The 56,338-nt window shown below is 47.6% G+C and carries 57 protein-coding genes and 1 riboswitch (2 of these 58 only partly in view); of the genes, 14 read left to right on the top strand and 43 right to left on the bottom strand.

The window, feature by feature from the left end; all coding sequences use genetic code 11:
- The 7 genes from BLQ32_RS03880 to glgB form a co-directional block, all read right to left on the bottom strand.
- Window positions 1-472: the 5' portion of an MBL fold metallo-hydrolase gene (locus BLQ32_RS03880; protein WP_074509197.1), read on the bottom strand. 623 nt of this gene lie to the left of the window's left edge; 472 of the gene's 1,095 nt are visible here — the first part of the coding sequence; it begins with the start codon at window positions 470-472; the stop codon falls past the left edge of the window.
- A 176-nt stretch (window positions 473-648) separates the two neighbouring features.
- Window positions 649-1,458, bottom strand: a complete 810-nt coding sequence (locus BLQ32_RS03875; protein ID WP_074509196.1) for an SDR family oxidoreductase — start codon at window positions 1,456-1,458, stop codon at window positions 649-651.
- A gap of 22 nt (window positions 1,459-1,480) precedes the next feature.
- Window positions 1,481-3,862, bottom strand: a complete 2,382-nt coding sequence (gene glgP, locus BLQ32_RS03870) for a glycogen/starch/alpha-glucan family phosphorylase (protein ID WP_074509195.1) — start codon at window positions 3,860-3,862, stop codon at window positions 1,481-1,483.
- Window positions 3,863-3,871: 9 nt separating this feature from the next.
- Window positions 3,872-5,308, bottom strand: coding sequence for a glycogen synthase GlgA (glgA, locus tag BLQ32_RS03865; protein ID WP_074509194.1), 1,437 nt, complete (start codon window positions 5,306-5,308; stop codon window positions 3,872-3,874).
- Window positions 5,305-6,327, bottom strand: coding sequence for a GlgC family sugar phosphate nucleotidyltransferase (locus tag BLQ32_RS03860; RefSeq protein ID WP_074509193.1), 1,023 nt, complete (start codon window positions 6,325-6,327; stop codon window positions 5,305-5,307). The genes glgA and BLQ32_RS03860 overlap by 4 nt, the downstream gene beginning before the upstream one ends.
- Complete coding sequence (locus tag BLQ32_RS03855) at window positions 6,324-7,472, bottom strand: glucose-1-phosphate adenylyltransferase (protein WP_074509192.1); 1,149 nt, start codon at window positions 7,470-7,472, stop codon at window positions 6,324-6,326. Before BLQ32_RS03855 ends, BLQ32_RS03860 begins: the two co-directional genes overlap by 4 nt.
- The gene (gene glgB, locus BLQ32_RS03850; RefSeq protein ID WP_139150503.1) at window positions 7,469-9,352 is read right to left on the bottom strand and encodes a 1,4-alpha-glucan branching protein GlgB; all 1,884 of its coding nucleotides are present in this window, start codon (window positions 9,350-9,352) and stop codon (window positions 7,469-7,471) included. The genes BLQ32_RS03855 and glgB overlap by 4 nt, the downstream gene beginning before the upstream one ends.
- A 243-nt stretch (window positions 9,353-9,595) precedes the next feature.
- Here glgB and BLQ32_RS03845 point away from each other — a divergent pair, with 243 nt between their 5' ends.
- The gene (locus BLQ32_RS03845) at window positions 9,596-10,174 is read left to right on the top strand and encodes an SCO family protein (protein WP_036810745.1); all 579 of its coding nucleotides are present in this window, start codon (window positions 9,596-9,598) and stop codon (window positions 10,172-10,174) included.
- 4 nt (window positions 10,175-10,178) lie between these two features.
- Window positions 10,179-10,508: a hypothetical protein gene (locus BLQ32_RS03840; RefSeq protein WP_036810748.1), complete on the top strand. Its 330-nt coding sequence runs from the start codon at window positions 10,179-10,181 to the stop codon at window positions 10,506-10,508.
- A 602-nt stretch (window positions 10,509-11,110) separates the two neighbouring features.
- On the opposite strand, the gene BLQ32_RS03835 is transcribed toward BLQ32_RS03840, so the two are convergent.
- Window positions 11,111-12,151: a lactonase family protein gene (locus tag BLQ32_RS03835; protein ID WP_074509191.1), complete on the bottom strand. Its 1,041-nt coding sequence runs from the start codon at window positions 12,149-12,151 to the stop codon at window positions 11,111-11,113.
- A 109-nt stretch (window positions 12,152-12,260) separates the two neighbouring features.
- Between BLQ32_RS03835 and BLQ32_RS03830 the strand changes: the two genes are divergently transcribed.
- Window positions 12,261-12,818, top strand: coding sequence for a shikimate kinase (locus BLQ32_RS03830; protein ID WP_074509190.1), 558 nt, complete (start codon window positions 12,261-12,263; stop codon window positions 12,816-12,818).
- A 336-nt stretch (window positions 12,819-13,154) separates the two neighbouring features.
- On the opposite strand, the gene BLQ32_RS03825 is transcribed toward BLQ32_RS03830, so the two are convergent.
- Window positions 13,155-14,465 (bottom strand): acetamidase/formamidase family protein, encoded by a 1,311-nt coding sequence (locus tag BLQ32_RS03825; protein WP_036810800.1) that lies wholly within the window; start codon window positions 14,463-14,465, stop codon window positions 13,155-13,157.
- Window positions 14,466-14,784: 319 nt separating this feature from the next.
- Between BLQ32_RS03825 and BLQ32_RS03820 the strand changes: the two genes are divergently transcribed.
- Complete coding sequence (locus BLQ32_RS03820; RefSeq protein WP_074509189.1) at window positions 14,785-15,693, top strand: proline dehydrogenase family protein; 909 nt, start codon at window positions 14,785-14,787, stop codon at window positions 15,691-15,693.
- A 56-nt stretch (window positions 15,694-15,749) separates the two neighbouring features.
- Here BLQ32_RS03820 and BLQ32_RS03815 read toward each other — a convergent pair whose 3' ends face one another.
- Together BLQ32_RS03815 and BLQ32_RS03810 are read right to left on the bottom strand one after the other, a co-directional pair.
- Window positions 15,750-16,688, bottom strand: a complete 939-nt coding sequence (locus BLQ32_RS03815) for a ring-cleaving dioxygenase (protein WP_074509188.1) — start codon at window positions 16,686-16,688, stop codon at window positions 15,750-15,752.
- 70 nt (window positions 16,689-16,758) lie between these two features.
- Window positions 16,759-17,424: a hypothetical protein gene (locus BLQ32_RS03810; RefSeq protein ID WP_074509187.1), complete on the bottom strand. Its 666-nt coding sequence runs from the start codon at window positions 17,422-17,424 to the stop codon at window positions 16,759-16,761.
- 191 nt (window positions 17,425-17,615) lie between these two features.
- Here BLQ32_RS03810 and BLQ32_RS03805 point away from each other — a divergent pair, with 191 nt between their 5' ends.
- Entirely contained in the window at window positions 17,616-18,599 is a 984-nt protein-coding gene (locus BLQ32_RS03805; RefSeq protein ID WP_244890312.1) for an alpha/beta hydrolase, read from the top strand.
- Between the two features lie 396 nt (window positions 18,600-18,995).
- Here the strand turns inward: BLQ32_RS03805 and BLQ32_RS03800 are convergent, their stop codons facing one another.
- The 3 genes from BLQ32_RS03800 to BLQ32_RS03790 all read right to left on the bottom strand — a co-directional run bounded on the left by BLQ32_RS03800 (window position 18,996) and on the right by BLQ32_RS03790 (window position 21,634).
- Window positions 18,996-20,312 (bottom strand): nucleobase:cation symporter-2 family protein, encoded by a 1,317-nt coding sequence (locus BLQ32_RS03800; RefSeq protein ID WP_074509186.1) that lies wholly within the window; start codon window positions 20,310-20,312, stop codon window positions 18,996-18,998.
- Window positions 20,309-20,896, bottom strand: coding sequence for a xanthine phosphoribosyltransferase (locus tag BLQ32_RS03795; protein WP_074509185.1), 588 nt, complete (start codon window positions 20,894-20,896; stop codon window positions 20,309-20,311). The genes BLQ32_RS03800 and BLQ32_RS03795 overlap by 4 nt, the downstream gene beginning before the upstream one ends.
- A 146-nt stretch (window positions 20,897-21,042) precedes the next feature.
- A riboswitch (purine riboswitch) is annotated at window positions 21,043-21,144 on the bottom strand.
- A gap of 97 nt (window positions 21,145-21,241) precedes the next feature.
- Window positions 21,242-21,634 carry an acyl-CoA thioesterase gene (locus BLQ32_RS03790; protein WP_074509184.1) on the bottom strand — a complete coding sequence of 131 codons (393 nt, stop codon included), beginning with the start codon at window positions 21,632-21,634 and terminating at the stop codon, window positions 21,242-21,244.
- A gap of 176 nt (window positions 21,635-21,810) precedes the next feature.
- On the opposite strand from BLQ32_RS03790, the gene BLQ32_RS03785 reads away from it, so the two are divergent.
- The gene (locus tag BLQ32_RS03785; RefSeq protein ID WP_074509183.1) at window positions 21,811-23,088 is read left to right on the top strand and encodes an MFS transporter; all 1,278 of its coding nucleotides are present in this window, start codon (window positions 21,811-21,813) and stop codon (window positions 23,086-23,088) included.
- Between the two features lie 16 nt (window positions 23,089-23,104).
- On the opposite strand, the gene BLQ32_RS03780 is transcribed toward BLQ32_RS03785, so the two are convergent.
- The 4 genes from BLQ32_RS03780 to BLQ32_RS03765 all read right to left on the bottom strand — a co-directional run bounded on the left by BLQ32_RS03780 (window position 23,105) and on the right by BLQ32_RS03765 (window position 26,245).
- Window positions 23,105-24,082: a proline dehydrogenase family protein gene (locus tag BLQ32_RS03780; RefSeq protein ID WP_074509182.1), complete on the bottom strand. Its 978-nt coding sequence runs from the start codon at window positions 24,080-24,082 to the stop codon at window positions 23,105-23,107.
- Between the two features lie 186 nt (window positions 24,083-24,268).
- Window positions 24,269-24,817: an NADPH-dependent FMN reductase gene (locus tag BLQ32_RS03775; RefSeq protein ID WP_175557067.1), complete on the bottom strand. Its 549-nt coding sequence runs from the start codon at window positions 24,815-24,817 to the stop codon at window positions 24,269-24,271.
- A gap of 167 nt (window positions 24,818-24,984) precedes the next feature.
- On the bottom strand, window positions 24,985-25,599 hold the full coding sequence (locus BLQ32_RS03770) for a PH domain-containing protein (RefSeq protein ID WP_036810778.1): 615 nt from the start codon (window positions 25,597-25,599) through the stop codon (window positions 24,985-24,987).
- A gap of 148 nt (window positions 25,600-25,747) precedes the next feature.
- Window positions 25,748-26,245 carry a TspO/MBR family protein gene (locus tag BLQ32_RS03765; RefSeq protein ID WP_074509181.1) on the bottom strand — a complete coding sequence of 166 codons (498 nt, stop codon included), beginning with the start codon at window positions 26,243-26,245 and terminating at the stop codon, window positions 25,748-25,750.
- Between the two features lie 231 nt (window positions 26,246-26,476).
- On the opposite strand from BLQ32_RS03765, the gene BLQ32_RS03760 reads away from it, so the two are divergent.
- Window positions 26,477-26,938 carry a GNAT family N-acetyltransferase gene (locus BLQ32_RS03760; RefSeq protein ID WP_074509180.1) on the top strand — a complete coding sequence of 154 codons (462 nt, stop codon included), beginning with the start codon at window positions 26,477-26,479 and terminating at the stop codon, window positions 26,936-26,938.
- A 229-nt stretch (window positions 26,939-27,167) separates the two neighbouring features.
- Here BLQ32_RS03760 and BLQ32_RS03755 read toward each other — a convergent pair whose 3' ends face one another.
- The 3 genes from BLQ32_RS03755 to BLQ32_RS03745 all read right to left on the bottom strand — a co-directional run bounded on the left by BLQ32_RS03755 (window position 27,168) and on the right by BLQ32_RS03745 (window position 31,943).
- The gene (locus BLQ32_RS03755) at window positions 27,168-29,996 is read right to left on the bottom strand and encodes a YhgE/Pip domain-containing protein (protein ID WP_244890318.1); all 2,829 of its coding nucleotides are present in this window, start codon (window positions 29,994-29,996) and stop codon (window positions 27,168-27,170) included.
- 2 nt (window positions 29,997-29,998) lie between these two features.
- Complete coding sequence (locus BLQ32_RS03750) at window positions 29,999-30,505, bottom strand: RrF2 family transcriptional regulator (RefSeq protein WP_074509178.1); 507 nt, start codon at window positions 30,503-30,505, stop codon at window positions 29,999-30,001.
- A 142-nt stretch (window positions 30,506-30,647) separates the two neighbouring features.
- A complete protein-coding gene (locus BLQ32_RS03745) occupies window positions 30,648-31,943 on the bottom strand; it encodes a DUF4139 domain-containing protein (protein WP_074509177.1) in 1,296 nt (431 codons plus the stop codon).
- 191 nt (window positions 31,944-32,134) lie between these two features.
- Between BLQ32_RS03745 and BLQ32_RS03740 the strand changes: the two genes are divergently transcribed.
- Window positions 32,135-33,163: a threonine aldolase family protein gene (locus BLQ32_RS03740; protein ID WP_074509176.1), complete on the top strand. Its 1,029-nt coding sequence runs from the start codon at window positions 32,135-32,137 to the stop codon at window positions 33,161-33,163.
- 16 nt (window positions 33,164-33,179) lie between these two features.
- Here the strand turns inward: BLQ32_RS03740 and BLQ32_RS03735 are convergent, their stop codons facing one another.
- The 5 genes from BLQ32_RS03735 to tatA (BLQ32_RS03715) form a co-directional block, all read right to left on the bottom strand.
- Entirely contained in the window at window positions 33,180-33,401 is a 222-nt protein-coding gene (locus BLQ32_RS03735) for a hypothetical protein (protein WP_074509175.1), read from the bottom strand.
- Between the two features lie 176 nt (window positions 33,402-33,577).
- Complete coding sequence (locus tag BLQ32_RS03730) at window positions 33,578-35,242, bottom strand: formate--tetrahydrofolate ligase (RefSeq protein WP_074509174.1); 1,665 nt, start codon at window positions 35,240-35,242, stop codon at window positions 33,578-33,580.
- A gap of 103 nt (window positions 35,243-35,345) precedes the next feature.
- Window positions 35,346-35,564: a twin-arginine translocase TatA/TatE family subunit gene (gene tatA / locus BLQ32_RS03725; RefSeq protein ID WP_036802885.1), complete on the bottom strand. Its 219-nt coding sequence runs from the start codon at window positions 35,562-35,564 to the stop codon at window positions 35,346-35,348.
- Between the two features lie 27 nt (window positions 35,565-35,591).
- A complete protein-coding gene (gene tatC / locus BLQ32_RS03720) occupies window positions 35,592-36,335 on the bottom strand; it encodes a twin-arginine translocase subunit TatC (RefSeq protein ID WP_036802883.1) in 744 nt (247 codons plus the stop codon).
- 369 nt (window positions 36,336-36,704) lie between these two features.
- A complete protein-coding gene (tatA, locus tag BLQ32_RS03715) occupies window positions 36,705-36,926 on the bottom strand; it encodes a twin-arginine translocase TatA/TatE family subunit (protein ID WP_074509173.1) in 222 nt (73 codons plus the stop codon).
- Between the two features lie 231 nt (window positions 36,927-37,157).
- Here tatA (BLQ32_RS03715) and BLQ32_RS19800 point away from each other — a divergent pair, with 231 nt between their 5' ends.
- The 4 genes from BLQ32_RS19800 (at window position 37,158) to BLQ32_RS03695 (ending at window position 41,197) form a co-directional block, all read left to right on the top strand.
- Complete coding sequence (locus BLQ32_RS19800) at window positions 37,158-37,412, top strand: hypothetical protein (RefSeq protein ID WP_175557066.1); 255 nt, start codon at window positions 37,158-37,160, stop codon at window positions 37,410-37,412.
- A 254-nt stretch (window positions 37,413-37,666) separates the two neighbouring features.
- On the top strand, window positions 37,667-38,428 hold the full coding sequence (locus BLQ32_RS03705; RefSeq protein WP_074509171.1) for a gluconate 2-dehydrogenase subunit 3 family protein: 762 nt from the start codon (window positions 37,667-37,669) through the stop codon (window positions 38,426-38,428).
- 17 nt (window positions 38,429-38,445) lie between these two features.
- A complete protein-coding gene (locus BLQ32_RS03700; RefSeq protein WP_036802875.1) occupies window positions 38,446-40,161 on the top strand; it encodes a GMC family oxidoreductase in 1,716 nt (571 codons plus the stop codon).
- 118 nt (window positions 40,162-40,279) lie between these two features.
- Window positions 40,280-41,197: a LysR family transcriptional regulator gene (locus BLQ32_RS03695; RefSeq protein ID WP_074509170.1), complete on the top strand. Its 918-nt coding sequence runs from the start codon at window positions 40,280-40,282 to the stop codon at window positions 41,195-41,197.
- Between the two features lie 64 nt (window positions 41,198-41,261).
- Here BLQ32_RS03695 and tatA (BLQ32_RS03690) read toward each other — a convergent pair whose 3' ends face one another.
- The 3 genes from tatA (BLQ32_RS03690) to BLQ32_RS19795 form a co-directional block, all read right to left on the bottom strand.
- Window positions 41,262-41,444, bottom strand: a complete 183-nt coding sequence (gene tatA, locus BLQ32_RS03690) for a twin-arginine translocase TatA/TatE family subunit (RefSeq protein WP_036802873.1) — start codon at window positions 41,442-41,444, stop codon at window positions 41,262-41,264.
- A 178-nt stretch (window positions 41,445-41,622) separates the two neighbouring features.
- Window positions 41,623-42,585: a hypothetical protein gene (locus BLQ32_RS03685; protein WP_074509169.1), complete on the bottom strand. Its 963-nt coding sequence runs from the start codon at window positions 42,583-42,585 to the stop codon at window positions 41,623-41,625.
- Between the two features lie 109 nt (window positions 42,586-42,694).
- A complete protein-coding gene (locus BLQ32_RS19795) occupies window positions 42,695-42,847 on the bottom strand; it encodes a hypothetical protein (protein WP_157833097.1) in 153 nt (50 codons plus the stop codon).
- A 153-nt stretch (window positions 42,848-43,000) separates the two neighbouring features.
- On the opposite strand from BLQ32_RS19795, the gene BLQ32_RS03680 reads away from it, so the two are divergent.
- Together BLQ32_RS03680 and BLQ32_RS03675 are read left to right on the top strand one after the other, a co-directional pair.
- Entirely contained in the window at window positions 43,001-43,588 is a 588-nt protein-coding gene (locus tag BLQ32_RS03680) for a bifunctional transcriptional activator/DNA repair enzyme AdaA (RefSeq protein WP_074509168.1), read from the top strand.
- On the top strand, window positions 43,572-44,123 hold the full coding sequence (locus tag BLQ32_RS03675) for a methylated-DNA--[protein]-cysteine S-methyltransferase (RefSeq protein ID WP_074509167.1): 552 nt from the start codon (window positions 43,572-43,574) through the stop codon (window positions 44,121-44,123). The genes BLQ32_RS03680 and BLQ32_RS03675 overlap by 17 nt, the downstream gene beginning before the upstream one ends.
- 81 nt (window positions 44,124-44,204) lie before the next feature.
- On the opposite strand, the gene BLQ32_RS03670 is transcribed toward BLQ32_RS03675, so the two are convergent.
- The 14 genes from BLQ32_RS03670 to BLQ32_RS03605 form a co-directional block, all read right to left on the bottom strand.
- Window positions 44,205-44,774, bottom strand: coding sequence for a TetR/AcrR family transcriptional regulator (locus BLQ32_RS03670; protein WP_036802866.1), 570 nt, complete (start codon window positions 44,772-44,774; stop codon window positions 44,205-44,207).
- A 123-nt stretch (window positions 44,775-44,897) separates the two neighbouring features.
- Entirely contained in the window at window positions 44,898-46,100 is a 1,203-nt protein-coding gene (locus tag BLQ32_RS03665; protein ID WP_051413676.1) for an ABC transporter substrate-binding protein, read from the bottom strand.
- A gap of 94 nt (window positions 46,101-46,194) precedes the next feature.
- Window positions 46,195-46,902 carry an ABC transporter ATP-binding protein gene (locus BLQ32_RS03660; RefSeq protein WP_053165929.1) on the bottom strand — a complete coding sequence of 236 codons (708 nt, stop codon included), beginning with the start codon at window positions 46,900-46,902 and terminating at the stop codon, window positions 46,195-46,197.
- Entirely contained in the window at window positions 46,886-47,662 is a 777-nt protein-coding gene (locus BLQ32_RS03655) for an ABC transporter ATP-binding protein (protein ID WP_074509166.1), read from the bottom strand. The genes BLQ32_RS03660 and BLQ32_RS03655 overlap by 17 nt, the downstream gene beginning before the upstream one ends.
- A 15-nt stretch (window positions 47,663-47,677) precedes the next feature.
- Window positions 47,678-48,688 carry a branched-chain amino acid ABC transporter permease gene (locus tag BLQ32_RS03650; protein ID WP_074509165.1) on the bottom strand — a complete coding sequence of 337 codons (1,011 nt, stop codon included), beginning with the start codon at window positions 48,686-48,688 and terminating at the stop codon, window positions 47,678-47,680.
- Window positions 48,689-49,552 (bottom strand): branched-chain amino acid ABC transporter permease, encoded by an 864-nt coding sequence (locus BLQ32_RS03645; RefSeq protein ID WP_053165928.1) that lies wholly within the window; start codon window positions 49,550-49,552, stop codon window positions 48,689-48,691.
- Between the two features lie 40 nt (window positions 49,553-49,592).
- Window positions 49,593-50,009, bottom strand: coding sequence for an acyl-CoA thioesterase (locus BLQ32_RS03640; RefSeq protein ID WP_074509349.1), 417 nt, complete (start codon window positions 50,007-50,009; stop codon window positions 49,593-49,595).
- A gap of 5 nt (window positions 50,010-50,014) precedes the next feature.
- Entirely contained in the window at window positions 50,015-51,193 is a 1,179-nt protein-coding gene (locus BLQ32_RS03635; protein ID WP_244890311.1) for a thiolase family protein, read from the bottom strand.
- Between the two features lie 33 nt (window positions 51,194-51,226).
- Window positions 51,227-51,625 (bottom strand): MaoC/PaaZ C-terminal domain-containing protein, encoded by a 399-nt coding sequence (locus tag BLQ32_RS03630; protein WP_074509163.1) that lies wholly within the window; start codon window positions 51,623-51,625, stop codon window positions 51,227-51,229.
- Window positions 51,622-52,071 (bottom strand): MaoC family dehydratase N-terminal domain-containing protein, encoded by a 450-nt coding sequence (locus BLQ32_RS03625; RefSeq protein ID WP_053165988.1) that lies wholly within the window; start codon window positions 52,069-52,071, stop codon window positions 51,622-51,624. Before BLQ32_RS03625 ends, BLQ32_RS03630 begins: the two co-directional genes overlap by 4 nt.
- A 17-nt stretch (window positions 52,072-52,088) precedes the next feature.
- Entirely contained in the window at window positions 52,089-52,853 is a 765-nt protein-coding gene (locus BLQ32_RS03620; RefSeq protein ID WP_074509162.1) for an SDR family NAD(P)-dependent oxidoreductase, read from the bottom strand.
- A 28-nt stretch (window positions 52,854-52,881) separates the two neighbouring features.
- Window positions 52,882-54,057, bottom strand: a complete 1,176-nt coding sequence (locus tag BLQ32_RS03615; protein WP_074509161.1) for an acyl-CoA dehydrogenase family protein — start codon at window positions 54,055-54,057, stop codon at window positions 52,882-52,884.
- A gap of 23 nt (window positions 54,058-54,080) precedes the next feature.
- On the bottom strand, window positions 54,081-55,661 hold the full coding sequence (locus BLQ32_RS03610; protein WP_074509160.1) for a long-chain-fatty-acid--CoA ligase: 1,581 nt from the start codon (window positions 55,659-55,661) through the stop codon (window positions 54,081-54,083).
- A gap of 22 nt (window positions 55,662-55,683) precedes the next feature.
- Window positions 55,684-56,338 carry the 3' portion of an SDR family oxidoreductase gene (locus BLQ32_RS03605; RefSeq protein ID WP_074509159.1) on the bottom strand. 119 nt of this gene lie beyond the right edge of the window, so 655 of the gene's 774 nt are visible here — the last part of the coding sequence; the start codon falls outside the window, past its right edge; it ends in the stop codon at window positions 55,684-55,686.

The raw sequence follows: 56,338 nt of genomic DNA, 5'->3' as shown, positions 1-56,338 counted from the left end.
CGACATCAAACACTTCTCCGGTCCGCGGTTCATAGTAATCTGTGCCCGTCTCGTCAATCGCCTTTAAGGCATTGATGAACGTATTCGACGTGCTTGCATTTCCGGACATCCAGACTTCTCCGACTTCAAATTGTTCGACGACGCGCTCCAATTGGCCGATATGATCGGAATCAGGATGCGTACCCACGACAATATCCAATTTTTCAATTCCGTGTGCCTTCAAATAATCGACGGTCGCTGTACTGTTCCAGTCGCCGGTATCGATCAGCAGCCTGTAATCTCCAAACTCCAAAAGTGTGGCATCCCCTTGCCCGACATCGATAAAATGAACCTTTAAATTTTCTTTTGCCGGTTCTGTCGCTGTAGGTGGTTCGGATGGACTGGGCTTTTCCGGCGGTTTTGCCTGCTGCAGGCACCCTGCCATCAGCAGCACGAGAATCAATACAGCCAACCCTAAACGGTTATTTTTCATAATTCTTCGCCTCTTCCTATACTGAATTTTACCATATTCGCAGCTGCCCTTTCTCTTTTGAAACGGTTAAAAGGACCGGAATACGCGGGCATCATTCAAAAAGAAGCGGACATTCCTTTGCCAAGCAACGCAAAAAAAGCTGGCTCGTCAATCCGGCCAGCTTTTCTTCTTTGGAATCAGGTAGACATGAAGTCTCCGCCGTTCATATGCAAAAATTGCCCGGTCATATACGAATTTTGGGAATCCGCCAAAAAGACATAGGCTTTTACGAGTTCATAAGGCTGGGCGGGCCTTCCAGCGGGCACGTCTTTGCCGAATCCTTCTTCCAGCTCCGGATCCAGGTGGCCGAACGTTTTCGTGATCAGCGGCGTCCAAACCGGGCCTGGAGCAATGCCGTTCACTGCAATCCCTTCCCGCACAAAGCGGCGGGCAAGCGAGCGCGTCATCGAAACCATGGCACCGTTCGCCCCGGCATAATCGATCAAATCCGAATGCCCGCGGTACGCATTGATGGAAGCTGTATTGATGATGCGGGCACCTTCCTTTAAATGCGGGCGTGCCGCCCGGACCAGGTACAGCATCGCGAACGCCTTGATTTCAAACGTCTTCAATATTTGTTCGTCGGTAATGTCCACTGGATTGCTCTGGGGGTATTGATAACCGGCATTGTTGACGAGAATATCAATTTGTCCGAATGAATCGAGCGCAAATTGAACAAGCTTATCGCATTGCTCGGATTTCCCCAAGTCTCCTCTCAGCGCCTTTGCCTCGCCTCCGTAGCTTTCAATCGTTTGGATCGTTTTTGCGGTAGCTTCTTCATCGTCCAAGTACCCGATTACCACTTTTGCGCCTTCTTTGGCGTAAGCGTAAGCGACTGCTTGTCCGATGCCGCTATTTCCGCCAGTAATAATAGCCACTTTTCCCTGGAGGACACCGCTCGCTTTGTAGTCTTTCAAATCCGTATTATCGAAATTCCCCTCAGCCATATTATCACCCTTCCCGGTTCGGTTATTTACTGTGTACTTTTTCCAGCCCCCATACTTCGTCTGAATATTGCCGGATGGTCCGGTCGCTTGAAAAAATTCCGGATTGGGCGATGTTCACTACCGACATTTCTTGCCAAGCCAAGCTGTCTTCGTACTCTGCCAATACGCGGTTATGGGTTCTGGCATAATGTTGAAGGTCTTTCAGCACAAAGAACGGATCGTTCTCGCCAATAAGCTGGCGGCGGATAAAGTCAATGTTTTCGGCACCTTTTGACAGGCTGCCGCTTAACAATTCACTGACCACCCGTCCAATCTCACGGTCCTTTTCAATGAATTCCCGTGCATGATAGGTTTTTTCTTTTTCAAACTGCATGACCTGCTGTGCAGATAACCCGAAAATAAAGGCGTTGTCGTCTCCGATCTGTTCAACGATTTCTACCGTCGCTCCGTCAAAAGTGCCCAGCGTTACGGCCCCGTTCATCATGAATTTCATATTGCCTGTGCCGGAAGCTTCTTTTGAGGCGGTCGAAATCTGTTCACTGATATCCGCTGCCGGGAACATTTTTTCAGCCCGGCTGACGCTGTAATCTTCCACAAAAACGACGTGGAGATGGTGGCGTGCAACAGGATCCGTGTTGATCTGTTCCGCTATTGTATTGATCAGCTTAATCACTTGTTTGGCGAATTGGTAGCTCTTTGCCGCCTTGCCCGCAAAGAAGAATGTGCGCGGATGCGGACGGTAAGAGGCATCTTCTTTAATCCGGTTGTAAAGCATTTGAATATGAAGGATGTTCATCAGCTGCCGCTTGTAGCCATGAAATCTTTTGATATGCATATCGTAAATCGACTCAGGGTCGATCGTTACGGCTTGATGTTTCACTAAATAATCGGCAAGCTGGTTCTTTTTCTGCTGCTTTACAGCTTTAAAATCACCGAGAAACACCGGATCCTGCGTAAATTCATTCAGCTTATGGAGTTTCATCGTGTCCCGTTTCCATTCGTCCCCGATGGCGGAAGAAATCAGATCCGAAAGTTCAGGATTCGCTTTCATCAGCCAGCGCCTGTGTGTGATGCCATTGGTTTTATTGTGGAATTTATGAGGAAAGTGCTCATTCAGCTCTTTCATTTCCCGCATTTTCAAAATGTCCGTATGCAGCTTGGCCACTCCGTTCACTCTGTAGCTGCCCACGACAGCAAGCGTCGCCATTTTGACTGTTCCATCATCGATGATGGCGAGTTTCTTCAACGCTTCAGGCTCTAATTTTTCCTGATGGCATTTCTCCTTAAAGCGGCGGTCGATTTCCTGGATGATCATATAGACACGCGGAAGCAGCTGTTCAAGCATGTGGCTGCTCCACTTCTCCATCGCTTCTTCCAGGATGGTGTGGTTGGTATACGAAATGGTATGCGTCGTAATTCCCCACGCTTCTTCCCATGACAATCCTTCTTCATCGAGCAGAATCCGCATCAGTTCAGGAATAGCTAAAGCCGGATGGGTATCATTGATTTGAATGGCTACGTGCTTCGGCAGAACCGTTATCGGAAAATCACGATTTTTGACTATAGTCTGCAGGGAAGCGCTGCATAGAAAATATTGCTGCTTTAACCGGAGAAGTTTCCCTTCCTCGGTCGAATCATCGGGATACAAACGGTCCGAGATGGTTTCGACTTGCTGCTGATACGCGTCGATATCGCCGTCAGGCAGCAACTGCTGTTCCGGCAGTTCGGCTTGCCACAAGCGCAGTGTGTTGACGGTGTTTCCATACGCACCGACGATCGGCATATCGTACGGTACAGCTTTCACCCACTTTGCATCTCTATGCTCCGGCTTGAAGGGCCCCTTGCCTGAAGCATGCAGTTTCCCGAAAAACGGGATATATAGCGCCAAATCTTCCCGCCTTGTATCCCATCCTATGGAATCGTTTATCCAGTCGGTCGGCTGCTCCGTCTGAAACCCGTCGTTTAAGCCTTGGCTGAACAATCCGCCTTTATAGCGGATGCCGCAGCCATGCCCCGGCATTTGAAGCGAGGCAAGAGAGTCCATAAAACAGGCGGCAAGCCGTCCAAGGCCTCCGTTCCCAAGGCCCGGTTCAGGTTCCTGCTCTTCGAGTTCCGCCAAACTATAGCCAAGTTCATCCAGGCCTTCGTTTACCATCTTATAGAGCGACAAGTTCACTAAGTTCTGACCCAGCATGCGGCCAATCAAAAATTCAATCGAAAAATAATACAACTGTTTCCGCTGCTCTTCCTGATATAGATAAGTCGTCTCATCCCAATCTCTTTGGACAAATTCCCGCACCATGCCAGCCAAAATGGAATAGGCGGTTTTCGAAGATGCAGGCTGTTGCTGCTGTTCCAGCAGCTTTACAAAATTTTCTTTGAATTCTTCTTTAGAATAAAACATCCGCCACCTTCACTTTCCGGCGATTCCCTCATATAAGCTGGCGTATTCTTTTGCAGAACGCAACCAAGAGTAATCGCCCTGCATGCCGTTTTGTTTGATCATCTTCCAATGGTCAGGCTGTTGATACAGGGATAAGGCACGGTTCACGGCTTCTGCAAAACTTTCATGCTTTGAAAAATCACTTAAAAATCCATTGCCGCTCCGCAAGTTGGAATCGTACTCCACGACCGTATCTTTGAGTCCCCCAGTCTTGTTGGCTACTGGCACCGTGCCATAGCGCATCGAAACCAGCTGGCTTAACCCGCACGGTTCAAAATGGGACGGCATCAAAAAGATATCGGCGCCTGCGTACAGCAAGTGGGCAAGTGATTCGTCAAAACCGATATGGGCTACCACTTTCCCTGGAAAGTCCGCTTCCAGGACTCTGAAAAACTGCTCATACTGGCTTTCACCGGAACCCAGCAAGACAAACTGAACGTCTTGTGTTTCCAGTATCCCCGGCAATGTCTGCTCCAAAACATCAATTCCTTTTTGGCCGGACAACCGGGAAACCATGGTCAACAGCGGCACATCTCCGCGCTCGGGAAGTCCGAAACGGGATTGGACCGCCCGCTTATTGACCGCCTTATTCTCTACAGAAGTCTGGTCGTAAACCATTGCGATTTCCATGTCGGCAGCCGGGTTATAAGCTTCCGTATCCAGGCCGTTCAAAATGCCGATCAAATCTTCTTCTCGTGTACGCAACAACGACTCCAGTTTCTCCCCGTATTGCTCCGTCAGGATTTCGTTCCGGTAAGTGGGGCTGACAGTCGTCACCTTGTCGGCGTAAACAATGCCTGTTTTCAGGAAATTGACGTTATTATGCCAGGAAACGGCTTCATCCTGAAAATAAGCTTCGTCCATTCCCAGTTCTTCGACCAATAAGGATTTCGGAAACCACCCTTGGAATTGGAGGTTGTGAATCGTTAAAATTGTCTTCACGTTTTGTTTTAACGAAGCGTAGCGCGCATCTTCCTTCAGCAAAAATGGAACCATCCCCGTATGCCAGTCATGAATATGTAAAATATCCACACCCTCTTCCAGGGTTTCCACCGCTGCCAGCACCGCGCGGTTGAAAAAAGCGAAACGTTCGCCGTCGTCCGGCTGGCTGTATATTTGATCACGGGCAAAATAAGAGTCGTTTTCCACCAATACATAGCGGACGCCTTTGAGCACGTACTCAAAAAGCGTATGGGTGTTTTGCTCCCCTTTAAACGGGACTTGGATTTCTCCAAACAACGAAAACTCACTTTTATATTCTTCTGGGATCAAGCTGTATTTGGGAAGAATTACGGTGACTTCATGGCCAAGCGCCACTAATTCTTTTGGCAATGCGCCCATCACGTCAGCGAGCCCTCCGGTTTTTACAAAAGGCACGCATTCCGCAGCAGCCATTACAATCTTCATCGGACTTCCTCCTTTGTTACACGCTCTCCTTTACGGAGAACCACCGGTTTTTCCGGCGTTCCTTTAAGCACTACACCTTCTTCGATATGCACGTCCTTATCCGCAATTACATAAGACAACTCGCAGTTTTTCTCAATGAACGATTTTTGCATGATGACGCAATGGTCCACCCGGCTGCTTTGATTGACGGAAACGGCCCGGCTGATAATGCTGTTATCTACTGTGCCTTCTATCGTGCTGCCGTTGGCGATCAAACTTTGGGTCACATGCGATCCCGGCATGTAGCGGGTAGGCGGCTCATCTTTCACTTTTGTATAAATGGGGCGGTTTGACAGGAACAATTCGTTTCTTTTGTCTTTTTCCAATAAATCCATTGATGCCTGGAAATAACTTTCCATAGAATCGATAATGGCATAGTAGCCTGTGTATTCATATTTCCCAAACGTATACGGGGCTTTCTTCAATTTCACGACGTCTTCCACACTGATAATGCGTTTTTCCCGGTGGGTTCGAATCAATTCCTTCAATAGGCTTTTCTTCAATATATAGTTGCTCAATCCCGTCTCGCCGCTGACCGCTTCCATGATGTCAACGCCGGATGTAATATGGGCATCGAGCATGTCTTCGTAATCGATTTGGCATACTGTCGAACAAGTCGTCACGACGATATAATCCTGCCGGCTTTTATTGAAAAAATCCATATGCTCTTCAAGCGCTGCAAACGAACCGACTGTAATTTGGCCACCCGCTTTTTGAGAGATGGGCAAAAAATACAGCCCATCTTTCCGCCGGTCCAAATCCCAGTTTTTCCCCATGCCGATATGGTCCAGTAAGGAAACAAACGGATACGTAGCAAAGACGCCGACCGAATTGATATTAGAATTCACGATATTCGACAAAGTAAAATCGATCAATCGGTAACGCCCCGCAAAAGGCACTGAAGCCGTCGTGCGGTAAATCGTCAAGTCTTCAAGTCCAGGCTTCTTCACAGTAGCATCAATGACTGCGGCCATTCTCATTTGCCAACACTTCCTTTCCACTCCTCTATGAGGTCTTGGGTCAATAAGACAATTTCATCCCCTTGTTCTTTCAGCTCAAAATTTTCGGGAATTATTAAGTCAGGTGGAATGATCACTCTCGACAACTTGGCGCCGCTGCCAATCTTCACGCAGTTCATGACAACACATTCGTAGAGAGATGCGCCTTCTTTCACTTCGACGTCTTGGAAAACAATCGACTTCTCCACTTTCCCATTGATGACACACCCTTCATTGATCAGTGCTTCCTGTAAATAGCCGTTTTCGCCGACTACTTGCGGCGGCAATTGCGGATTGGAAGAGAAAATCCGCCAATCCGGGTCATTCAGGTTCAACCCCGAATTTGAATTCAGCAAGTCCATATTGGCTTCCCATAAACTTTCTACCGTTCCAACATCTTTCCAGTAGCCTTTGTATGGATAGGCCACCATTTTTTCACCTTGTTCCAGCATCAATGGAATAATATCTTTTCCAAAATCATGGGAAGAGTTTTCATTGTCGTTATCGATCAGCAAATACTTTTTCAGCTTCGCCCAATCAAAGATGTATACGCCCATTGAAGCCAAATTGCTTTCCGGTTCTGCCGGTTTTTCTACAAATTCTTTGACTTGCATGTTTTCGTCGGTATTCATAATCCCGAAGCGGCTGGCATCCTTCCACGGTACTTCAATAACCGAAATCGTCGCTCCCGCGTTTTGTTCAATATGGAAATCCAGCATCGTCTGGTAGTTCATTTTGTAGATGTGGTCACCCGATAGAATGATGACATACTGCGGATCTTGCTCCGTCAGGTATTTGATGTTCTGGTAAATGGCGTTTGCAGTGCCGTCGTACCACTTGATGCCTTCCATTCCTGCGTATGGCGTCAACATCGTAACGCCTCCGGCACGCCGGTCGAGATCCCAGGGCGTCCCAAGCCCGATATAATTATGCAAAACGTGTGGCTGGTACTGTGTCAGGACACCTACGGTATGGATTTCGGAATTTACACAGTTCGACAACGGAAAATCGATGATCCGGTACTTGCCACCAAACGGAATAGCGGGCTTCGCAATATCATAGGTCAGTGACTTTAAACGGCTTCCCTGTCCTCCTGCCAAAAGCATTGCGACTATTTTTCTTTTCATGCCTCTACACTCCCATCTTGTTTTAGTTTCCAAATGCTTACGGTAAACGCCGACAATTCCATTTCCATCGAGTACGGCTGCTTTTTCCAAGGGACAGGCTGCGCCTGCAGCTCTACCACATTTCCGTTTCCGGCTTTTCCGGAACCGCCGCTTGCGGTTGAAAAGATTTGCTGATAAAAACCATTTGCGGGAAGGCCTATTTGAAATGCTTCATAAGGGCGTTCTGAAAAATTGCAAATTACGATGCACGTGTCTTCAGCCAAATGCCCTCTTCGGATAAACGAAAGCACTCCTTGTTCACTATTGTCGGCATCCAGCCATTCAAATCCTTTGCGGTCATAATCCAGCTCAAATAATGCCCGTTCTTTTTTATAAAAACTTAAGACTTTGCTAGTGAATGAGGCCATTTCCCGGTGAGCCTTATAATCGAACAAATGCCAGTCCAGTTCAGGCTGGAAATTCCAAGGATCCATTTGCCCGAATTCCTGCCCCATAAACAGCAGTTTTTTTCCGGGAAAAGCCATCCAAAACCCGAGCAATAACCGCATCTGTGCAAACTTCTCTTCGGTGGTCCCCCATAGTTTCCCGAGTAAAGATCCTTTTTCCGGAATCACTTCGTCGTGGGAAAAAGTCGAAATGAATTTCTCTTCGTAGTAATAGGCCATGGCAAAATTGAGTTTCCGATGAACTTCCCGGCGTTCCGGGAATGGCGTCTTCAAATACGCTTGTGTATCGTTCATCCAGCCGAAATTCCATTTATAATCAAAGCCGATGCCGCCTTCTTCAACCTTCCCTGTCACTTTCGGAAAATGCCAGGCATCTTCTGCAATCAACATGGCCTCCGGATAATGGAGCCGCAAGCTTGCAGTCAACTTGCGCAAAAAATCTGCGCCTTCCTCGTTGTGCGGCCTTTCCGGACGATTCGGAATAAACAATAGATTCACTATTGCATCCATCCGGCAGCCGTCGAATTTATACTCCTCAAACCAGTAATGGGCACTCGATAGGATGAAACTGACGACTTCTCCTTTTTGCACATCAAAGTTCAATGTTCCCCAATCGGGATTGCTCCTGCGCTCCGGACGCTGCTCTTCGTAAAGCAGCGATCCATTGAACATGGCCAGTGCGTGCGTATCGACGCAGAAATGACCCGGCACCCAATCCGATATCAAGCCAATGCCGCTTTCTGCACATTTGGCGATGAAATATTTCAAATCATCTACTGTACCGTAGCGGCTGGTCGGCGCAAAAAATCCCGTTGTCTGATAACCCCATGATTCATCCAGCGGATGTTCCGTAATCGGCAGCATTTCAATATGGGTAAAGCCCTGTTTCTTCACATAAGGAATCAATTCACCAGCCAGCTCGCGGTAGGTCAGGAAGTTCCCTTCTTTATTCCGTTTCCAGGTTCCGATATGTACCTCATAAATGGCCATCGGTTTTTCAAAATGATTGTTCACGATGCTTTTTTTCTTTTCTAAAACTTCCTCAGACCACACATGATTGGAGTTGCCTGCCACTACTGAACGATGCTGCGGCCTTTTTTCATTAGCCCGCGCAAATGGATCCGTTTTGCGTATCAACTCCCCTTGTGCCGTTTCCATTTCATATTCGTACACAAAACCCGTCAAATCTTCCGGTACGCGCACTTCCCAAACTGTTGGATCGAGCGGAAGCGGAGCCATTTGGTACTGCCTTTCATTCGCATCCTGCGAATCGGAAACAATTGCGGAAACGCTTTTGACATCTGGGGCCCATACCGCAAAGCAAGTCACATCTTGGTGAATATGTGAACCGAAATACAGATAAGCATCTGTCATCTTTCCGGTATGAAAATCTGATAATTTTTCTGCAGTAAATGAGACCAAGGTATCGCCCAAAAAAACACCTCCAAAAGTACTGGCAATTTTCTCGTTCCTATTACCATTATTCTACATTCAACAACAGAATCCCTTGAAAAAAATCGGAATATTTGAAAATCAGATAGATTTGCAACAGAGGAACAGCGGCCCACTGAGGCGTTCGCAATTTTTACACATAATTAAGGTGGCTAGCCCTTGTTTGCCGGCCTTTTTTCTACTAGGCTTAGTGAAGGCAAGTTATTTCAGAAAGGAAGAGGCACCTTGCGGAGAACCTTATGGATTTCAACACTATTACTTTTCAGTTTATTGCTTGCCGGATGCGGCCAAGCCATTGAAGATCCCCTCAACTGGGAAATAGAAGATTTCACTTTTACCAATCAAGAAAACGAAGAATTTGGCTTATCCGATTTAAAAGGAGAAGTCTGGGTGGCAGACTTTGTCTTCACAAACTGCACAACCGTTTGTCTGCCGATGACATCCAATATGGTGGATTTGCAAAAACAGTTTAAAGAAGAAGGGCTGGATGTGAAAATCGTTTCATTCAGCGTAGATCCGACCGTCGATACGCCGGAGATTCTGAAATCTTATGCGGAAAATTACGGAGCGGATTTATCTTCCTGGAATTTGCTGACCGGCTACTCTCCTGAAGACATCGATCAATTTGCGATGGAAAATTTCCAGGTGCTCGCCAGAAAACCGGAAAATACAGACCAGGTCATCCACGGCACTTCTTTCTATTTGGTAGATCAAAACGGCGTGGTCATGAAAGATTATGATGGCGTCAAACTGCCCGCTGAAGAAATCATGGCGGATGTAAAAATTCTGCTTTCGGAGGAATAAGTAGATGAAGAACAAAAAATTGTGGATTGCAGCAGTCGGACTGATCGCCGTTGCATTGATTGCCGCGATGTTCATGCCGCGCAGCAACGAACCGGCTCCGAATACACGCGTCGTACTCGAACACACCCACCGGACCTATATTGCTCCTTCTTGTTTTGATGAAGCGGATGCGACCAATTTCCTGGAAGACGCCACCTTGGGCGATGCCGAGGAACTCGGCTACCTTCCGCATTCGCCGTGCACCGAAAAATCTTTCCAAGGCAATAACGACAGCTTCTTTATTGATTTACTGAAAGAACTTGGTGCGATAGAAAAAGAATCGGAAGATTGGTAATAGAAAAAGCAGCCCGAAGTTATTCTGGCTGCTTCAGGCTGTAGACAAAGTTTAGATGAAATGTATAGAAATGCATAAAACCAACCGGACCAGCCACTTCGCTTTCCGTGGGCTCGGCTTCAGCCTCCTCGTCGCTTTGAAAACCCGCTGCTCCTGCATCGCTGCGCTAGCTTCGTCGCAAAGACATGGCCTCTCTGTCTTCGGCCAATGTCTTGCCTGCGGGGTCTTCAGCTTTCGCTGTCCCACAGGAGTCTCCGTGGCCGGACCGGTTGGGGCGTCTCTCTTTGATTCGATAGTGAATGTTAATCTAATTGACGCTTAAAGAGGCAGCTCAAGAAGAAAAGCGACACCTCTAGATAATCTTCATGTTAAGGATCCGGAGTGGAAGCCGGCGACTCCAGCGGGGCAGCGTAGCGACGAAGTGCCGAAATCCACTCGGGACGTACGTTCCGAGTTAGTTCGGCGCGAGCCCGCGGAACGCGTCCGGCTGAAACGGAGGATCCGGGGTTTCCTCTCTGGTCTTAGGTTTATTCAGCTATCATGTATAAAAATTCTTTTGTCTACAAGCTCAAGCAGCCCGAAGTTATTCTGGCTGCTTTTTTCTATCCAATTACTTTTACACATACGGGTGAAGGCGTATGGACCGGTTCGCCGGCCATTTCCGGAATTCCGGTTTCGCCAATTTTCATGACGCACAGCGAATCTGACTTTTCATTTGCCACAACCAGCCATTCACCACCGGGCACAAGCGTGAAGTGGCGGGGGCCTTTGCCGCCCGAGGGAACATGCGCTTGGAACTCCAGGCTTCCATCTTCGAGAATCTTAAAAACGGCAATGCTGTCATGCCCCCGGTTGGAAGCATACAAAAAACGGCCGTCTTCTGATACAGCCACTTCTGCACTTGTATTTTCTCCATTGAATTCTTCGGGCGTCAAGCCGGCCACTTGCACGAACTTCAAAAAATCCTCGCCGCCTATTTCATAAACCGATATGGCTGAGCTTAACTCTTCAAGTGAATAAATAAATGGTTTCGCCGGATGGAAAGCCAAATGGCGCGGGCCAGAACCGGGCGTAGTCGGAACGATTTGCTTGGTTGCCAATTTACCGTTTGCCGGATTCAATTCGTAGACAAAGATCATATCCGTCCCTAAGTCAGAAACCAAAAAGTGGTTGTTGTCCAGCAGCTGGAACACCGAATGCGGATGCGGCGCATCTTGGCGTTCTTCATTCGGCCCTTCGCCTTTATGGCGCACGGAATCCGTCTGCCCACCAATTGAACCGTCTTCCAAAAAAGGATAGACATTAACATTGCCTCCTGAATAATTGACAGAAAGCACCCACTTTCCCGATGCATCAATGCATACATGCGCCGGATGATCCCCCCCACTGGACTGGCGATTTACTTCTGCCAGCCTCTTATCCGGAAGATCCAGATGGAAAGAAACCAGTTCGCCCTCTCCTACTTCGCTTGTCGCAACAAAATTCTTTCCATTGGGATGCACCGCCAGAAAAGAAGCGCGGTCAATTCCGCTGATTCCATTCTTTTCGGTTAATGTCCCTTCTTTCAAGTCGAATTCCCAAAGTTTGATGCCCGGTTCCTGCGCCGAAGCATACGATCCCGTCAGCAAATGCGTTACAGCCATGTTGTCTCCTCCAATTTTTTAAAAGTGAGTGAATTATTATACAGCTTGGTGTAAAGTAGGTTGAGTATCTTCTATTTCAACTGACTATCAATAGAAAAGAGTGGTTGCTGTGAGAAATTTTGAATTGTCCATTCGTGAAAAAAGTATCGTGTGCATTGGCTTTATGGGTGTGGGGAAAACCACTGTCGGAAAATTGCTGGCCCAAAAGCTGTACCGCAATTTCATTGACATTGATGCGGAAATCGAAAAGGAATTTGCTATGCCGATTCCTTTAATATTCGAGACTTATGGCGAAAAAGCCTTCCGCCAAAAAGAAAAGGAACTGATCAGCTACTATAGCCAACAGCCCCTTTACATCATTTCTGTCGGAGGAGGCGCTTTTTTGCAAAAAGAAATACAGGCCATGTGCCTGGAAAACTGCGTCGTGCTGTTTTTGGACATTTCCTGGGAATCTTGGAAAGACCGTTTTCAAATTCTTTCTGACAACCGGCCCTTGCTCCGAGACCGCTCAATGGATGACATTAAGCAGCTTTTTCACGAACGGCAAACCATTTACTCCTTAAACCATTCCACATTTCAAATAGACCATTTCGAAGCTGAAGAAGCAGCCATTTACCTGGCGGACGCCCTGAAACTATCCTGGGAAATCCATGCTCCCCAAAGATAAAAAAGCGGAGGTGCCCGTTCAGCCCCGACAAGCGCTGGAGGACTGGGCAGGGATGGCGCTCTTTGCCATCACGGACCGGTCTGAAGCGACTCGAGGGGCTGGGCACCGGAGCTGGACAATAAAGAAAAGCGGAGGTGCCCGTTCAGCCTCGACAAGCGCTGGAAGGCTGGGCAGGGATGGCGCTCTTTGCCATCACAGAACAGTCTGAAGCGACTCGAGGGGCTGGGCACCGGAGCTGGACAATAAAGAAAAGCGGAAAAAGCCGTTTAGCTTCGACAGCGGTGATCCGAAGAACAAAAGGAACGGCCCGTTGAACCGGATCGTTCCTTTTGGCGTTTAACGGTATTGAGCTTTTACCAAATCATACAGTTGGGCTTTCTTCAAATAACTTTCAGGAGCTAAAAATGTCACAGTGACTACCCCCGGATGGCGTCCGATTTCGATGGAACCGGTAATCGTCGCCCGGTTCATAATTTCTGGAACGGTTACATCGAATAATGCGGCTGCCCGTTCTAATCCATTGTCCGTAGCTGCGTTTAATGTAGGGCCTGTGCCAACGAACGAAACCGGCAAGGATTCTTCCAGTTGCGGCACATTCCATTTATCCGCTATTTTTTGCGCAGCCAATCGCTCTTCCGCCGTAAACGGTTTGGCTGTATAAGGCAAGTCCTCCACATTCGGCAGCAAAATCGGACCAGCGTTGTTCAAGCCTTTGATCAGCTCTACTTCCAGATGGACAATTCCGGCTACGTCCGCTGTATGGCCGGCAATTTCCCCGTCTCCCTGCATCGCATGCATATCGCCCAAGTAAACGCCGCCGCCGGGAACTTTCACCGGACAAATCAAGACTGACCCCGCCCGGACCCGGCTGATGTCCATATGGCCATCGGTGCGGTGCGTATCGAGTTCTTCCTGGGTGCTGACGTATTCATGCGGCGCATCAATTAAAAACGATCCAAAATCGCCGGCATTATGGGAATCCGGAATCGGGCGCGACGGGGTGGTTCCCAGCTGGCCTAAAAAAGGCCGCATGCGCGCAATGGTTCCGACTAAATCATGCGGCGCAAATGTGACAATCGGGTTTTGCACCGACGCATCCGGCGTTTTCATATACGCCCGCCCGTTTTGTGCAATCATTTCAGCCGCTTCCCGGTTCAGTGTAACGCCGACATCGCCTTTCTCGCCCATAAACATCGTATAGCCATTGGTGAACACAAACGGTGTAACATCTGCATCACAGTTGGCGCAGCGAATCGCTTCGCTGCCAGTTCCTTTGATCACGGTCTCCGGATACAAAGTTCCGCAGCCCGGGCATTTTACCGCAATAAACGGATCCCCGAGAAACCGGCCTTCTACGGGGCTGTCGTTGCCTGATGAAGTGGCGAGAGAAGTCACTTCAATCGACTTTATTCGGATGACAATGGCATCTCCGGGTTCTGCACCTTCAACATAGACCGGCTTGGTGACTTCATGGCCGCCTCGGATGCAGGGCGTAATCATCGGTCCCCAGCAGCCTGGTGCCGTGTGCGCTACGATATGCCCTCCACTTTTCACAGGACCCAGCATTTCCAGGCCCGGATCCAGAACCCCGTTCACATACTGATTGACCATTACTGTTTCAGACGCTGTCGTTTTCGTCTCCTGCATATCTTTCAATTGAAGCCCTCCCGTTTTCTGATTTTTCAATCTACCGAAAGTATACGGCAGGATTGCTTAGCTTTCAATTCAGCTGTACGCCTTTTTGTGAATAGTTTCAAGAGAGCATTTTTATGGGCTGGCCGTTTGTTATCGGAATCGCTGGTTTTAGTTCACGTTAGGTAGAACCCGGGTATTCGATTATAATAGAAAACGGAAGCCATTTACGCTTCCTATTTATCCATAATAAATAGATTCGGCGGTCCATCCGCCTTTTGTTTCAGTTGTCTTGCGATCGATTGCGGTTTTTAAATGTATAGGAGGAAAAAAAGTGGGGCTTACGAGAGACTTTTTCATAGCATTATCCAAGAACCAGCTATTAAACACCGGAGCAAAAAAATGGGGTTTAAAGCTCGGTGCCAGCAAAGTGGTAGCGGGTACGGATGTTGATAGCATGATGAAATCCGTCAAAGAATTAAATGCCAATGGCATTGGTGCGACCATCGATAACTTAGGAGAATTTGTCTACAGCAAGGAAGAGGCACTCCACGCAAAAGAAAACATCCTGGCAACACTGGAAGCCATTCAACAGCGTGGCGTTACTGCCCATATGTCCGTCAAATTGACTCAAATCGGCTTGGATGTCGATTACAAATTCTGTCTGGAAAATATGCGCGAAATTGTTGAGGCAGCTGCCCGCTATGCCATCTTCATCAATATTGATATGGAAGACTACAGCCACTTGCAGCAAACAATGGATATTCTCCATGAGCTTTTGAAGGAATACGATAATGTCGGAACGGTGATTCAATCGTATCTCTACCGCTCTGAAAAAGATTTGGAAAACTTGAAAAACGCCCGGCTGCGCCTGGTTAAAGGGGCATACAAGGAAATTGCCGAAGTGTCTTATCAAAGCAAACAGGACATCGACGCCAATTTCTTGAAGCTCATCAAAATCCGGCTGCAGCAGCCCGGTTTTACTTCAATCGCTACCCATGACCATCACATTATCGATGCCGTTAAGAACTTCGTGAAAGAAAACCAGATTCCGCGTGGCCGCTTTGAATTTCAAATGCTGTACGGCTTCCGCACCGATATGCAAAAAGAACTTGCCGACGAAGGCTTTGCATTCACCACTTATGTTCCTTTCGGCCAGGACTGGTACGGCTATTATATGAGACGGCTCGCTGAACGCCCTCAAAATATCAATTTAGCGTTGAAGAGCATGGTCTCCAAATAACCATTTAAAAGAGCGAGCCGAGGAATAAATTCCTTGGCTCGCTCTTTTTTCTTTCGTTAATCGAATTTCCTGACGGCAATCGGCATCAAATCTTGATTCAATCTTGCCCGGTAATGTTCGTATTGCTTTGGCAGCATTAAACCTTCCCCAAGCGTTTCCGGAGTTTCATCAATCGCAAAACCGGGAGGGTCTGTTGCAATTTCAAACAATATATCGCCGTATTCACGGAAGTAAATCGCTTTGAAGTAATTGCGCTCCTGAACCGGCGTCACTTGCAGGCCAAACTCTTCAATCTGCCGCTTCCAGTCCATTTGATCCGCATTATCGTCCGCGCGCCAAGCAATGTGGTGGACCGTTCCCGCACCCATGCGTCCTGGACCAACAGGAGTCAGTTTTACGTCAATTACGTTTCCAAGCTCGGCCGATGCATGGAATCGCATTAAATCGTTTTCCTGGCCGGCTTTTTTCAAACCAAGCCCCGACTCCAGCAGTTCGGTGGTTTTTTCTGCATTGGCTGTAAACAATGTCGCACCGGCAAATCCTTTGATTGCCGCTTCTGGGCCGATGCTGCCGAAGTTCCACGCATTCGGTTTTCCAGCTTCTCTTTCCACCAACTCCAAGTGCAAGCCGTGAGGATCTTCAAAAGCGATATACTGCTCTTCAAAGCGCGCTGTTTTTTCAAAAGGCACTCCAAACTTCGATAGCCGCTGCTCCCAAAAGCCAAAAGCGCCTGATGGCACTGCATAAGTCGTGACGCCGACTTGCCCATCGCCAATTTTCCCTTTATAAGCTTGGTCCCAAGGGAAGAAAGTAATGATTGTGCCCGGTTCACCACCTTCGTTCCCGAAGTAAAGATGATACGTTCCCGGATCATCAAAGTTGATGGTTTTCTTGACTAACCGCAGCCCTAAGACGCCGGCATAGAAATCCACATTTTCCTGCGGGTTGCCGACAATTGCCGTAATATGATGAATCCCTTTTGAATTTTTTGCCATATTGCCTTTCCTCCAATTCCGCTAATCTGCCCCTCCATCGTACCATTTCATTGTCCCAGATGAACAACGACTAGGTATTCTGCTGTTCTTTCACCTTTTCTTTTTCATGTGCTTTCTGCTCTTTTAGTTCCTGTTTTTCCTTTTGTTTTTCCTGGTCAATCTGTTCTTTTTGCTGCTCTTTTACTTCTTCGATTTTCTCCATTTCTTCCTGGTATTGCTCTTCTACTTCGCTGGTTGATGGAATGAAAGGCTCCTGATTATAATCGGTGCGCCGTCCATAACGCAGCATTTCATAAATGATGAGCCCGTTGTTCGGCATGCCATTTGCCGTTTTCATTGGTACAATGTCAAATAACACATAGTAAAATGCATAGAACACAAAGCGACTCCAAAATGTTTCGTATTCCTGCAGCAAATCATTGGCCAGCATGGCGTTGATGGTCAATGCGACAATCAGGTTCACGAGAATCGGGCCCGCATAAATGCTCACGTAGACAAACTTGCTTTTCCTTTTTAACGAATCGTAGGAATACCAGCTATATAAATGATAATATTTCCGTATATCAAACATGCCGATTTTAACAATCCGCGGACCAGAGCCGATTGTCAGCCTGGGATTGTTGACCCCAAAGATAACACTGACAATCAAATAACCGCTTTCTCTTAAAAATACAACAATCGGCAAAATGATAAATGCCGAAATTATTAATGATATCAAATCGGCTAAACCGAACATTGCATACACTTCCCTGTTTCAAACTTCATCCTTATACAATACCCGGAAAAAAAGAGATAAATCACTGAAACTGCAAATTAATATTTGTCACAAAAGTAATAATAGGAAATTAGTCGCTATCTTTTTGTTTCCTTCCCACGTTACTCTTTAGCTATTATCGGACATTAAATTTATTGCAAAGGAAGCTTGCGATGTTTTTTAAAACACCATCCCAGAAATCAAATAAAATGTTCTTGGTTTTCTCCATGGTTATCTTCGTGATTGCAGCTGCCGCAGTATGGGCAACTGCTTCGTTCATGGACGATGCTTCTCCAACGAAAGCCTCTGAAGCTTTCTTATTTGATCTGGAAAAAATACAAAAGGAAGTTAACGTCGTCAAAGACCTCGTTTACAGTGATAAAGATGACAGCTTATTGGATATTTATTACCCTGCTGAAGGGGGTGAAAATCTGCCGGTAATATTGTGGATTCACGGGGGCGGATTTGTCGGCGGCTCTAAAGACAGTCGGCAAGAATACGGAATGGCTTTGGCCCATGCCGGTTACGTGGTAGCAAATATCGACTACGCACTCGCACCTGAACAGCTGTATCCAGGACCCGTCGTACAGGCAAACGAAGCCCTCGGCTATCTGCAGCTGCACGCTGAAAAATACGGCGGCGATATGTCCCGGGTGTTTATCGGCGGTGATTCGGCAGGAGCCCAAATATCCAGCCAAGTGGCTGCGGTCATGTCCAATAAGGGGTTGGCGCAAGCCATGAACATTATGCCCGCTGTCCAGCCAGAGCAACTTAAGGGCGCCCTGCTTTTTTGCGGATTGTTCAATATGGAGACGGTTCGGGCCACCGGCTTCCCCAATATTGACAACTTTTTAAGTGCTTATACCGGCGCCAAGCCTTTTGAGTCATTCAAAAACATCGACCAACTATCGACAGTCAATCACCTGACTCCGGCTTACCCTTCCGTTTTCATCACGGTCGGCGATGACGATCCGCTCGCTTCCCAATCCGTAGAACTTGCAGAAGCTCTCGAAGCTTCAGGTGTTGCCGTAGACAGCATGTTTTTTATCGGTACGGAAAAGCAGCTGAAGCACGAATTCCAATACGCGCTCGACACCATTGATGGCCAGGAAACCTTGGCCCGCGCATTGGATTTTCTGTTTGCCAACAGCAATTAAAAAACGAGCCCCTGCATATAGCAGCGGCTCGTTTTCAGCTTGTTGAGAAAGCGATAACCTTATAACCGATATTACGCAAACCACCTGCGCTTGCCGCGGGCGTCTCCGATGGTTTGCTCCATATCATCAGCGAGCAATGCATACATGGCATGCACCTACTTTTACACTCTTTATAATAGTAATAGTTCTTTATTAAAAGAGGGAACCGAATGGAGCGGAAAGTGGCGACTCCAGCGGGACAGCACGAGCTGAAGACCCTGCACTGAGCGCAGCGAAGGAAGCGGCTGAAGCCGTGCCCGCGGAAAGCGTCCACTTGGAGCGAAATGGGTTAGAGAGCTGAAGTTTCTCGACAGCCTGAAAAGAGCCGCTGCATATAGCAGCGGCTCTTTTTCAATTTCATATGGAGCTGTGGTTTACAGCATTTTTCTGTACAGAAACGGGTGCTTTGGCTTCCGCTTTTCTCTTTGACGGGATCATATTGAACAGGATGTTCAGTGCAATCGCCGTTACGCTTCCTGCTACAATGCCGTTGCTCGTTAAAATCTGGAGGCCAGCCGGCAATTGGGCAAAAATTTCAGGCACCACTGTAACACCGAGCCCGATTCCTACCGAACATGCCACAATCATTGAATTCTCCTGGGATTCTGTGATGATTTTGCTCAGCATTTTAATGCCTTGCGAAATGACCATTCCGAACATCGCAATCATTGCCCCGCCAAGTACGGCAGTCGGAATAATTGTCGTAAAGGCTGCCACTTTCGGCAAGAACCCAAGTGAAATCAGCATCAAGCCGGTAATCAAGATGATTTTTCTCGATTTGACGCCGGACATTTGGATGAGCCCCACGTTTTGCGAAAATGTCGTATACGGGAACGAGTTGAAAATTCCGCCAAGAATAATCGCCAGCCCTTCTGCACGATACCCTTTGGACAGATCCTTCTCGGACAGTTTCTTTCCGGTAATATCGCTTAAAGCGAAATACGTGCCTGTCGATTCCACTAAAGAAACCATGGCAACCAGGGTCATCGTCAGAATGGCAGACCATTCAAATGTCGGAGCGCCGAAGTAAAAAGGCTCTACCATATGGAAATAAGAAGCTTCGCCGATTGCAGAGAAGTCGACGACGCCCATTAAAGTTGCAGCAATGGTTCCGACTGCCAAGCCCAGCAAAATCGAAATGGCCCGTAAAAAGCCAGTGGCAAATTTATAAACCAAAACGATAAACAGCAGCGTGCCAAAAGACAATGCAATGTTTGTAAGGGATCCGAAATCACTCGCTCCTTGGCCGCCGCCCATATTGTTGATTGCTACCGGAATCAGTGTGATCCCAATAATCGTTACAACCGATCCTGTCACTACAGGAGGGAAGAAGCGGACAAGGCTTCCGAAAAAGCCGCTGATCAGGACAACAATCAAACCGGAAACCAGAATCGAACCATAGATAGCGGAGATTCCGTATTCAGCACCGATGGCAATCATCGGGCCGACTGCTGTAAAAGTACAGCCCAGCACGACCGGAAGGCCGATGCCGAAAAAGCGCGTGTTTACGATTTGCAGAATCGTGGCGACACCACAAAGCAAAATATCGATGGCCACCAAATACGTCAATTGTTCTGATGTTAAGCCGAGGGCGTCTCCAACGATTAATGGAACCAATACGGCACCTGCATACATGGCCAGCAAATGCTGGAATCCTAAAGCTGCACTTTTCATCCGGCGGGAACCTCCTCAAGAAATTCAACTTTGCCATTGGCCAAAGAAGCAATGTTCGCCAAGGACTCTACCCGGACACCGCGGTCGCGGATCATCTTGCCGCCGCTTTGGAATCCTTTTTCAATAACAATGGCAACACCGCCAAGTGCTGCGTCTGCTTGTTCAACAATATCGATCAAGCCAAGGGCCGCCTGCCCATTTGCCAGGAAATCATCCAGAATCAGCACCACATCGTCTTTGCCGATGAATTTCTGTGAAACGGAAATTTCGTTTGTTTCGTTTTTTGTAAATGAGTGGACACTCGCCGTGTATAATTCGTTGATTAACGTGAGCGATTTGCGTTTTCTGGCAAAAATCACCGGTACACCGAGTACAAGGCCGGTCATCATCGCAGGTGCGATGCCGGAAGACTCAAGCGTTAAAATTTTGGTAATGCCTTCATCCGCAAATTTAGAAGCAAATTCCTCTCCAATTGCCTGCATAAGCACCGGATCGATTTGGTGGTTCAAAAACGAATCTACTTTTAGGACTGAATCCGATAAAACCTGGCCGTCTGTCAAGATTTTTTCCTGTAATTGTTTCATGCTGTCAGCACTCCTTTCGTCACGCCGAGGGCATAAAAAATAGCCCTCAGAACGCGCATCCATTCATACCATGAGTGGAGCAATGTCCTTCGAGCTAAAATTCGAAAGGAAATAAACAGGTTCACGCCTTTCAAAAGGCACTTCCCCATTACTTCGTTGCTTCTCATAGTCAGTTTGTTTAAGGCAAACCGGTAGAAACTTGCAGGCCATATCCCCGCGATTATATGAGTGAATATTATTAGAATGGTATCATTATAGCACGTCGAAAAAGCATTTCAAGAAGATAGAAAATAAAAGAGAATTCAAATAACTCCTCGGGAAGTTAATTCTCTTTGCTCATGGTTCCTATGAATGGAGATGCTTTTCCAATTCCTCCCGGATCCCCTCCGGAATCTTTTCGGATTTTCCGGCCGCCAAATTATAATTCACATAAACCACTGCATTTTTTGCACAAAGCTCTTCGTTTTGATAAAGCTCTTCATGCAATTCCAGGCTTGAATTGCCGATTCTCTTTACCCATACGCAAATTTTCACATCCGAACCAAAATGGATTTGCTTTACAAACTCCAATGTCGTCTTCGCAATCACCATTTTCCATTTTGAAAAATCGTGGTCCGGCGTAAACAAGCTGAACAATGGATTTCTGGCCGCTTCGAACCAGACCGGCAAAGTCGTATTGTTGATATGACCGACTCCATCTGTTTCGGACACCCGCGGTTCAATTATTGTCTGATACATCTATGTACAGCCCCCTTTAGCAAACTCTTTACCCACATATTCGATATAACTCCATTCTATCATTTCCTGAATCGTCCGACTCGATTAAAAATTCCATGGATTTAAAGTTGATTTCATTGAAATGAAGCTATATATTTAGAGAGGCGAAATAATAATGGGTAAAGCGAGTGAAGCGCATGCAAACGTGGTTTGTTGACTGGAAAATGAAGTTTTTATCTTTTAACCGCAATATTAAGTTGTTTATGCTGGCCAATGTCCTGATCCAGATCGGCATGGGCGTTTTTATGGTGATGTACAACCTTTACATAAAAGAACTCGGCATGCCGGAAACCATTAATGGCAAAGTGATTTCAATGACCGCCTTGGCTTCTGCCATTATGCTGATTCCTGCCGGCTTTTTGAGCGACCGGTTCGGGCGGAAATGGACCATTGTCGGCGGAGCCGTGCTCGGTGCACTGACTCTTTTTTACCGCAGCTTTGCCGTAGCGGAATTGCCGCTTGTCACAGCGGCCTTTTTGACCGGCCTGTTCATGGCATTTGTCCAAGTGTCCGGCATTCCTTTTCTTGCGGAGCACTCCAAAGCATCCGAACGCGTCCATCTGTTCAGCGTGTATTTTGCTCTGATGACTTTGGCCAATGTCTTGGGCAGTTTGCTTGGCGGTGTGGTATCAGATGCTCTCCAGTGGCTCCTGGCAATGGATGCTGTCCACGCCATTCGCTGGTCCCTTTTGTTCGGTTCCCTGCTTTATGCTTTCGGGCTGATTCCGCTGCTTCGCTTGAGCAACCAGAAGCCGCCGAGAGAAGAAAAAGTTAATACCCGGATTGACATCGATGCGGCAGATGCCAGCCTTTCAAAAAACTTGACCGCTATCTTTCATTTCTCATTTGCCAGCCTGCTCATCGGCCTCGGCTCCGGTTTGGTGGTTCCTTACCTGAACTTGTACTTCTCCAACCGCTTTGAAGCTTCCAACACCTATATCGGGCTCATTTTGGCGCTGGGATCCGCCATGACAGTAGTGGCGACATTGATCGGGCCGCTGCTGGTCAATAAAGTCGGCAAAGTCAAAGCGATGCTGCTGTTTCAATTGCTGTCGATTCCCTTTTTGATTTTGACGGCTTATACGACCTCACTTCTTCTCGCCTCTCTCGGCTTTTTATTGCGGCAAGCTTTGATGAATGCCGGAAATCCGATTCAAAGTGCGATTGCAATGGAAGTGGTCCACGACAAATACAAAGGCCTTGCCAATTCGGCTAACCAAATGGTCTTCAATATCGGCTGGGCAGCGATGGGGCCGATTGCCGCAGGACTGGTTATCTCGTTCGGCTCCTACTGGGGATATGCGTATGCATTCACCATTACAGCGGCGCTTTATTGCATTTCCGCCATCTATTATTATTTCATTTTTGGCAGAAGAAAATCGGCGGCAACAAAAAAAGAATGGCTCATCGATTGAGCCATTCTTTTTTGTTTTATTTATTTTTCCCTTTTGATGTTAGACGGCCAAGCAGGAAAGCTCCGGCAGCCAAACCGATTGCCGTATTCGTACGCTTGTTGAATACTTGTTTGACAACAAGGTTCAAGTTTTGCGGGCGTTCAGCAAGGCGGCGCATGAAATAGCCGTACCAGTCATCGCCAAACGGCACGTATGTGCAGAAATTATAGCCTTGGCGCGCCAAATTCAGCTGCATGTCTTTACGGAAACCATAAAGCATCTGGAATTCGAATTTTTCACGCGGAATGTTGTTTTCTTTTACAAACTCAATAACGTGATTGATGATATTGTGATCGTGCGTAGCGATTGATGTGAATTTCCCATGCAGCAAGTGATATTCAATCAACTGAATGAAGTTCGCATCAATTTCTTCCCGTGTTTGGTAAGCATACTCAGCAGGCTCTTTATAAGCCCCTTTGACAATGCGAAGGCGCAAGTCTTTGTGCTTTTTGATGTCGTCTTCTGCCCGGAAGAAATACGCCTGTATCACTGTTCCGATGTTGTCGTATTCTTTCAACAGCGTTTCAATCAAATCATAGGAAGGCTGTACGTGTCCGTAATCTTCCATATCAATATTAATATGCATATCGTATTTGCTTGCAGCAGCAACGATCTCTCTTAAGTTTTCATAGCAAAAATCATAATCGATATCTAGGCCGATCTGAGTAGGCTTCAAGGAAATATGCGCATCTACTCCGTTTGCATGGATGCTTTCGATTACTTCCAGAATGCTGTCTTTCGCTTTTAACGCTTCCTCTTTTTCGAAAACGAATTCCCCAAGGTTATCTACCGTACAGCTGATACCCTGTGCATTCAGTTCGCGGATGCTGTCGATTGTTTGTTCGATATTTGTTCCAGCCACAACGGTTTGGGCTCCTAATTTCAAGCCGTACTTTTTCGCTGCGCTCGTTAAAAATTGATTTTGTGACAAGCCGATAAACACATCTTTTAACATGATTTTCCCTCCTGATACAATTCCCTTAAAAGTCGCTTATACGAATAGACAACAGAATGGGACTCACTCTTTCAATACAAGCAAGTCTTATTGTAATCCTTTTTTTCAAAACCTGCACCAACAAAATTCAATAAAAAAAGAAGTGCCTTTGAAGCGACAAAAAGCTTCAAAAGCACAGCTTTGCAATTAAGCCATTTTATTGTAAAACGTAACGAAATTATCGACGACCTGATCCAAAAAGCCAAGCGTTCCGGAATCGGTAATTTCGTTGTTTTCATTCAGTTTCTCGTGGACCGATCCGATATAAACTTCATTCCCCGGCAGCAGCATCGGAGACAACGATGGATTCGACAACACTTCCCGCAAGTGGATTTGGGCACGCACACTGCCCAGCACACCCATCGAAGACCCTACGATAAACGCCGGTTTTTCACGGAGCACAAAGCCGCCGCGCGAAAGCCAGTCGATTGCGTTCTTTAAGGAACCGGGAATCGAGTAATTGTATTCCGGAACCGCAAAAAGAACCGCATCCGCGCTCTTCACTTTGTTTCTGAACTCGACCACTTCCTGCGGCACATTTTCTTCAATGTCCGGGTTGAACAGCGGAATGTTGTTGATGGTTACCGCTTCAATATCCAGACGGTCTGCATAGCGCTCCTTCATAAACTCCACCAGCCTCAAATTCATGGAGCCTTCTCTCACACTTCCGATAATTGCTGCCACTTTAATCGCCATGTTATTCTCTCCTCCCAATCCAGTTATCAAAAAATTCCTTTTAATTAAATTACTCTTCAGCTTCAGCTTAACATGGCGCGATTTCATTCTGGGCAGAAAATGCTTCAAGAACATAAAAAAGGGCCTTTCCTCCCTAATAATTTAGAGAAGAAAGACCTTACAGAAGTTTAGTTGTTGATGTATTTTTCAAAGACATCCCCGAAATCTTTCACATGGTACTGGTTGCGTACAGAAGTCATCCATGTAAAGCCAAAATCGGTCAATTTCGAGTACTGGACGTCCAAGGCCACATCATTCGGCCGGGAGTTTTGCAGAACCGTTACCGCTTTATCCAAGCTTTGGTTCGCCATTGAAATGATGATTTCATTTTCATGCGTCATTTCAGCAATGCGCAACAACGATTTGTAAAGATCCTTCAAGCGCTCAATCTGGTTTTTCTGCACATCGATTTTAAACGGAATTTGGCCTAACTTAAATCCGATTTCGATGTCCAAATCGATTTTTCCTGCTGTCTCCATCACTACGTCTGAAATCGAGTGCTGGGAATACGGATAGCGTTTCAATGTGCGCTTCGACGACATTGCACTGTCACCGTCTACATGGATTAGCGCCAGGTTGGTGAAGCAATACTCATCCGCTTTCGTCTTGATCAAGAAGAATATTTTTTCTTGGTCTTCGTGCATGACGTAATCGTCTGCATCGGTCTTGTCATAATCCTGCGGATCAATAATTTTTCCGACATCCGATAATCCTAGTGCGTCTGAAGCCATTTTCTTGAACATATGTATAAATTCCTCCTATTGGAAAATAATAGATTCTATTTATCTAACAGTTTATCAAAAAAATTGGCCATCTACACCAATAACTGAAAATATTTAAAAAAGGCGGGAACCACAGAAAATAATTCCGGGATTCCTGCCTATCAGCTTGTTATTTATTGAGCTTCCATACCGAATAGTTAAGGCCGAGCGCAAAACCGACCCACCCGATATACGGCATCATCAGGGATCCTGCCAATTTGTCCTGTTTGTAGAATTCATAAGTGGTCCACGTTACGGCCCCCAGCAGCAACGCCATTTCAACAAGGGCCGTCCCCCGCAATCCCCATTTGAAAAACAGGAACGACCAAAGGAAATTCAAGCCGAGCTGGATGTCATAAGGCACATCCGTCCGGGTTTTCTGGTTTTTCAATTCCGCTTTTGCATCTGCCCGGTATTTGGCAATTCCCATGGTCGTATACAAAGTGGTCCAGACTGTCGGGAAAAGCCAAGGCGGCGGCGAGAAAGACGGCTTTTTCAGCTTTTTGTACTTTTCCTGGGTATTCTTGTTGGCAAGAGCTCCGATAATCGATCCGCCGACAACCGGCACAAGAATGTCCACGGCCAGTTTTTTGCCATCCAGTTTTCCATTTCCTTTTGCAATCTCCATGTTTTCTCCTCCTATTTTAGTCGTGTGTTCTTTTCTTTCCTCTTTCCTGTTTCCGGAAAAATAAACATTCAAAGAGGTCGCTTCCCTGTTCTTTTGACTGCTTAACGGTTTAGATTACAAAAGCTGAAAGTTTTACAATCAATTATTTTTACAACAACTACTAAAGCTTTCAATTTGGCGGGATGATAAAATACCGATTAAGCAAGATACAGTGAAAGGTGTGGAAAAGAGATGAAAATAGAATTAATTCCAGTCACAAGAGACAATTGGGAAGACTGCCTAAACTTAAAGGTCAGCACTGAACAGAACCGGTTTGTGCCGTCTGCAGCAGTCTCTTTAGCGAAGCCGTATATTAAGCCGGACGGTGACCTGGTAGAATACTTGCCATTTGCCATTTACGAGGGGGAAACGATGGTCGGTTTCATCATGCACGCTTTTGAGAAACAAACGGTTGATATGTACTGGATCAACGGCTTTTTCATTGATGAACAACATCAGGGAAAAGGATACGGCAAGGCCGCTTTAGCTGAAATGATCCGCTGGATTGCCGCTCATTCGCCGCAGGCCCGGGAAATGCGCTTGATGGTCTACCCGGAGAACCAGCGCGCCCGCAGCCTCTATCTCAATTTCGGTTTTAAGTTAACCGGCGATTTCCACGGCGAAGAAGAAGTGCTGGTTTTCCCCCTCAGCTAAATGGCGGTTTCATTTAAGCAATAAAAAAAGGGGCTGTCCCATAAGTCGAACAATAGACTTATGGGACAGCCCCTGCTTCTAATAAAGCCTAAGGGAATACTATTGCTCCTGTCTCTGCATCGCTGCGCTAGCTTCGAGACATGAAAAACCGTTGCATCGCTACGCTAGCTTCGTCGGAAAGGAGTTGTCCCAAATTGCTTTTGGGACAACTCCTTTCCGGTTAATTGGCTCAGGCTGTTTTCAAGATTTTGCGGCTTCGGCGGCTGAGCACCAGCCAAAGCAAGATATTACATAACACCATAAATCCTCCCAATACCTCCATGCTGGTCATGAAGGTCTCCGTTCCATAAGCTGATGACATGGCTTCCCGGAACCCGAGAAGCGCGTAGCTCATCGGCACGAAATCATGCACTTTTTGGAAAAAGGAGTTGGTCAGTTCGACCGGGAACATGCCGCCGCTTGCGCCCAGCTGCAGCACCAGTATGATCATCGCCAAGAAACGGCCCGGGTTCCCGAGCGTTATGCTCAAGAACATGATCAGGAACATATAGGCGAGCGATGTGGCAATGGAAATGGCAACAAATTCCGCGATATGTTCAACTTGCAAGTTAAACCCGAACAGCATGATGGCGTCGACAATTAGTGCAGAAGCTGTCGCTTGGATAAAGCCGAGCGAAAACTTGCTGAACCACCAGGCAGCGCCTGATGTCGGGCGTCCCGCTGGTTGATTGAGCGGAAATACCAGATTAAACGACAACGCCCCGACATAAAGCCCAAGCGATAAGATGTAAGGAGCCAGTGCATGGCCATAGTTCGGCACTTTGCTGAGCTGGCTTTCTGTAGCAGAAGCCGGCGCCGCTATCATTTCATAATTGTCATCCGTCAATTGAGTGCCGTTTATTTCTTCTGCGCCTTCTTCCAAACTTCCGGCCAGCTCATTAGAGCCCGCTTTCAGTTTTCCGATTCCAGCACCGAGTTCGCCTGCACCTTCCTCAAGTGCCCCGGCTCCTTCGTTCAAGCTGCCGGCTCCACCGGAAAGGCCTTTCGCGCCTTCGGCTAATGCCGGTACGCCGTCTTTTAAAGCAACGGTGCCGTTTGCCAGTTCGTCTGCACCGGATTCAAGCTGTGCAGAATTCGCAGCCAGTTCGTCCGACCCCTCTTTCAAACGGCCTGCCCCTTCTGCTAGCTCCGCTACTCCGTTTGTATAAGCCGCAGCTCCCTGAGTGAGTGAAGCAGAACCGGATTGCAGGGCATTGGCTCCGTCTACAAGCTCATTGGACCCGGAAGCAAGGGACGAAACGCCTTCATTCAAAGCCGTGCTGCCTTGTGCCAGGCTATCCACTGCTCCAGCAAGCTGTGGAAGCGTGGCGGCCATTTGGCTCGTCCCTTCAGTCAATTGGCCGCTCGCTGCAGAAGCTTCTGCAAGGCCGTCATTCAGAGAACCCGCCCCTGGAATCAGTTTTGCGCTTAACGCCTCGCGGATAGCCGCGTAGCCGCCAAGTGCCTTGCTCGCTCCAGGATTGACCTGGGCAACAGCGCTGTTTAAGCCTGCCGTTAACTCAGGCAAGCTGCCAAGCGATTGGTAAGCTGGCAGGATTTTCTCGTTCAAGCCCGCTGTTGCTGCTGACAACTTAGCGCTTAGTGCTTCGAGATTTGCCTGCTGGTTCGCAGCCTGTGTATCCGCGCTTTGCTGAACCGCCGCAGCCAGTTCCGCCTGGAGTTCAGGCGTCAAGCTGTTGTAAGCCTCTGTATTTTGCACAGCTTCCACTGCGCTTGCTGAAGGCGCATTCTTCAGTTCTTCCAGGATTTGCTGGGCTTCAGCCAGATTGCCCTGCAGTTCTGAAACGCTCCCGCCAGAACTGCCGCCAGATGCAGCCGCATTCAGCTTAGCTGCATTTTCCTGGATACCGGCAAGCCCTGCTTGCAGCGCTTCAATTTGTCCATTGTCCGGCAAACTGCCTTGCAAAGATGCAAGCCCCTGCTCCAACGAGGCACTGCCTGCCTGCAATTCCTTCAGGCCTGTATCGAGCCCTTTCTGTCCGTCGGCCAATTGCTGCACGCTTGAATTTTCTCCGGCCAGCTGGCTCGTTTTCGCTTGCAGTTCGTGTAAGCCTTGATCCAGTTTTCCGCTGCCGCTTTGGGCATCGTATAAACCGGCGTTCAATTGCGCCGCTCCAGGGACGAGCGCTCCGATGCCATTGGCAAGTTCTTCAGACCCCTGAACGAGCGCTGTTCCATTTTCCGACAATTGGATACTGCCGTCAACCAGTCCCGCTATGCCTGACTGCAAACTGCCCACTCCGGAAGTGTAAGCAAAAACCCCTTCCCGAAGCTGTCCGGCTCCAGCGCTTAACTGGTTGACCCCTTCGGCGAATTGGCCGACGCCCACTTCGAGCTTATCCGCACCATCACGAAACGTCAAAGTTCCGCTTGCCAGTTCACTTAGCCCAGCTGAAAGCCGATTGTTTCCTGTTTGAAGGTCACCCGCTCCAGCGTAGAGCTGGCCTGCACCTTCTGACGCTTCGTTCATGCCTTCGCCAATCGTTTGGATTTGGCTGAATACCGCCTGCACATATTCTTTCGTGACACTTTCTGAAATCTGTTCCCGGATATCCGCAGTGGCCTGTTTGCTGACTGCTTCAATAAAAAAGCCGCGGCCCGGATTCGTTTCATATTGGAGGTTCATCGGCTTCGGCTGCATCCCCATAGCAGTGGTTGCATTAAACGAAAAATCTTCCGGAATGGTCAACGTCATAAAGTACTTGCCTGCTTCCATTCCCCGCTCCGCTTCTTTGGCATCTGTAAAATGCCACTCCAAGTCTTCATTTCCCTTTAAATTATCGACCAGTTCTTTCCCGACGGATAAAGTTTGCCCTTCAAATTCTGCCGCTTTGTCTTGATTGACTACAGCTACCGGCAGCCGGTCGGTTTTGCCGTATGGATCCCATGACGATCCCAGAAAAAATCCGCCATAAATAATAGGAATAAACATCATGACAAGCATCGTTCCGATCAGCAGCGGCTTAGAAAACAGCTGCTTCCATTCCTGTTTAAACATCTTCACTTTTTATCATCCTGTTCTTTATTCAATACATCGCTTAAAGTTTCCCGGTTCCAGTTGAGCGTCGGCAAGTTTTCCACGCCAAATCCTTCTTTCAGCAAATCGGCAGCCGTCACTTTCGAAAAATACTCGACGAGCAAGTTGTCGCCCTGAGCGAAAACTTTGCGCAAAATATTCTGGCCGCGCTCGGCATATTGGCCGTCTTGAAAAGCACGATTGATCAAGCCGCTGTCCGGATACATCTCAATCGGCCCTTCCATTGCTTCTATTAAATCGAGCATTGTAATTTTTTCTACGGGTTTCGCGAGTGACACGCCGCCGTTTGTTCCCGGTACGGACATAGCGATTCCTTGCACTACCAGCTTTCTGGTGATTTTTTTCATATAAGATGGCGACACATCCAACCGCCTGCTAATTTCGTCTGATGCGAGCGGCGCGCTGCTTTCTTGGGTCGCAAGCAAAACAATAATGCAGATGGCCTGTTCTACACCCTTCGTTAATTTCATTTTTACCACTCCAATTATATACTTTTTTTATCCATTATAGATAAATTATATCCACAAACAATTTAACACGATTTCTTTAAGATTACAAGAAAGGTCTCGGATTTTCGCCATAAAAAAATACGGAGCTGTTTTCTCCGCATTTTTATGTGAGGTTTGCTTGTTTATCCACTTTGTACGTAAACTCCACCACAGCTGATTTTCCTGCAGCTACCCGAACACTGAATTCCACTTCGCTCGTGTTTTTGACTTCGTAGTCGTGGGTTGAAGATTCCATTTTCCAAAGCGGTTCGTAGATGGCGTGGCTGATGTCGATCCGGATATTTTCTTGTTTTCCGTTCCGCAATTCATAGCGATGCGTTACATATTCGAATCCATCGCGTTTTTCACGCGTTGTTTCCCGGCTCTCCGAAATGACATCGAAAGCTTCTCCAATCGTTAAAGACAATTTTCCTTCAACCGGAGTGTGGCCGATTGCATCTTCTCCTGTAAACTCCATCTCTCCATCCTGATCGGCTTCATAAACTTTTACCATGCCTGTAGGCAAAGGAATTCCCAATCCATTCTTTTTTGTGTTAGCCAGCAGCAGGCAAGCTCTTGCATGCTTGCTTCCCTTTTCCACTTTATAGGCTTTTTTGAAAGCAATTCCTTCGACCGACAAAAAACGGATTTGCTTGGATTGCCCGTTCAATAAAACCACGTTAGGTTCGAGTGCATACACATGGGCATCGCCAAAACTGCGCTCTTCAAAAGGCTCACGTATGGGCATATTTTTTGTGAGCATCATACCGGCTTCTTCATATAACTGATTTGGTCCTTGCCGATTTATCTGGCCTGCAACCAATTTCAATCGGACATCGTGAAAATTGATGCCCGTCTGGTTATTGGCACTAATCCACCCCGCCAGACTAAGCACTTCTCCCTCGATTTCCACTATATAAATTGCTTCCCAACCGAGTCCCCCTGTTAAATATGAGACATGCACCTCCTCATTTAACGGCCCGGGCGCAGTCTTCCAAGTGACAGACGGCTTCATCTTTGCGCCTTCCGGCAATGGCGGCAAAATCAATTCACCGGAAGGATTTAACAAGATCTCCTTGGTCTCGATGCGTTCGCCGATCAGGTTGGGAGACACACTCAATAAGCGCATTTGAGTTTCTTCTCCCATTTCGAAGTTGCGGACAGTCACCACATCCCCGATATACGATTCGAGCAGCCTTCCGCTGGCTAAAAGGCCCGGATCAAAACTTTGTTCCGCTGCGGCTGACCCGTGGATAACAATGGAACCGGGTTCAATCCGTTCTGCCACATCCAAAAAATGCACTTCCTCTACCGCAGAGTCCGACATAAGCCTCCGTACTTCTTTTACAGCTGCAAAGCCATCCATATACAGTGTCAGCCCCAGAGATTGCCTATCGTTTTTAGTGGATTGAAATTCCATCTCGACACATCCTTTAAACAGCAGTTTTTCCCTACTTACCGCTAGTTTAACATCTAATGCCATAAATTAAATATTTTTTCTGATAATTTGAGTTATATGCCTTTCGGTTGTTAACGTCGGCTATTGCCCTTCCTACAAACGCTACCGAAATTCGAAAAACTGCTTTACACTAAAAACAGGAGGCGAACGCCATGACCCATAAAATGTTTGCAAGCGACAACAATTCAGGAATCCACCCAGCCATTCTCGAAGCCATAGCAGAAGCCAACAGCGGCCATGCCCCGGCTTACGGCGCCGACTCTTATACAGCGGACACCATCCGCAAATTCAAGGAACATTTCAGCGAAGACTGCGAAGTGGCCCTTGTGTTTAACGGCACCGGCGCCAATGTCACCGGCTTGAAAGCGATGGTGCGCTCCCATCAGGCCATCATCTGCACGAATGGCGCCCACATCCATGCCGATGAAGGCGGGGCTGCCGAAGGCTTTATCGGCGGAAAACTGCTGACGGTTCCGTCTGCTGACGGCAAGCTGACAGTCGACGGGATTGCCGAGCAATTGCACCATATCGGCAACCAGCAGCGCAGCCAGCCAAAGGCTGTTTCCATTTCACAATGCACCGAACTTGGAACCGTTTATACCATCGAAGAAATCAAGGAAATCACTTCTTTTGCCCATGCCAATGGCTTATATGTACACATGGACGGCGCCCGCCTCAGCAATGCAGCAGCCCACCTCGGCTGCAGCTTTAGGGAAATGACCGTGGATGCCGGCATCGATATGCTGGCGTTTGGCGGCACCAAAAACGGATTGATGCTTGGCGAAGCCGTGGTGTGCTTCAATAAAGAACTGGCGTCCGAACTAACATACATCCGCAAACAAGGCATGCAATTGGGGTCGAAAATGCGTTTCATTGCCGCACAGTTTGAACGTTTGCTGACGGACGATTTATGGCATAAAAACGCAAGCCACGCTAACCGGATGGCACAGTTGCTGGCAGCCGGCCTGCAGAAATTTCCGGATGCCGCGCTCACCCAGCCGGTTGAATCAAACGCCGTTTTCATTTCCCTGCCTAAAGAGCAAATCGGCCAGCTCCAGAAAACTTATGCCTTTGCCTTATGGAATGCAGCCATTAATGAGATCCGGCTGGTGACTTCGTTTGACACCACCGAAGAAGACATTAAAGAATTTCTTTCCCACGTCGAAAAAGCCTATTCCTAAACACAAGAAAACCACTTCAGCGATTGAAGTGGTTTTTTAAATACGCAATGACCGCTATTCGGCAGCTTTCCGACAGCGGAGACTTTTTAGGGTGCACCAATTCTCCGTAAAGCAAGTCATCCAAAAACCTGACTTCTTCCCGGAACTGGCTGCCGGTTTCCGCATCCCGTACTTCCAGTTCAATGTAAAGCGAGCTTCCCTGTTCTACGTAATCAATGATGGAAATTTGGTGTTTCATTTATCCGACTCCTTTTTATTAGTTTATGAGCGACTCTGAGGCGGATACGAGCGGCTTCACCGGTTTTATGAGCGACTTTCCACCAAATACGAGCAACTTCTAAGATATACGAGCTTCTCGGCCTGCGCGGCCCAAAAAAAGGCCCAAAAGCTCCATAGCTTTTGGGCTCTTCTCTTTTAAAATAATCCTATCGCTTTGCCGTCTGCTCCAACGTCCATCTTCAAGGCAGCCGGCTGCTTTGGCAAGCCGGGCATTGTCATGATGTCGCCGGTCAGGCAAACCAGGAATCCTGCTCCAAGTTTCGGCATAATTTCGCGGACAGTGATTGTAAAGCCTTCCGGCCGTCCAAGCAATTTCGGCTGATCCGATAAGGAATACTGGGTTTTCGCCATGCAAATCGGCAACTCATCCCAGCCGAACTTCTTCAATTCCGCCAATTGCTTTTGAGCGGCATCGGTCAATTGGATATCCGCACCGCCGTAAACTTTCTGTACGATTGTCCGAAGTTTTTCTTCTACGGAATCGGTTTCGTCGTAGAGGCGTACAAAGTCTTTCGGCCGCTCCAGTTCCTGCAGGACCAGCTTGGCCAATTCCAAACCGCCTTTTCCGCCTTGTTCCCAGACATTCGTCAACGCGACCTGGACACCTTCGGCCTCGGCCCAACTGAAAATTTCAGCAAGTTCAGCGTCAGTATCCGTAACAAAGCGGTTCAAAGCAACGACCGGCTCGATGCCAAACTGGCGAACGGTGTCTACATGCTTCGCTAAATTGACCATGCCGCGTCTTACCGCTTCATGGTTTGCTTCCGCCAATTCCATTTTCACTATGCCTCCGTGCATTTTCAATGCTCGTACGGTTGCCACAACGACCACTGCATCCGGATGGAAGCCGCCTTTGCGAGATTTGATGTGCATGAATTTCTCAGCGCCCAGGTCCGCCCCAAAGCCGGCTTCCGTCACGACAACGTCAGCCAATCTTCTGGCTGTCTGGGTGGCTATAAGCGAGTTGCACCCGTGGGCAATATTGGCGAACGGACCGCCGTGGATAATCGCCGGCGTCCCTTCAATGGTCTGCACCAAATTCGGTTTAAAAGCATCCTTCAATAGCAGCGCGAGCGCACCTTCAACGCCCAAGTCCCTCACCATCACCGGTTCTTTCTGGTATGTGTAGCCAACGACCATCAGGGACAAACGCTCTTTTAAATCTTCTAATGAGGTCGCCAGGCACAAGACGGCCATGATTTCAGAAGCGACCGTTATATCAAATCCGTCCTGCCGGGGAACGCCTTGCGCAGGGCCGCCGAGGCCGATCGTCACTTCACGGAGTGCCCGGTCGTTGATATCGAGCGCACGTTTCCAGGTGATGCGGCGGGGATCAATGTTCAGCGCATTGCCTTGGTGCAAGTGGTTATCAATAAAGGCAGCCAGGGCATTGTTTGCCGACGTAATGGCATGGATATCCCCTGTAAAGTGTAAGTTGATGTCTTCCATTGGCAGCACTTGCGCAAATCCTCCGCCCGTCGCTCCGCCTTTTACGCCCATCACCGGCCCCAAGGATGGTTCGCGCAATGCGACCACAACGGATTCTTCCAGCTGTTTTAATGCATCCGCCAGTCCAACTGTCACGGTTGATTTCCCTTCCCCGGCCGGCGTCGGGCTGATGGCAGTGACCAGCACCACTTTCCCTAGGTTCTCTGCAGGCGGCAATAAATCGACATTAATTTTTGCTTTATAATTTCCGTATTGTTCAAGTGCTTCGCCCGGAATTCCCGCGCGCTCAGCGATTTCTTGTATCGGCAACATTTTTGCATCCATAGCTATCGATAAATCCGTAAATGCCATTCATTCCCCAACTTTCAAATTTTTCTTTTATTATAACCTGCAAGCGCAAAAAACAAAAAAATAACCGTCCCTTGCATCAGCAAGAAACGGTTCATTGGAAACATTATTGTTTTTTTGTCAATTCTAGTTGCTTTTCTTTGTTAGGCTCTTCGTCCACTTTAAACTCTTCGGTTACATCATCCATGATGCCTTTTGTGGAGTTTTTGAACTCTCTCAAGGTTTGTCCTGCTGCACGCCCCAATTGCGGCAATTTAGCCGGTCCAAAAATAACCAAAGCAATGATAAGGATTAAGATTAATCCTGGTACGCCGATATTTGGCATAAGGTTCCCCTCCTGTCCGTAGTAATATTATTCTTTTAACGCCATTTCTGCAACTCTTTTGTTTGTGCGTTTCAGCGTCCAGCTTGAAATGATGATGCTGAATTCAAACAAAACGAGCAGCGGTACGATGATCAAAATATCCGATATGAAATCCGGAGGCGAGATCAGAACCCCAAGGACTACAAGCGCGAAGTAAGCCACTTTCCGCATTTTCCGCAGCGAGGCTGGGGTCACGATCCCTAATTTCGTCAAGAACATAATGACGATCGGCATTTCAAACACAATGCCCACCGGTATGACCAGATTAAACAAAAAGCTGAAATACTGATTCATCCCGTACGTTTCGGTTGCCCCGATGGATTGGTTGATGTTCGACATGAAATTCAACATCATCGGGAACATGACGAAATAACTGAAACTTACCCCAGCCAGGAATAAAAAGAAGGATGCCGGAATGAACCATGCAGTCCCTTTGGCTTCCGCTTCTGACAGGCCGGGTTTGACAAACAGCCAAATCTGGTGCAAGGCAATAGGCAGCGTGATTAAAATCGCCAACAGCAACGCACACTTAAAGTAAATCATGATTCCGTCCGTAAAGCCGAAAACGTTCCATTCGACATTTGCGGCGGTCGGCTGCATTTTGATAAAGTTTAAAATTCTCGTTGCAATCGCAAATCCAATGCCGAGAGAAACGACAAAGGCTAGGGAGATAATGACCAGGCGTTTTCTTAACTCGGTTAAATGCTCAACAACGGTATATTCCTGCTCCATATTTGTTAACCACCTATTTTTGCTAAATATAAAAATTCAGTCACTGGCCACTACATAACAGCTGCACGTTAACCAAACCATTCAATCGTCTTTTTGGCCTTGCTTTTAAAGAAGAGCTTTTGCGCTTCAATTCACTAGTTATTATACGCTACACAGCTTATTTGTAAATCATATAGCCCGTATTTCAGCGAATTAACAAAGTCAGGTGTGAACAAAATGACAAAACATCCCAACGTTCTTACTTCTTAAAAAACAGCCTGAAGACTTCCGCTTATGCTTCGCGATTAGAAGCGCTTTTCAACAGCAGGAGGCACCGTTCAACTCGTTCAAACGGCGCCTCCTTTATTAGAATACGGACTTACGTCATTCCTACTTTAGCTCTTCTTTCTTAACAACCACGATTTTATTATCCACACGTTCTTTTGTTTCCGCTTCTTCCGTTGTTTCATCCATCAACCCTTTGGTTGAGCTCTTGAACTCGCGCAGCGTCTGCCCTACGGCTCTTCCGAGTTGCGGCAACTTGGCTGGCCCAAAAATAAGCAGCGCAATAATAAGAATCAGGATCAGTCCTGGCACACCAATATTCGGCATTCTGTTCGCCTCCTTACTAAAAAATTCTTTGCTTTTTACCTATAACATTTTGCCGTTTTAAGGGCATGGCTTTAAAATCTGCAACCGTAAAAGAAGACAATTCTAAAGTTGGATAAATGAAAACTAGCGATTGACGTTTGATTGCAAATGTTATTATACTCTTCATTGACGATTTGTAAATCATATACTTATGGTTATCTATTATTTTTTAAAAGAAAGCGGGTGAATAAAATGACAGAATATCATAACGAGGAATTGAGATTAATCAACCAAATGCTGTTGGCTATTTTTCTAATTACGGATTTTGCCTATTTTCTTTTTTTGCACAACTCTCCTTTCCCATGGTTCGCCTTGGCAGGCACTGCTATTGGACTAGCCATTATTGTGTTTTGCTGGTCCGGTACCAAATACCTTCTTTTTAACATTATGCTTTTATTAAGCGCCGCTGTATTTTCTCTGGCATATAATTGGAGCTCTATTTTTTGATGCACCGAATTCCTCTTTAAGGCTTCCGCAAATGCGGAAGCCTTTTTTTCAATCCTCTCCTTTTCCTATTCATATACAAATGGTTATCAAAGGATATACATATTGATATTTTATTTTACGTTGTCAGAAGTTTATAATCTAAGGTTGTGTACGAGTGTATAACTACTTTTTATCCGGAAATAGCGTTGTGGCCAACTTTGAATATAGCAGTACAGTGGTCATTCAAGATTGAAAATAGAACTGGAGGCATTTATATGGCGGAACATGAAAACGGCAAAATCAGCCAAAGAGGCTCTACGCGCCGTGTTTTTCTAAAAAATTCAGGATTGACGGTAGGCGGAGTAGTACTGGGCGGAGCTCTTGGCAGCTTGCTCGGTGGAAATTCAGAACCCGCTTCGCATACAGCCCCAGCGGCTCCCGCTTTGACCGTTAACCCTGCTGAAGCTTTGATGTTTTTCACACCTGAACAATATCAGCTGACACAGGCAGCAGCCGAACGCATTTATCCAAAAGACGATAACGGGCCTGGCGCAATGGAATTGAATGCAGCGATTTACATCGACCATCAATTGGCAAGCCCATGGGGCATCAACTCAAAAGAATATATGGCCGGTCCGTTTTACAAAGCGGAAGAAACGCAAGGAAGCCAAATCCGCATCCTTCGCAAAGATCTTTTCCTGCTCGGCTTGAAATCACTTGATGCTTATAGCTCAAAGAAATTTGAAAGCAACTTCATCGATTTGGCTCCTGAAGACCAGGATCTCGTCTTGACCGATTTTAGCGAAGGCAAAGCTCCGGATATTTCGGGTGTCAAATCCACTCTTTTCTTTAACTTACTGCGTTCAATGACAATTGAAGGCGTTTATGCCGACCCGGTTTACGGCGGAAACAAAAACATGGAGGGATGGGCCATGCGAAAATTCCCGGGCTCGCGTATGACGTATACACAGGAAATCCAAAAAGAGCAATTTGTGAAATTAGATCCTCAAGGCTTGAACAGCCATATGAGTCATTAACGAAAGGATGAACAAAGATGGCTACAAAATTACCTAAAGTACCAGTTGTTGTCGTGGGCATGGGATGGGCCGGCGGTATTGTCGCTTCCGAACTGACCAAAGCAGGCATCCAAGTGGTCGGATTGGAACGCGGGAAAGACCGTAATACCAGCGATTACGCAATGGGGCATGACGAACTTCGCTATCAGCATCGGGAAGAGTTGATGCAGGATTTGTCCAAGGAAACCATTACCCACCGCAATAACGAAAAAATGCGCGCCCTTCCGATGCGCGATTACGGAACATTTATCGTCGGAGACGGCGTCGGCGGCGCAGGAAGCCACTGGAACGGCCAGACTTACCGCTTCCTTCCTTATGATTTTGAAATCAAAACACTGACAGACAAAAAATACGGAGCCAACAAGCTTAAACCTGAATACACGATTCAGGATTGGGGCATGACGTATGACGAGATTGAACCTTATTACGATACGTTCGAGAAAATGGCGGGAATCTCCGGGGAGACAGTCGAACTTTACGGCAAGCGTTCAAACCCTTATCCTACAGGGCCGATGCTAAAAACCCCTATCATGAACATGTTCGAGAAAGCGACGAAGAACCTGGGTTACACACCATACATCATTCCTTCAGGAAACTTGTCGGAAAGCTACGAAAACCCCGATGGCATCTCACGGGCGGCTTGCCAGTACTGCGCTTATTGCGAAAACTTTGGCTGTGAATACGGAGCCAAAGCCGATCCCGCTGTGACGGTCATTCCAGTAGCCAAGAAAACCGGCAACCTGGAACTGCGTACGCATTCGAATGTTATTGAAATCTTAAATGACGGGTCAAAAGCATCCGGCGTCATTTACGTTGACACAATTACGGGGGAAGAATTTGAACAGCCGGCTGATGTCGTGGTGGTTGCAAGCTATGTTTTCAACAATGCGCGCCTGCTGCTCAACTCCGGCCTTGGAAAACCTTATAATTCAGCGGACGGCACCGGGGTCATCGGCAAAAACTATTGCTACCAGGTCAGCTCCGCTTCTTCCATGATGTTCTTCGAAGACAAGGAATTTAACCTGTACGGCGGTGCAGGGGCATTAGGAATTGAAATCCCTGAATTTGTCGGCGATAATTTCGATCATTCCGAGGTGAACTTTATCCACGGAGCCGGAATCCGGGTGACGCAATACGGCAACCGTCCGATTGCCAATAACGTGGTCCCTAAAGGCACGCCTTCTTGGGGAGCGGAATTCAAGGACCAATCGATTAAATACGCAAACAGCTTTTTCCCGGTGAAATCCCAAGGGGCCAGCATGCCTTATCGCTACAATTATTTGGACCTTGACCCTACTTACAAAGATGCATACGGCAAGCCTTTGCTTCGCATGACATTTGACTACACCGAACAAGACCGTGAACTGGTGAAGTACATGTCGAAAGTGACGCATAAAATCGCCGAAGAAATCGGCGCGGACATTATTGATACCAACGAAGAACAAGGCGATTTCAATGTCAATAAAGATACCAATACACACAATACAGGCGGTGTAATTATGGGAGCAGACCCTGAAACATCGGCACTTAACAGCTATCTTCAAATGTGGGATGCAGAAAACGTCTTTGTGGTCGGAGCGTCCGCGTTCCCCCACAATAGCTCTTTCAACCCTACCGGCACGCTTGGTGCACTTTCATACCGGGCAGCAGAAGGAATTCAGAAATATATCAAAGAAGGCGGATCCCTCGTCTAATATCACGAAAAAGGAGCTGTCCCATGTCGGGCAGCTCCTTTTTGTCCAGTTGCAGATTCCTGCTTCCATGTATTAAACTAGGTCAGATATGCAGGGCAGTGAAAAAGGAGTGTGCAGCATGGATTTATTGCAATTAAAGTATTTTCAGGAAGTCGCCAAACATCAGCACCTGACAAAAGCAGCACAAGAGTTGAATGTTTCCCAGCCCGCTTTAAGCAAAATGATCTCCAAACTGGAACAGCGGCTGGGTTATCAGTTGTTTGACAGGGCCGGCCGCCAAATCCGCTTGAATCACTTAGGCGAAGCTTATTTGAAAGTGGTCGAAAATGTCTTTCATGAACTGCAAAAAGGCGAAAAAGAATTGGCTTTCTTGACCGAAAAGCAAAACGAACTGATTACTGTCGCAGTGACCATCCCCACCATTTTGCCTGAATTGCTCGGCGGTTTTTTGCAAAAACATCCAAAAGCCCGGTTTCGCCAATATCAAGCGTTTGCTGAAAGGATGAACAGCCAACTTGAAAGCGGTGAAATCGATGTAGGCATTTCCACTTTTCCAATTGAAGGCGAAAACGTTGAATGGTATCCCATTATTGAAGAAGAGATTTTACTGGCGGTGCCCAACTCCCATCCTTTAGCGGACCGGGACGAAATCCGTTTGATTGAAGTTAAAAACGATCCTTTTATCGTCATGCCTCCCGGATACGGATTCCGGGACATGACCGAACAGTTCTGTTCACAAGCTGGCTTTTATCCCGATTTCGCTTTTGAGGGCGACGAAACAGGCGTCACTTATGAATTGGTGGAAAAAGGGCTAGGGGTGGCTTTCAGTCCTTCTTTGATCCGAAGCTCGCGTCTCTCCTCCTTGAAAGTCAAAGAATTGCGGCTTACAGAACCAAGGTGTACCCGTTCAGTCGGATTGGTTTGGCACAAAGAAAGAGCACAAACAGATACCGTTAAAGAATTTATTGCCTATACCATCGATTTTCTGGAACGAAAGAAAGAAATGACCGAACAAATACCCAGAAAACCAAATTGATCGTCCCACCAAAACAACCGCCCGTTGATTTCACGGGCGGTTGTTTTGGCTCTTTCGGCTTAGCTTACTTTTCTTTTTCCGTTTTTCCGTCTTCTTTTGCATCTTCCATAATGCCTTTCGTCGAGTTTTTAAACTCTCTCAGCGTTTCGCCGGCAGCACGTCCCAGCTGCGGCAATTTGGCCGGCCCAAAAATGATCAAAGCAATCACAAGAATAATAATCCATTCGGTTGGTCCGATATTTGCCATAGGGGCTCCTCCTTAAAATGAAATCAGTTCAATTCAGTAGGGCATTGGTGCGCTATTCCGGCTGATGGAATCATCGCTGCAAACCTGTAAAATGCGTACGGAAAAAGTACCGGCACGTAAGAACTTTTATATAATAAGTTATAACATGAATTGAAAGACTATTGAAACTATTTGTCACTTAAAAGTGGAAATCCTCTTTCGCCTTTAATTCCGGAAAGTCCCTTTCAATTACATGGTCAAGTTCAAATTCTTCAAGCTGCTCATATAACTCTTCTTCGTCTGCTAGGTGAAGGCTGAAATTTTCTGAATGGAAATTCCCGTGATATTTCAAAATGTATTTTTTGCGCCCATTTTTCCCTACGCTGTAAATATCAAACGGCTCGTACTTTTTGACGTTGCGAAGGTTTTGGTTTTCAAGGACCGAAGCAATGTCCATTTTTTCCAAGTGAGTATATAGAAAGCTTTCCGAACGTTTTCGCTCAGCGGAAATGAAACTCATTTTGGCATGATGCCGATTGATGAAGCGCTCCGATAAATTCTGATGAAAAGAAATCGTTTCCCACTCTACGCGGCTGCGGTGCTTTTCGATAAAACGCTCGGACAGCACTTGGACTCTTGTGACCGTATGCCAATCCACTTTATCCGCATGGCGGTCAATCAATGACATCGGCAAGGTTTGGCAAAGCGACAGGCAGCCCCAGGATAACTTATCATGATGCTTTTCCATAAACGCTGGCGACAAGCCCTTTGCATTCGCCAATTCCTGCTTCATTGAAACAATGGTCCAATATTCATCTATATCAAAGTCTTTTCCTGCTCTTTCCAATGTTTTCAATTGGCGTTTGCTCAGCTTTCCATGTGCTGGCTCCCATTTTTCTTCGGCTGCAAATTCCTCGATAAACTGCTCCGATACTTTTTGCTCCGCCAGAACCGGCTCCCAAAACAGGCGGCCGCTAAACTCCCGTATAAAGGCTTCTGACAGCTGTTGGTGTTCCGACAGCAATCTCCAATTGACCTGCTCTTCGTTTTCACGAATAAACTGTTCGCTCAATTTTTCCTCTTGGCAGATTTTATTCCACTGGACAGCCCGTTTATCTTTGTATCCTTTCGCTTCCATCAGTTCTGTTAACGAATTGAACATAACCCCACTCTCTTTCCGCATGCTAGATTGTGTCCATTTTATCACGTTGCTAAACCCTTTCAACCAAAAACCCTGCAGGCCGGTGAACCGGCTTGCAGGGCAGTAATCATTATTTGTTTTCCTGATCCTCATTGTCCAAGTCGTTCTGTTCCCGCCGTTCGTTAGGAAAACGTGTCTGTTCTTTCACTTCTTGTGTTTCTTCCCTAAATTCCTGTTTTCGCACCGTGTCTTTTAGTTCTTCTAAGTTTTTATCTCTAGCCATGTAATCCCTCCTCCTACTGCTTGTTATTCCCCAAAGAAATTTAATAAAACAAGCAAAATTATTTATTTTATCGTTTCGTTATCTTGCTTTTTCATCGTTAAAAGCTTAATTATTCAACTGTAGCGTATATACTATGCATAGAGGTGAAGTGCGATGGCCAAACAAAATTTTGCTATTCCTGCTGCCTATTGGAAAGCCATTTCGGAAAGTGATGCCACGTTTGATGATCAATTTTTTTACGGAGTCCGGACCACCAGGATTTTTTGCCGCCCTTCCTGCCGCTCGCGCGTCCCGAACAAAGAGAATGTACGCATCTTTAAAAATGCTTATGCCGCATTGGCTCAAGGTTTCAGGCCATGCAAACGATGCAGGCCGGATGGGCTGAATCTTCCGGCCGAAGAATGGATTGAGCAGATTGCAGACTGGATTGATGAACATTTCACCGAACCTATAAATTTGGAACGCCTTGCCGACATTTCACATGGCAGCCCGTACCATTTGCAGCGCCTGTTCAAACGCTTGAAAGGCTGCAGCCCTTTGGAATATATCCAGCAATTGCGTCTTGAAAAAGCAGACCGCCTTTTGGCCGAAACGGATGATCCGGTTGCAAAAATCGGCCGGCTCTGCGGATTTCCGAATGCGCCGTATTTTATCACACTGTATAAAAAGAAAAATGGGCAGACGCCTGCCAATTATCGAAAATCCTTGAGAGGAGCAACTGAATATGACAAGCCAAATTGAATGGGCGGTCCTGGAACATAGCCGCTGGACTTTATATGTCGCCAAAACTTCTAACGGCCTTTGCTACGTCGGCTCTCCCGGCCAAAGTTTTGAAGAGTTCCAAGCCTATATCAACAAACGGTTTCCCGGAGCGGTACTGCAGGAAAATCCAGATTCGCTCACGCCTTATCTGCAAGAACTGCATGATTATTTCCTCGGTCGCCGAACGTTTTTTTCTTTGCCGATCGATGTGAAAGGGACACCTTTCCAAGAAGAAATTTGGCAGGCGCTGCAAGAGATTCCTTATGGCCAAACGGTCTCCTACTCCGACATTGCAACGCGCATCCAGCGTCCCGCAGCGGTCCGGGCAGTCGGGGCCGCAATTGGCGCAAACCCCGTGATGATCAGCGTGCCTTGCCACCGGGTGGTCGGCAAAAATGGCGCCATGACCGGCTACCGCGGCGGTTTGGAATTGAAAACCTTCCTATTGGAACTTGAGAAAGCGCACAAAGAAAATGTGCATGCTCCGGGCTCTCCTTCTGTGGAGCGGAATTGATTTCAATCTCTATCAAAAAACCTCCAAACGGCCAGTGAAAGCCGTTTGGAGGTTTTTTCGGATAACGTATGTATCCATAATTCAGGATTCTTTTGATTGGATGCCGTGCAAGATGAAGTCTGTATACATATCAGCCAATTCCCTTACGGACAAATCACCGTTCGGGTTAAACCATTGATAGCTCCAGTTGGTAATGCCCAGAATGGCAAAAGTAATCATTTTGGCTTCCAAATTTTTGCGGAACTCACCATTTTCGATGCCTTCTGTAATGATGCTTTCAATACGGTCTCTGAACTCGGCGCGTTTTTCACGGATAGTCGTTGCATTTTCCGGAGTCAAATGGCGTATTTCTCGGTAATACACCCGGCCAAGGGCTCCCTGCTTTTCAATATCATGGATCAGCAGTTCGACCACTTTCACTAATTTTCCGCGCGCCTCTTTTTCTGTCTCCAAAATCGTTTTCTGCCTTTTCAGCAAATCATCAATATAAGACAGATGAATATGCATAAGAAGCGCCTCTTTGCTCTTGAAATGATAATAGAAGGAACCTTTTGTCACGCCCAGCTTATCCACGATGTCCTGGATTGAAGTGGCACTAAACCCCTTCTCTACAAAGAGATTGATGCTTTCCTTGATTAATTCTGCTTTCATCGCATTCCACTGCCTTTCGCTATAACCAGATGTTTTAAGTATTATACCATTTCCCATACAGCCTTCACTTATCCAGAAAGTAAAAGAGAGTACAAATTGTACTCTCTTCCCTAAGCTGCATGATTATTTCTCCATGACCTGGATTTCTCCATTTTCTACATAAGCAATGCGCAGCATGGAGCCGAATCCGCCGTCTTCCCCGACTTCAGGAATCATATAGACTTGCTTGTCTTCCGGCAAGTTTTTGGCGCCCTCGTCAAACGCAGCCATAATGGCTTTTGTATCGTCCACTGAACCTGCCGCTTTCATCGCTTCCGTTAAAACATAGAGAGACACATAATGGAATGCAGATTCAGCACTCGGGTCGCGGTCGTTATTCTCTTTGTATTTCTTGATGTATGCTTCTGTACCCGGGAATTCTGTATGAATTAACGGCGTCGTAGAAATGGCGCCTTCAAGCATATCGTAGTTGCCGCCGAGAACTGCCGCCATTTCGTCAAGCTTTGCCTGGTCCATGATCAGGAATCCGCCTTCAAAGCCCAGGTCGCGCGCCTGTTTCGCCACTAAAGCTGTCGGTTCAGAAGGTCCGCCGATAAACAGCACATCCGGTTTTTCTTCCAGCGCATTCGCTACAATCGTCTGGAAATCCGTGTCTTTGCTAAAATCGATCGATTCATTGAAGACCACTTCGCCGCCTTTTTCTTCCCAAACCGGCTTAAGCATTTCCGCCCAGTCTTTTCCGTACTGGCTGGCTGTTGGCAAAAAGGCGATTTTCTTGCCGAATTTCTCCATTTCATACTCCGTAAACGGCTCTAAATATTGGTCATAGCGCGGCGGAATCCGGACGTTCAATTTATTGCCTTGATCCGTCACTCCCGGTTCGCTTGTATAACCCATGATGATGAAATCTTCCATTTCATTAAACACTTGCATTGCGTAAATACCGCCGCTGTGCGGGGAATAGATGAATTTTGCTTTTTCTTCCTGGACCAAGCGCTTGGCATTGGCCGCTGTTTCGTTCGGCAGGTATTTGTCGTCGATTGTCTCCAGTTTATACGTATAGGTTTTGCCGTCCACTTCAAAACCGCCTGCTTCATTAATATCTTCTACTGCTATTTTTAGACCTTTTAAGGTTTCTTCCCCGTAAGACGCTGCAGGGCCGCTAAGCGGGCCGCTGTATCCGATGGTCACTTCTCCTCCAGAACCGCCTGAGCCGCCGCTTTTCGCATCTGCGTCATTTGCCTCTTCTCCGCTGCCGCACGCCCCTAATATCAGAAGCATCAGGAGCAAAAAACTGCCGAATAAGCTTTTCTTCAATGAGTGCATTCAAATCTCCCCTTTTTCATATAAGATTATGGTGCTTAAGCTGATTCCAAAGGCAGCTTCCACCCCCTTTAAAGCCTTTGGATCAAGGCTTGTCTCATGCTCCGATATAGGCTTGGCGGATGGCATCGTTATGGAACAGCTCTTTGCTGCTTCCCTGCAGGACAACCGATCCGTTTTCAATCACGTAGCCGCGGTCTGCGATTTTCAAGGCGGCGTTGGCATTTTGTTCCGCCAGCAAAACCGTCGTCCCGCTTTCGTTGATCTTCCGGATGATTGAAAACATTTGCTCCACGATGAGAGGCGCCAGGCCGATGGACGGTTCATCCATCATAATCAGCTTTGGACGGGCCATCAATGCCCGGCCGATTGCGACCATCTGCTGCTGCCCGCCGCTCAATGACCCAGCAGCATGCTCTTTTTTCTCCCTTAAAATCGGAAACAACTCATACACTTCTTCCAGTGAAGTTTTCAACTGGTCTTTATGGCGCCGATGGACAAAGCCGCCCATCATCAGATTTTGCTGGACCGTCATATCCGGAAACAGCTTTTTCCCTTCCGGACACTGGGACGTCCCTTCCTTTACCATTCGGTCCGGCGAATAGCCGTTGACTCTTTTTCCGATAAATTCGATTTCTCCTGCTGCTGGCTTATACAATCCACTGATTGCATTGAAAATGGTGCTTTTGCCGGCGCCGTTTGCACCGAGCAGCACAACCAGTTCGCCTTCTTTCACTTCGATATTGACTTTCGTCAGCGCTTCAAACGCCCCGAACCTTACTGTAACGTCAGTTAGCTTCAGCAATGGGTTCACCCCCTAAATAGGCTTCGATGACCACCGGATTGTTCTTGATTTCGTTCGGTGTGCCTTCCGCAATTTTTGCCCCTTGGTTCAGCACCATGATTTTGTCCGCCATGCCCATGATCATCTGCATTTTGTGCTCAATTGTGCAAATCGTAATTCCACTGGCTGCCAGTTTTTTCATCAATTGGGCAAGCCCTTCTGTTTCGTCCGGGTTGATGCCCGCTGCAGGTTCATCAAGGAACATGACTTTCGGGTCGGTGGCTAGTGCCAGCGCAATGGCCAACCGCTTTTTTTCTTCCTGGGTGATGGTCGAAACCGGAACTTGCGCTATTTTTTCCATGCCGACAAATTCCAGCGACTCCATTGCTTTTTGGTACGCGTTATGCTCTTCCTGCTTTTCGCGCTTTGTCCGGAAAACAGCGTCAAATAGCTTTGATTTGGTCCGCAGCCGATGCCCGACGATGACGTTATCAATTACTGTTGACTGCTCAAACAAATGAGTCGTTTGGAACGTCCGTGCAATCCCGAGCCGCGCTCCCAGGTGGACCGGCAGCTTGGTGATGTCCCGGCCTTCGAAAAAAACACGGCCGGATGTCGGCTTATGAAAGCCGTTGATCAGATTGAAAAAAGTGGATTTGCCGGCACCGTTCGGTCCGATGATCGCCGTAATTTTGCCTTGTTCAATTTCAAAATCCACATTGTCCACTGCCGTCAATCCACCGAACTTTTTGGTGATTCCTTTCACTTCAATAAATGCCACCTGAAATTCCCCCTCTTATTTTTCAGTGGATTTCTCTGGAACCGGATTAAAATATTTGCTTTCTTTCGGCAATTTCTTATGCTGCAGCTTGGCTTTGATCTTGTAAAAACCGCCAACAATTCCGGTTGGGAAGAAAATAACCATCAGCACCAGGATCGGCCCGAAAATCAGCAAGTGGTATTCCTGGTAGCTCCGGAGAAACTGCTCAAGCCAGATAAACAGCATCGTTCCTACGAGCGGACCGGACAGCGTACCGATTCCCCCAACTATCAAGTACATCAAAAAGTTGAAAACCATATTGGTGCTGGCCACATCGGGACCGATAAAACGGGTCAACGAAGCATAAAGCGCCCCAGCCAGGCCGGCATAAGCAACCGAAATGACGAACGATACCAGCTTGTTGATGCGGGTATTGATGCCGAGCGTCTGGGCCAGTTCCTCACTGTTGCGGATGGCAATATATGTCCGGCCGGTAAGTGAGCGGACGATCCGCACCGAAATGAAAATCGACAGCAGCAAAAATGCCAACACGAGGTAATACATCGAAGTCGCCGATTCAAATGTCAACGGGCCGATCGGGTCAGGAATCGGGATGCCGATCAATCCCCTGACGCCGCCAGTCAGGCCATCCCATTTATCAATCAGCAAATAAATCAAATAGCCGACAATCAAGGTGTAGATAGCGAAGAAATGCTCTTTAGTCCGCAAGGCAATAAGCCCGAGCACCAATCCGGCCGCACTGGTCAGCAGCACCGCAAGCAACAATGCGAGCCAGAAATTCATTTCGTTGCGGGTGGTCAGGATGCCGAGCGTATACGCGCCGATGGCAAAAAAACCGGCATGCGCAAGCGACAATTGGCCTGTAAATCCGGCAATCAGGTTCATGCCGTATACGCTGATTGCAAAAATGAATCCGATGGTCATGACGTGCAGAACGTAACGGTTATCGGCGTAGATCAATGGGAAGACTAAAGCAAAAATCACCAGGACGGCAATAACAGTTCGCTGATTTAAAATCTTTCCCATTTAATACACCCCTTTCGCAAACAGCCCTTTTGGCCGGACCGTCATGATGACAATCAGCAGCAGAAAAGCGATCATGTCTTTGTAATCGTTGGAAATGTAGGTAGCTCCCATGCTTTCGGTCATGCCGAGGAGAAGCCCCGCCACAATGGCGCCGGGTATGCTGCCCATGCCGCCGATAATCACGACCACGAAAGCTTTCAGAATGACGAGATGGCCCATCGCCGGGAATACCAGGTTGATCGGAGAAGCCAGAGAAGCTGCAAGTGCTGCAAGTGCACCGGATATAGCAAACGTCATCATGGCCACCGCATTGGCATTGATGCCGACAAGGAATGCACCTTCCCGGTTTTGCGCCATCGCCATAATGGAGGCGCCGATCATCGTTTTCTTCAGAAACAGCGTCAGCAAAAATACGGTGACTACGGCAACCACAATAACCAGAATGCGCTGGCTGGTCATCGAAACGCCGGCTATGGAAATATTATTGTCAAAAGGCGTGATCATCCGTTGGTATTCGGTGCCCCAAATGAGCTGGACCAGCGCTTCAAAAAACAGCACCAATCCGATTGCCGCTATTTTGTCATGGATAGGCGGCGAATTGCGGAGCGGATTGAACACCAGGCGCTCCATTAAAACGCCGAGGGCAGCCACTACCAGAATGGATGCCAGTATGGCAATAAAATAATGGACACCGGTGCTTTGCATGACAACGAGCGTGACATAGCCCCCGATCAAATACAGGGCGCCGTGTGCGAAGTTTGGGATGTGCAGGATTCCAAAAACCAAGGTCAGGCCTATCGCTACCAGCGTGTAAACGCTTCCAAGAGTCAATCCGTTGAACACCTGCTGCAAAAACAACTCCATAAGATCCCTCCTTTTCCTAAGCTTTTATTCCATTAAACCTTCATGCAGGGACCAGGAATTCTTCCAATGCCTCCCGCAACTCAGCAGGTATGCGCTCCGTCTGCTGCTGTGCATAATCGAAGCAGACAATAACCGCCCTTCCGGATGCGATGCGCGCCCCGGTTTCCGATTCCGTCAATTCATGCACCAGCTTGAAGCTTTTCGAGCCGATCTGCTCCACTGTCGTTTTAACAAGAAGCGTTTGGCCGGCATAAGCCTGGGCCAAAAAATCACAGGCCGTCGAAGCGATGATAAAATCGATATTTCCCCGCTTTTGGGTGCCGGTATAGCCGATTTCCCGGAAAAATTTTGACCGCGCTTCTTCCATATAGAAAAAATAACTGGTATTGCTGACATGCCCTCCGGCATCGGTTTCGCAAAATCTGACGTAAACGTTGATCTCGGGTTTTTCCTTCATCTGGCTCATCCTTCCCGTTCGATGATTGTTGCAATTCCCTGTCCTCCGCCGATACAGGCAGTGATCAGTGCGTATTTGCCTTCTGAACGTTCCAATTCGTAGACCGCTTTTGTCAGCAGAATTGCTCCTGTCGCTCCGAGCGGATGCCCCAACGCAATGGCCCCGCCGTTGACATTGACTTTTTCGAGGTCCATTTTCAATTCTTTGTCGCAAGCCAGAACTTGTGCGGCAAAGGCTTCGTTGATTTCGATAATGTCCATGTCCTCTAAAGAAAGTCCTGCTTTTTCGAGAACTTTTCTTGTTGCCGGCACCGGGCCGATGCCCATGATATTCGGGTCCACTCCGGCCACAGCATGGGCGCGGATAACAGCCAAAGGAGCAAGCCCCAATTCTTCTGCCTTTTCCCTCGACATCAGCACCGTTGCGGATGCCGCATCGTTCAATCCGGAGCTGCTGCCTGCTGTCACCGTGCCGCCTTCCAGAAATGCCGGCGGCAGTTTTGCCAGTGCTTCTTTCGTTGTCTGCGGACGCGGATGTTCGTCTTTATCAAAAACCACCGGTTCCCCTTTGCGCACCGGAATGGTGATCGGCACAATCTGTTCGTCAAAACGTCCTTCTTCCATAGCGCGCGCTGTCCGCAGCTGGCTTTGAAGTGCAAAGTCATCCTGTTCCTCGCGGCTGATGCCGTATTTTTCCACCAGATTTTCTGCTGTAATGCCCATAGGCGGGTCGCCGATTTCTTTTGGCGACAATTGGGATTTCCGGAATTTCGGCGGAGCCGGGCTGAACGGTTTTTCTGGACGCGCCATCAAATAAGGCGCTTGGCTCATGCTTTCCACTCCGCCAGCTATGTACACATCGCCGTCCCCGGACCAAATGGCTTGTGCCGCCAGATTTACCGCATTGATGCCCGAGCCGCATTGGCGGTCAACCGTCAGACCGGCTAAATGGTCGCCCATCCCTGTCTGAAGCGCCGTGAGCCGCGCAATATTTCCGCCGCCGCTCAAAACATTGCCCATAATGACGTCATCCACTTCTTCCGAACTGATGCCAGCGCGCTTCAAAGCCTCTTTGACCGCTTCTGCACCAAAGACATGCGCAGGAACCGAAGCAAGCGCCCCTCCTTGCCTGCCAATCGCCGTACGAACTGCTGATACAATAACTGCGTCCCGATTATTCGCCAATCCATTCTCCTCCTCTTTTTCACTCTTTCTCATTCAAAACGAAAAAACGACATCGCCTTTTAGTACATCCTTGCCTTGCTGATTGACGGCTTGTACTGTGAACTTCGTGTATTCCTGCTGCTTTTCCGAAACGGCCGCTTTTAATGTAATGACGTCGCCAATAAATACCATGCCTCTAAAGCGGATCGAATAGTCCTGGATAAATCCTTCACTTAAGTAAGGCGTAAACAGCTTGGCCAGATTGCCCATCGTCCACATGCCGTGGGCGATGATTCCTGGAAGCCCTGCTTTTTCAGCTTCCGCATCAATCGTATGAATCGGATTAAAATCGCCGGAAGCACCTGCATATTTGATCAAATCCAGGCGCTCAACCGGCGCCAGTTCCATCTCTGAGAGGGATTCTCCCAATTGAAGATCTTTCAGCTGCTTCATACCGGCATCCCCTTTCTCGCCGCTTCGTTGATGATGACGATGCGTTCTTCTGTAAACAGCAAAGCACCTTCTGCATCTTCTCCGTATTTTGTGATGACCAAAAAGCCCATATCGCCGAAATTGCCGCTTTTCTCGTAATAGTCTTTGACTTCCATCCAGCAATAAATATCTTCGCCTACAAATAGCGGCCGGTTGTAATGGTAAATTTGCTCGCCGTGGATCAATCCTTGCGAAGGCAGTTTCAAATCGGGGATGCTGCCGGCATCGAATGTCACCGGAAATGTCGCCGGTGCAATATTTCTGCCGTATTTCGACTCTTTTCCGGCCTGTTCATCCAGAAACAGCGGCGACGGATCGCCGATTGCTTCTGCAAATTTCCGGACTGCGCCTCGTTCAATCGTATTTTTCACTTTCTCTGAACGCTTGCCAATGCTTTCTTTCAACATGGTTTCTGCCCCTTTCATCAGTTTTTCGGACCGCCTGCCACATACAGCACTTGCCCGCTGACAAACGATGAGCGTTCATCAGCGAAAAATGCCACTGCATTGGCAATGTCTTCCGGCTTTCCGCTCCGATTGACCGGAATGTTCGAGACGCTTGCCTGGATCAAATCATTAAACGGAATGCCAATCCGTTCAGCTGTCGCTTTCGTCATATCCGTTTCAATAAACCCTGGCGCCACGGAGTTTGCAGTAATGCCAAACTTGCCCAGCTCAATCGCCAATGTCTTCGTAAACCCTTGGAGGCCGGACTTGGCAGTGGCGTAATTCGCCTGGCCCCGGTTCCCCAGCGCAGAGGTGGACGAAATGTTGATGATGCGGCCATATTTGTTTTGGGTCATATACGCCTGAGCGGCGCGTGTGGCATAAAATGCCCCTTTTAAATGGACATCCATCACCGTCAGCCAATCTTCATCGGTCATTTTAAACAGCATATTGTCCCGGATCACGCCGGCGTTATTGACCAGGATGTCCACCGAACCGAATTGCTCAACAACCTCTTTCATCGCTTCTTCGATTTGTTCTTTATCGGTCACACTGGCATTTTTCGTATAGACGGAATAGCCTTTCCCGGAAAATTCCGCGGCCGTTTCATTCAGCGCTTCTTCATTGACGTCAATGATGGCGACGTTTGCACCTTCACTTGCGAAGCGCTCCGCAATCTCTTTGCCGATTCCCCGGCTGCCTCCGGTTACAAATGCCGTTCTTCCTTCAAATGTGTTTTTCATCTCCATAACTTCCTTTCAGTCCGTGGTTTTAAATGAATTGGCCTACCTTCACATGCCCTTTTAACAAGTTGCGTGAAATGATCATGCGCTGAATTTCATCCGTGCCGTCGTAAATTCTCCAAAGACGGGCTTCACGGTACCAGCGTTCGATCGGCAATTCCCTTGTGTAGCCCATGCCGCCGTGGATCTGTAAGACACGGTCAACAACGCGGTTGCCCATATTGGCGCCGTACAATTTTGCCATCGATGCCAAATGGCGGTTGTCTTCTCCTTGGTCGAGTGTAAATGCCGCATTCAGCACCAGCCATTTCGCTGCTTCGATTTCCACCGCGGAATCGGCAATCGGCCATTGGATGGCTTGGCGCTCAGCAATCGGTTTGCCGAAGGTCTTGCGTTCTTTCGAGTAGTCAATCGCCATTTGCAGGAGCCGTTCACTCATGCCGACAGCGCGCGCTCCTACCACCCATCGAGCAAAGCCGATCCACTCAAGCCCCAGGTTATAGCCGCCGTTGACTTCGCCGAGAATGTTCTCTTCCGGAACACGAACATTATCAAACACCAGCCCGGCTGGCCCCCATTCACCCATCGTATCGATGTATTCGGATTTCCAGCCCATGTCGCGGTCGACGATAAAGCACGTCACGCCTTCGCGGCCGGTTTTTGAATGCAGTTCTTTGTCTGTAATCGCAATGACCATTACAAAATCCGCTTCGTTCCCGCCGGTAATAAAGGTTTTCTCGCCGTTCAGCACCCATTCATTGCCTTCCTTGACGGCCGTCATTTTCAGGTTCTGCGTATCCGATCCCGCATCCGGCTCCGTCATCGCAAAACACGATTTCTTATCTCCGTTAATGGTCGGAATCAAGTATTTCTGCTTTTGTTCTTCGTTGCCATAGTAGAGAATATTGTCAGCTGAACCGCCGAACGTGAACGGCACGAAGGTTTTCGATACTTCCATCAGGACCAGCGCCATCATCATCTGTCCCATATCCGCTCCGCCGTATTCTTCCGGTGTATTGATGCCCCAAAAACCGAATTCTTTCGCTTTTCGCTGCAATTCCTTCAGTTTTTCTTTTGAAATGCCAGGCTTACCTTCCCGCTCATTTTTCAGCACATCGTTTTCCAATGGAATCAATTCTTTCTCGACAAATCTCCGGATTGTTTTTCGGACCATTTCCTGTTCTTCCGTTAAACGTAAATGCATTGTCATCTCTCCATTCGTTTTTATTAGGCTTTATTGTTGATGAATTGCTCTCGCAACGTACGTTTCAGTATTTTGCCCACCGCTGTTTTTGGCAGTTGTTGAACAAACTGGACATGTGCAGGGACCTTATAAGCCGCCAATTCCGTTCGGCAAAAATCAATCAATTGCTGTTCGGTCAGTTCCCCTCCTTCTTTCAGCACCACCATGGCCTGTACGGTTTCTCCCCTGTATTCGTCCGGAATCCCGAACACTGCAGCTTCCAGCACAGCGGGGTGGCGATAAATCACATTTTCCACTTCAATCGGGTACACATTAAAGCCGCTTGCAAGAATCATTTCTTTCTTGCGGCCCACAATATAAAAGAAGCCATCTTCGTCCATTGTTGCCAGGTCTCCCGTGAACAGCCAGCCTTCCCGTATTGTGAGATTGGTCTCTTCCGGCCTGTTCCAATAGCCTTTCATGACTTGCGGGCCTTTGATCACCAATTCCCCGACTTCGCCGGCTTCAAGTGTTTGCTCACCCGTTGCAATATCAACGATGCGGGCATCCGTATTCGGCAAGGGAATGCCGATGCTGCCATTTTTCTGAAGCCCTGAAATCGGGTTGCGGTGCGTGACTGGAGATGCTTCCGACAACCCATACCCTTCTGCCACTTTGGTGCCGCTGACTTTATTGAACTGTTCAAGCACTTCGAGCGGCAGCGGAGCCGAGCCGCTTGAACAAGTGGTTAGGCAGCCCAGATCGAACTGCCGGGTTTTATAGTAGTCCAGCAAAGCGATGTACATCGTCGGCACGCCTGGAAAAGCTGTTGGTTTTGTTTGTTCGATCAAAGCCACCACTTGTTCGACATCGAATTTCGGCACCAGGATCAGATTGCCGCCATTATGGAAAGTCACGCACATGCCGCTCGTCATGCCGTAGACATGGAACAGCGGAGCAATCGTCAGTACCCGTTCTTCGCCTTTTCTCGTTTTCACCAATCCGGTAGCCGCACTTTGCAGCGTATTTGCTGCGATGTTGTAGTGCGTCAGCATGGCACCTTTGGGAAGGCCCGTCGTTCCTCCTGTATATTGGAGAACCGCTACATCATCTATAGGGTCAATTTTCACCTGCGGCATTTCTTTCGCTGATTCTCCATCCGTAAAATCAGGTTCCACGCCAACCGCTATCACTTCTTTTACGGGTGTTTCTCCCGCGATGCTTTGAAAGAGCGGCAACAAGCGGTCCAGGATGATCAAGGCTTTTGTTTCTGAGTCCTTCAAGATATGAAGCAGTTCAGCCGGCTGAAACATCGGATTCAATTGGACGACTGTCGCTCCGCATGAAAGTGCCCCGTAGAAACTGACCGGATACTGTGGGCAGTTCGGCAGCATAATGGCTACCCGGTCGCCTTTTCGGATTCCTTTATCCCACAGCATGCCGGCCGCTTTTTGGATGTGGCTCTCAAGCTCTTTGTATGTATAAGTCTGGTTGAAAAAAGTGATTGCTGTATGGTGCGGATACGCTTGGAGCGATTCGCCAAGCAGCTCCACTAATGAAATCTCCGGAATTTCTATTTCTTTTGGATTGCCTTCTACTACGTATTGCAGCCAAGGTCTTTCCATCGCCTTCCCTCCTCACCGAACTTTATAATGAACTGCCTCCATCAACTGCTATAATCTGGCCGGTTACGTAGTCGCTTGCTGCCCCTGCTAAAAAAAGCGCCACGCCTTGAAGCGATTTCGGTTCTCCCAGCTTTTTCATCGGATTTCTGCTGATGATTTTGTCAGCATGCTTTGCGATTGTCTGTTTTGTCATTTTTGTCTCAAAAAAGCCGGGGGCGATGGCATTCACGTACAGGCCATGGCCAGCCCACTTCCGGGCCAGATCTTTTGTGAAATGGTGGACCGCAGCTTTGCTCGTACTGTAGCCGATGGCATTCAACACTTCCGGAGATTCCGCCTTTAAGCCGGCAGTCGAACCGATGTTGATGATTTTTCCGTAGCCGTTGCCAATCATGTGCTTGCCAACGGCTTTTGACATGAGAAAGGTTCCAGTCACATTGACATTGATCACTTTCTGCCACGCTTCAAGCGGCATGTTCTCAGCAAATTCACCCCAAGTGGCTCCACTGTTATTGACCAAAATATCGATGGCGCCGAAATCCTGAAGCACTTCCGCAACGGTCTTCTCGACTTGCTGTTCGTTGCTGACATCGCATTCGTAAGCTTTAGCTTTGATGCCAAATCTGCGTTCCAAATCTTCTGCAGTTTCCTGGCAATTCGCAAGTTTTCGGGAACAG

The organism is Planococcus glaciei, assembly GCF_900099655.1.
In the GTDB taxonomy this organism is placed as follows: Bacteria; Bacillota; Bacilli; order Bacillales_A; family Planococcaceae; genus Planococcus; species Planococcus glaciei.
This window is presented reverse-complemented; position numbering and strand designations above follow the sequence as displayed.

What these genes read in the sequence shown, in the direction of transcription:
- BLQ32_RS03875 (WP_074509196.1), bottom strand. Translation starts at nt 1,458, where the DNA reads ATGGCTGAGGGGAATTTCGATAATACGGATTTGAAAGACTACAAAGCG.
- glgP (WP_074509195.1), bottom strand. Translation starts at nt 3,862, where the DNA reads ATGTTTTATTCTAAAGAAGAATTCAAAGAAAATTTTGTAAAGCTGCTG.
- glgA (WP_074509194.1), bottom strand. Translation starts at nt 5,308, where the DNA reads ATGAAGATTGTAATGGCTGCTGCGGAATGCGTGCCTTTTGTAAAAACC.
- BLQ32_RS03860 (WP_074509193.1), bottom strand. Translation starts at nt 6,327, where the DNA reads ATGAGAATGGCCGCAGTCATTGATGCTACTGTGAAGAAGCCTGGACTT.
- BLQ32_RS03855 (WP_074509192.1), bottom strand. Translation starts at nt 7,472, where the DNA reads ATGAAAAGAAAAATAGTCGCAATGCTTTTGGCAGGAGGACAGGGAAGC.
- BLQ32_RS03840 (WP_036810748.1), top strand. Translation starts at nt 10,179, where the DNA reads ATGAAGAACAAAAAATTGTGGATTGCAGCAGTCGGACTGATCGCCGTT.
- BLQ32_RS03835 (WP_074509191.1), bottom strand. Translation starts at nt 12,151, where the DNA reads ATGGCTGTAACGCATTTGCTGACGGGATCGTATGCTTCGGCGCAGGAA.
- BLQ32_RS03825 (WP_036810800.1), bottom strand. Translation starts at nt 14,465, where the DNA reads ATGCAGGAGACGAAAACGACAGCGTCTGAAACAGTAATGGTCAATCAG.
- BLQ32_RS03815 (WP_074509188.1), bottom strand. Translation starts at nt 16,688, where the DNA reads ATGGCAAAAAATTCAAAAGGGATTCATCATATTACGGCAATTGTCGGC.
- BLQ32_RS03810 (WP_074509187.1), bottom strand. Translation starts at nt 17,424, where the DNA reads ATGTTCGGTTTAGCCGATTTGATATCATTAATAATTTCGGCATTTATC.
- BLQ32_RS03805 (WP_244890312.1), top strand. Translation starts at nt 17,616, where the DNA reads ATGTTTTTTAAAACACCATCCCAGAAATCAAATAAAATGTTCTTGGTT.
- BLQ32_RS03800 (WP_074509186.1), bottom strand. Translation starts at nt 20,312, where the DNA reads ATGAAAAGTGCAGCTTTAGGATTCCAGCATTTGCTGGCCATGTATGCA.
- BLQ32_RS03795 (WP_074509185.1), bottom strand. Translation starts at nt 20,896, where the DNA reads ATGAAACAATTACAGGAAAAAATCTTGACAGACGGCCAGGTTTTATCG.
- BLQ32_RS03790 (WP_074509184.1), bottom strand. Translation starts at nt 21,634, where the DNA reads ATGTATCAGACAATAATTGAACCGCGGGTGTCCGAAACAGATGGAGTC.
- BLQ32_RS03785 (WP_074509183.1), top strand. Translation starts at nt 21,811, where the DNA reads ATGCAAACGTGGTTTGTTGACTGGAAAATGAAGTTTTTATCTTTTAAC.
- BLQ32_RS03780 (WP_074509182.1), bottom strand. Translation starts at nt 24,082, where the DNA reads ATGTTAAAAGATGTGTTTATCGGCTTGTCACAAAATCAATTTTTAACG.
- BLQ32_RS03775 (WP_175557067.1), bottom strand. Translation starts at nt 24,817, where the DNA reads ATGGCGATTAAAGTGGCAGCAATTATCGGAAGTGTGAGAGAAGGCTCC.
- BLQ32_RS03770 (WP_036810778.1), bottom strand. Translation starts at nt 25,599, where the DNA reads ATGTTCAAGAAAATGGCTTCAGACGCACTAGGATTATCGGATGTCGGA.
- BLQ32_RS03765 (WP_074509181.1), bottom strand. Translation starts at nt 26,245, where the DNA reads ATGGAGATTGCAAAAGGAAATGGAAAACTGGATGGCAAAAAACTGGCC.
- BLQ32_RS03760 (WP_074509180.1), top strand. Translation starts at nt 26,477, where the DNA reads ATGAAAATAGAATTAATTCCAGTCACAAGAGACAATTGGGAAGACTGC.
- BLQ32_RS03755 (WP_244890318.1), bottom strand. Translation starts at nt 29,996, where the DNA reads ATGTTTAAACAGGAATGGAAGCAGCTGTTTTCTAAGCCGCTGCTGATC.
- BLQ32_RS03750 (WP_074509178.1), bottom strand. Translation starts at nt 30,505, where the DNA reads ATGAAATTAACGAAGGGTGTAGAACAGGCCATCTGCATTATTGTTTTG.
- BLQ32_RS03745 (WP_074509177.1), bottom strand. Translation starts at nt 31,943, where the DNA reads ATGGAATTTCAATCCACTAAAAACGATAGGCAATCTCTGGGGCTGACA.
- BLQ32_RS03740 (WP_074509176.1), top strand. Translation starts at nt 32,135, where the DNA reads ATGACCCATAAAATGTTTGCAAGCGACAACAATTCAGGAATCCACCCA.
- BLQ32_RS03735 (WP_074509175.1), bottom strand. Translation starts at nt 33,401, where the DNA reads ATGAAACACCAAATTTCCATCATTGATTACGTAGAACAGGGAAGCTCG.
- BLQ32_RS03730 (WP_074509174.1), bottom strand. Translation starts at nt 35,242, where the DNA reads ATGGCATTTACGGATTTATCGATAGCTATGGATGCAAAAATGTTGCCG.
- tatA (WP_036802885.1), bottom strand. Translation starts at nt 35,564, where the DNA reads ATGCCAAATATCGGCGTACCAGGATTAATCTTAATCCTTATCATTGCT.
- tatC (WP_036802883.1), bottom strand. Translation starts at nt 36,335, where the DNA reads ATGGAGCAGGAATATACCGTTGTTGAGCATTTAACCGAGTTAAGAAAA.
- tatA (WP_074509173.1), bottom strand. Translation starts at nt 36,926, where the DNA reads ATGCCGAATATTGGTGTGCCAGGACTGATCCTGATTCTTATTATTGCG.
- BLQ32_RS19800 (WP_175557066.1), top strand. Translation starts at nt 37,158, where the DNA reads ATGACAGAATATCATAACGAGGAATTGAGATTAATCAACCAAATGCTG.
- BLQ32_RS03705 (WP_074509171.1), top strand. Translation starts at nt 37,667, where the DNA reads ATGGCGGAACATGAAAACGGCAAAATCAGCCAAAGAGGCTCTACGCGC.
- BLQ32_RS03700 (WP_036802875.1), top strand. Translation starts at nt 38,446, where the DNA reads ATGGCTACAAAATTACCTAAAGTACCAGTTGTTGTCGTGGGCATGGGA.
- BLQ32_RS03695 (WP_074509170.1), top strand. Translation starts at nt 40,280, where the DNA reads ATGGATTTATTGCAATTAAAGTATTTTCAGGAAGTCGCCAAACATCAG.
- tatA (WP_036802873.1), bottom strand. Translation starts at nt 41,444, where the DNA reads ATGGCAAATATCGGACCAACCGAATGGATTATTATTCTTGTGATTGCT.
- BLQ32_RS03685 (WP_074509169.1), bottom strand. Translation starts at nt 42,585, where the DNA reads ATGTTCAATTCGTTAACAGAACTGATGGAAGCGAAAGGATACAAAGAT.
- BLQ32_RS19795 (WP_157833097.1), bottom strand. Translation starts at nt 42,847, where the DNA reads ATGGCTAGAGATAAAAACTTAGAAGAACTAAAAGACACGGTGCGAAAA.
- BLQ32_RS03680 (WP_074509168.1), top strand. Translation starts at nt 43,001, where the DNA reads ATGGCCAAACAAAATTTTGCTATTCCTGCTGCCTATTGGAAAGCCATT.
- BLQ32_RS03675 (WP_074509167.1), top strand. Translation starts at nt 43,572, where the DNA reads ATGACAAGCCAAATTGAATGGGCGGTCCTGGAACATAGCCGCTGGACT.
- BLQ32_RS03670 (WP_036802866.1), bottom strand. Translation starts at nt 44,774, where the DNA reads ATGAAAGCAGAATTAATCAAGGAAAGCATCAATCTCTTTGTAGAGAAG.
- BLQ32_RS03665 (WP_051413676.1), bottom strand. Translation starts at nt 46,100, where the DNA reads ATGCACTCATTGAAGAAAAGCTTATTCGGCAGTTTTTTGCTCCTGATG.
- BLQ32_RS03650 (WP_074509165.1), bottom strand. Translation starts at nt 48,688, where the DNA reads ATGGGAAAGATTTTAAATCAGCGAACTGTTATTGCCGTCCTGGTGATT.
- BLQ32_RS03645 (WP_053165928.1), bottom strand. Translation starts at nt 49,552, where the DNA reads ATGGAGTTGTTTTTGCAGCAGGTGTTCAACGGATTGACTCTTGGAAGC.
- BLQ32_RS03640 (WP_074509349.1), bottom strand. Translation starts at nt 50,009, where the DNA reads ATGAAGGAAAAACCCGAGATCAACGTTTACGTCAGATTTTGCGAAACC.
- BLQ32_RS03630 (WP_074509163.1), bottom strand. Translation starts at nt 51,625, where the DNA reads ATGAAGCAGCTGAAAGATCTTCAATTGGGAGAATCCCTCTCAGAGATG.
- BLQ32_RS03625 (WP_053165988.1), bottom strand. Translation starts at nt 52,071, where the DNA reads ATGTTGAAAGAAAGCATTGGCAAGCGTTCAGAGAAAGTGAAAAATACG.
- BLQ32_RS03620 (WP_074509162.1), bottom strand. Translation starts at nt 52,853, where the DNA reads ATGAAAAACACATTTGAAGGAAGAACGGCATTTGTAACCGGAGGCAGC.
- BLQ32_RS03615 (WP_074509161.1), bottom strand. Translation starts at nt 54,057, where the DNA reads ATGCATTTACGTTTAACGGAAGAACAGGAAATGGTCCGAAAAACAATC.
- BLQ32_RS03610 (WP_074509160.1), bottom strand. Translation starts at nt 55,661, where the DNA reads ATGGAAAGACCTTGGCTGCAATACGTAGTAGAAGGCAATCCAAAAGAA.